Below are 56,017 nucleotides of genomic sequence, written 5' to 3'. Positions count from 1 at the left end.
GCGGTCGTCGAGCAGTTCCTCGATGCCCATCATCTCGGCCGTCTCGCGGACGCGTTCGTGTCGCTCGTCCTTCGAGAGGTCGGTGCTCATCCGGAGGCCGAACGCCATGTTCTGGCGGACGGTCTTGTGCGGGTAGAGCGCGTAGTTCTGGAACACCATCGCCACGTCGCGCTTGCGGGCGTGGACGTTCGTCACGTCCTCGTCGTCGATGGTGATTCGGCCCGAGGTCGGTCGCTCTAAGCCCGCGAGCATCCGCAGCGTCGTCGACTTCCCGCACCCCGAGGGGCCGACCACGGTGACGAACTCGCCGTCCGAAACGTCGAGGGAGACGTCGTCGACGGCGACGATCTGGCCGCTGTCGAACTCCTTTCTGAGAGCGTCGAGCGTTACAGTTCCCATTGTCTCCACGAGTGGAGAGCCGGCGGTATAGTTCTTACTCTCGAATCGGAATTTGTGACGCATAATTTCGTAGTAGATTAGGACCGGCCGGTGAGGCCGCCGCTATTTTTCCGCTGATGTAGGAAACGCAATTTGGTGTTTTCCGAGTTTTCGCCCGGTTTGAAGCTTGTATAACGATTATGTTAACAGTCGCACCGCATCCGAAGATTTAAGGTTTGAACTACTTATTCCTCTCATATTCATCCATGACAATGGACCGCAGAACCATGCTGAAGAACCTCGGCGTCGCCGGCGGTATCGGCGCGCTCGCGGGTTGCGTCGGTGTACAGGAACAGGGCGAGACGGACTCCTCCGGCGGCGACGGAAACAGTTCGGGGGACGGGTCGTCTGACTCCTCGGGGTCGAGCGACTCGGGACCGTCGGGTGAGGCGACGGTCTGGTACTCGCTGCCGGAGTCCGAGAAGGACGAGCGCGAGGAGGCGATCCAGCAGTTCGAAGACCAGACGAACCACAGCGTCAGCTACTCCGACATCTCCGACATGGAGCAGAAGACGACGAGCGCCATCCCGGCCGGACAGGGGCCACACACGTTCGAGTGGGCCCACGACTGGGTCGGCGACTACTCCGAGCGCGGGTTCATCGTCGACCAGAGCGACCAGTTGAACGTCGACCTCGGTCAGTTCACCGAGGCCGCCGCCGACGCCGCTCAGTTCGACGGCAACGTCTACGGCCTCCCGCACGACGCGGAGACGGTGACGCTCATCTACAACACCGACATCGTCGACGAAGCGCCCGAGACGGTCGCCGACATGACGTCGGTGATGGAGGAGTACCACGACCCGGCGAACAACCAGTACGGACTCGGTTACCCCTTCGCCGACCCGTACTTCCTCAGCGCGTGGCTGCAGGCGTTCGACGGCTACCTCTTCGACCCCGAGCAGGACGACCCGCTCGGCGTCGACAAGGCCGAGACCATCGAGGGTGCGCAGTTCGCTGTCGACAACTTCGTCCCCTACATGCCGAACGACCCGGTGTACGAGCCGCAGGCCTCGGCGTTCGCGGAGGGTAACGCCGCCTTCGCTATCAACGGCCCGTGGTATCTCGCGACGCTCAACGAGAAGGGCGTCAACTACGAAGTCACGACGCTTCCGACCCCCGAAGGCGGCAGCCCCACCCCGTACACGGGTATCACGATGTGGTACTTCGCGTCGGGGATGGAAGACGGCGGCGACGACGCCGTCGCTGCGCGCGAGTTCATCGAGTGGTACGTCACGAACGAGGAGCTCCTCCTGGAGAACGCCGAAAACCAGGGCAGCATCCCGGTGCTCCAGAGCCTCGTCGAGGGCGACGAACTGCCCGCCACCGTGCAGGCGTTCTCCGAGGCGGTCCAGCAGGGCGTCCCGATGCCGACCGACCCCCGGATGAACCAGGTGTGGGACCCCGTGAAGAACGCGCTCACGAAGATGTTCAACGGCGACGCCGAGCCGGAACCGGCGATGAACCAGGCGGCGAACGAGATCCGCAGTAACTGGGAGTAACTGAACAGATGAGCACCGTGTCACGCGTCGCCAGCCGCGTCGAGGACGTCCCGTTCCTCGACAAGCGAGACGCGTCGCTGCTGTTCGTGCTGCCGGGGCTGTTCGTCTTCTCGGCGTTCATGCTGTTCCCGGTGCTGTACCTCGTCGGCATCTCCTTCACGAACGCCGAACCGGGGAACCTCTTCGCGGGCGAGGGCGCCCTGGCGGTGTTGACGTTCGGCGAGGCGACGTTCGTCGGGCTGGAGAACTACGCGACCGTCCTCACGGACCCGACGTTCTGGAACTCGTTCGGCATCACGTGGCTGTTCGTCGCGACGAGCGTCACGTTGAAACTCGTCTTGAGCATCAGCATCGCGCTCGTCGTCACCGGCAAGCGCGTACGGGGCAAGCGCTTCATGCGCTCGCTCATCATCCTGCCGATGGGCCTGCCGGCCATCTTCACCATCACGGTGTGGCGCGGCATCTTCAGCTCCGCGGAGTTCGGCCTCGCAAACCAGGTGCTTCGTTCGCTCGGCATGGGAACCGTCTCGTGGCTCAGCGAGCGGTGGATGGCGTTCGTCGCCTACAACATCACCGAGGCGTGGCTCGCCTACCCGTTCATGGTCATCATCACCGTCAGCGCGCTGCAGGACGTACCCGACGAACTGCACGAGGCGGCGATGGTCGACGGCGCGAGCTACCTCTCTCGGTTCTTCCACGTGACGCTCCCGTCGATAAAGCGACCGGTTCTCTTCGCGTCGATTCTGACGGCGGCGGCGTCGTTCCAGCAGTTCCTCATCCCCTACGTGTTCAACGAGGGCGGACCGGCGCGGGCGAACGAGCTCATCGTCGTCTACGGCTACCGTGAGGCGTTCTCCTTCGCCGCCTACGGCGAGGGGGCGGCCATCTCCATCATCGCCGTCGCGTTCATCGGCGCGTTCATGTGGCTGAACGTCAAGCGCGGCCGACTCGCAGACGGGGTGAGCGACTCGTGAGCCTCCTGAGCGGCATCGCCCGCAAACTGAAGGAGGACACCCGGAACGTCGCCATGACGCCGGTCGAGACGGCCCGCGACGCGAAGTACACCGTCGAGGGCGTCCGCCGGGGAGAGATTCCGCCGTCGAAACCGCTGAAAACGGTCGGGGCGACGCTCGGCGCGCTCGTGCTCGTCGCCGGGCTGATGTTCCCCATCTACTGGATTCTGATGGCGGCGCTCTCCGGTTCGGGCGGCTCCATCTACTCGTCGGGCGGACTCCGGTTGCTCCCGGAGAACCCGTCGCTGCAGCCGTTCATCTGGGTCATCGGCGACCTCATCGTCCCCGGCTACTCCATCAGTCTCAACGTTCCGTTGAGCGACCTCGCGGTCGTGTTCAACACGCCGGAGATAACGTTCCTCGACGCCTCCGACTACGGCGTCGACCGCCCGTCGGAGTTCAAGCAGTTCTTCTGGAACAGCCTCACCGTCTCGATTCCGACGGTCATCATCGCGATGTGTCTCATCGTGCCGGCGTCGTACGCGCTGTCGCGCCGCGAGTTCATCTTCCGCCGGAAGATTCTGTTCACCTACGTCCTGCTGACGCAGGTCGGCGGCGGACTCGGCATCGCGCTGCTCATCGGTCTGTACGCAGTGTACGTCCAGGTCGGACTCAACGACAACAAACTCGCGCTCGCCGTCTACTACGCGGCGACGGCGGTGCCGTTCAACACGTGGCTCTTGAAGACGTACATGGACGGCATCCCCGTCTCCTACGAGGAGGCGGCCGTCGTCGACGGCGCGCCGCCGTGGCGCGTCGTCACGGAGGTCATCGTCCCGCTGTCGGCGGCGGGGCTGGCGACCGTGTTCATCTTCGTCTTCCTGACGGGATGGACGGAGTTCGTCGTCGCGCAGACGCTGCTCGGCACGGACAACTACACGCTGCCGGTGGGACTGTTCTCGCTCATCAGCGAGTACTCCATCCCGTGGGCGCGGTTCTCGGCGTTCGCGCTGACGTTCGCCGCACCCATCATGCTCGTCTACCTGTTCGCCCAGCGCTACATCGAGGGCGGCCTGTCGTTCAGCGGTATGGAAGGGTAAGCGGGCGAATCCGCGGTCCACATCCGTTTTTCACGTTACGACGCCACGACACCGAGAAGCGACCGTGTCGGCTCTATCCGGGTGCTCGAAAACGGAACTCCGTCACCGGTCGCTCAGCAGGAACCGAAGCGCGTCGGGCAGTCTGTCGGCCCACGCGTCCTCGTGGTGAACCGCCTCATCGTCGACGACGAAGCGGAGTTCGTCCTCGTCGTAGCCGTTCTCGCGCAGCAGTTCGACCATCCGCTCGGCGTCCTCGACGTACTCTCGCGTCCGCTCGGGGTCGTCGGGTCGCTCGTCGCCACCGACGTCGAAGTACAGTTTCCCCGAAAAGTACGTCCGCGCGTCGACGTAGTCGAATATCTCGCGGTTCCACCAGAACGCGGGGCTCATCACGCCCGCGAAGCCGAACGTCTGAGCCTGCTCGAAGTAGCCGTAGAGGCTGACGAGGCCGCCGAGCGACGACCCCATCAGACCGGTGGAGTCGCGGTCGGTCCGGGTTCGGAACTCCCGGTCGATAGCGGGTTTGAGTTCGGAGACGAGAAAGTCGAGATACGCGTCGGCGTCGCCACCGCCGAATTTCTCGTGTTCGTGCGGCGTGTACTCGTTACGCCGGTTATCAGTGCCGTGTGGAACCGCGACGACGATGGCTTCGATTCCCTCCTCGCTCAGTCGCTGCATCGTCTCGTCGACGCGCCACTCGCCGTCGTTGCTCGTGCGTTCGTCGAAGAGGTTCTGCCCGTCGTGCATGTAGAGCACGGGGTAGTCGGCGTCGCTCCCGCGGTACGACGGCGGGAGGTAGGCGGAGACGCGCCGCGCCGGCAGTTTCGGCGAGTCGGGGTCGAGTTCCTCGGAGACGAGCACGTCGCCGACGACGGTGTGGTCGTCGGTCAGGTCGTACGAGTGCCACTCGGGGTCGGCGTTCATGCGCGGGGATTCGGCGGAGACTTCCTAACGAGTGTCGATGCGGCGAGAACTGTGAGCGACTCCAATGTGTCGAAACCACCGCCCGAGGGGTGTGACTCACCCGCACGCGGACCGCTCGGATTCGAAGTTCTTAAACGGCGATGACGGGAAGTACGGACAACTCGCTGGACGACGGGCCGCCAGCGGGCACCCGACCCCGCCGCACGGCGGACGGGACGAAATGTGGCTTCCGGGGCCTCGCGCCCTCGAACGGCTGAATCGCAAGCGCCCGTGGTGATACACGATGGCAAAAAGCTTCTACTCACACATCCGCGAAGCCTGGCAGACCCCCGGCGACGGCAAACTCGCCGAGCTCCAGTGGCAGCGAAAACAGGAATGGCGTCGACAGGGCGCTATCGAACGAATCGAGCGACCGACGCGACTCGACAAAGCCCGCGAACTCGGCTACAAGGCCAAGCAGGGTATCGTCGTCGTGCGCGTCTCGGTCCGCAAGGGTAACGCCCGCAAGCGCCGCCACAAGGCGGGTCGCCGCTCGAAGCGCCAGGGCGTCAACCGCATCGGTCGACGCAAGAGCATCCAGCGCATCGCCGAGGAGCGCGCCTCCCGGAAGTACGTCAACCTCCGCCTGCTCAACTCCTACTGGGTCGGCGAGGACGGGTCGCAGAAGTGGTTCGAGATGATCCTCGTGGACCCGAACCACCCGGCGATTCAGAACGACGACGACCTCAACTGGATCTGCTCGGACAAGCACAAAGGCCGCGCCTTCCGCGGCCTCTCCAACGAGGGCAAGAAGAACCGCGGCCTCAACAACCGCGGCAAAGGTACCGAGCACAACCGTCCCAGCGTCACCAGCGGCAAGAGCCGCGGCAAGTAACGCTCGCCCGCTCTCCGCCGGACGCGCAACCTCTCGATTCTCCCGTTTATCGCCGGTCGGAGCGACCGCTCTCGGGTCGTCGGCCCGCGAAGCGTCGATGCTCGGTCGAGAGTGCCCTCTTCGCTCAATTACTGAACTCCGCCACCGGTGAATACGTCGTCTCAGCCGCCGCAGACTGTCAGAATTCGACGCTCGGCGGAAAAGAGATGCCGGTTATTCGACCGTGTCGACCGTCTCGGCGGGTTCGGCCGCGTCGTCGGTTCGCGTCTCCTCCGTCGGGTCGGCGAGCGTCGACGCCGACGGGTGGGCCCGCTTTCCGCTCCCGAGAATCGCCAGCGCCGCGCCGAACAGCGCCGCGTTCTTCAGGAACGCGTTTCGCTCGTTCATGCGCTCTTCGTCCTCCATGTTCCAGAAGTCGTGAATCGTCGGCGTGACGCCCGCGAGGAACGCGGCGACACCGGCCGCCGCCAGACGCGGGAACTTCCACAGTGCGATGCCGACGCCGCCGGCGACCAGTGCGCCGCTCGACGCCGGGACCAAAATATTCGCGTTCGGCACTTCTTTGGCCTCGGCGTAGGCGATGCGTCCGCTCATCTCCTGGAGGTTCTTCACGCCCATGTACGCCAGCAAGCCGCCGAACAGCGTCCGACCGAGGGCGAACACCAGTCGCCCGACCGCGCTACCGACGCTCATTCGTCGCCGCTCCTGTCGGAACCGATATCACTTTCGTTAGTAATGTACATTTCGTTCATACATACGGGCCGCGGATGAATAACCGTTGCTTCGTCGGAAGGAAAGTCGGGTACCGAAGGCGGTTCGTTCAGAGCAGAATCACCAGCAGCGACGACCCGACGAGGGCGACGTGCGAGGCGGCGTGACCGACCATCGCGGCTTCGAGGCTCTTTCGCCAGAACAGCCACCCGAACGCGACGCCGCCGACGGCGTTGAGCAGTACCGTTCGCGCGACGAGTCCGGCGCTCGCCGGGATGCCGAGCGAACCGGCGGTTCCGAGAAGCGCCGGCAGGTGCCCGACGCCGAAGGCGACGGCGGCGACGAGGATACCGGCCCAGACGACCCGCTCGGAGGGCCCGACACCGGTTCCGAGCACTCGCCACGCGAGGTAGACGAGGAGCGAGACGAACCCCCAGCGCAGCAGTAACTCCTCGACGATGCCGCCGTAGAGAAACCGGAGCGGCACCGTCGCCAGCAGCGCCCCGACGGAGGGCGTGCCGCCACCTCTCTGAAGTTGTGCGACTTCCGGGACGAACAGCGCAGCGACCGCGTCCAACCCGACGATACCGATTCCGACAGCGAGACCGACGACGACGGCAGTCGGTAGTTCGGGGCGGAGATTCGAGCGCACCGGCGTCCCGCGCGCGACGCGCTCGTCGACGTGCGAGCGAAACCCGGCGCGAGGCGCGCAGTACGTCCCGACGACGACGGCCACGAGCAGCAACAGCGTGTTCGGAATCAGCGACGCGACGACCAGAAGCGGAAGCGGCAGGTCGACACCGGGCGGCGACGGCGTCGTGCCCAACTGGGTCGCGACAGTCACCCCGAGCGCTGCGATACCGAGGAGACCGAGCGCGAACAGTGCGAGAGCGCGGCGGAGAAACGAACCGCGGCCGGAGTCGACGGGCGGCGTGTCGTCGGCCGGCGCCGAGTCCGGTGGCGAGGACATGCGCGACTGTGGTTCACCGTCGGTGATAAATGGGGAGGGACGGAGCGTCGACGGGAGGCGCGTTAGCCCCGAAGCGCGCGGACGAGGTAGCCGATAGCCGCGCCGAACAGCGCGAGGTTCTTCATGAACTGGATCTGCTGGTCCTGTCTCCCCTCGTCTTCGTCGAGGGTCCAGAAGTCGTGCATCGTCGGCGTGACGCCCGCGAGGAACGCCGCCGCCGCACCCGCGGCGAGCGCCGGCAGCCGCCAGAGCGCGATTCCAATCCCGCCGAAGACGGCCATCCCGCTGGCGAGCGGCACCAGTTTCTCTGCGTTCGGCACGCCCTTCGACTCGGCGTACTGCACCGTTTCGTCGAGGCTCTGGAAGTTCGTCGCCGCCATGAAGCCGAGCGTGGCGCCGAACAGCAGACGGCCGAGCAGAAACGGCTTCTCGGCCGCCGTCGACGACGACGCCCTCTCCGGTCGTTCGTCCCCCGACTCCGTCGTCGCCTCGTCGTGCGAGTGCAGTTCGAGCAGACTCATACGGACGGTACCGCGTGCGTAGTGTTACCTACTGTCCGGTTGTGTGAGTTGCGCGTCAAACCGCCGGCGTCGAACGCCGAACCGCGTGCGACGGGCTCCCGCACCCTTATGTCCGCCAACCGCAAACGCCCAGCTATGAGCGACCTCTCTCTGGACGCGACGCAGTTGGACCGCTACTCGCGGCACATCATCATGGACGAGGTGGGTCCCGAGGGGCAGAAGAAACTGCTCGACGGGCGCGCGCTCGTCGTCGGCGCGGGCGGCCTCGGCGCGCCGGTCATCCAGTATCTCGCCGCCGCGGGCGTCGGCCACCTCGGCGTCGCCGACGACGACGTGGTCGAGCGGTCGAACCTCCAGCGGCAGGTCATCCACGCCGACGCCGACGTGGGCGTGCCGAAAGTCGAGAGCGCCGCGAACTTCGTCGAGCGCCTCAACCCCGACGTGACCGTCGAGCGGCACCACCTGCGCGTCGGCCCCGACAACGTCGAGGGGCTCGTCGCCGACTACGACGTGGTGGTCGACGCCTCCGACAACTTCCGGACGCGGTATCTCGTCAACGACGCCTGCCGCCTCGCCGGGATTCCGGTCGCCCACGGCGCCATCTACAAGTTCGAGGGACAGGCGACGACGCTCGTCCCCGGCGGCCCCTGCTACCGCTGTCTGTTCCCCGAAGCGCCCGAACCCGGCACCGTCCCCGACTGCGCGACGACGGGCGTCCTCGGCGTGCTCCCCGGAACGCTCGGCTGCATCCAGGCGACCGAGGCCGTCAAACTCCTCATCGACGCGGGCGAACCGCTCGCGGGAAGGCTGCTGTTCTACGACGCGATGGAGATGAGCTTCGAGACGGTTCCCTACCGTCAGAACCCCGACTGTCCGGTCTGCGGCGACGACCCCATCGGCTCCGTCGACGAGGTGGAGTACACCGGCGGCTGTGCGGTGCAGGCGGACTGAGCGCTCTGTTTTCCTCGCGTCATCCGAACCCGAGCAGCCAGCGGACCGCCTCCGATCCGACGAGCAAGCCGCCCTCCGGACGAGTGAGTCGTCGTCCCGTCCAGAGCGCAATCGCCAACAGCGCCGTCAGCCCCGCGAGCCACAGCGCCCCGTCGAACGCGGCGGCGCTGGACGCGAGCGGTTGGATCGTCGCCGCGAGACCGAGGACGACGAGGACGTTCAGGAGGTTGCTCCCGAGGACGTTGCCGACGGAGACGCCGCTTCGACCGCGGGTGAGCGCGACGACCGAGACGGCGAGTTCCGGCGTCGACGTGCCGACGGCGACCACCGTCGCGCCGATGACGTAGTCGGAGACGCCCGCGAACTGCGCGAGCGTGACCGCCGCGTCGACGAGCACCTGTCCGGCGACGACGACGAGGACGAGACCCCCGACGAGACGGAGCGCGTCGAAGCGTTTCGGCGGGTCCACGTCGAGGCGTTCGGGCCCCGTGCTGTCGGCGTAGCGCACCAGTATCACGACGTAGGCGACGTACGCCGCGAGCAGGCCCAGACCCTCGAGGCGGGAGACGGCACCGTCGAGGAGAACGAGCAGCAGCAGGGCGGTCGCACCCGAGACCGCCAGCACGTCGCGGTGGAGCACCCGCTGCGAGACGCGAATCAGCCGGACCAGCGAGACGAGACCGAGCACGACGGCGATGTTGTAGATGTTGCTGCCGACGACGTTGCCGACGGCGAGCACCGACCGCCCGGCGAGCGACGCCTCGACGGTGACGGCGATCTCGGGCAGCGAGGTGCCGACGGCGACGACGGTCAGACCGACGACGGTCGCAGAGACGCCGAAGCGGCGCGCGATTCGGATGGCCGCCTCGACGAACTGCTCGGCACCGACCCAGAGCACGGCGACGGCGACGACGAACAGGACGAGCGACGTGAGGACAGTCGCGTTCACGTCGGAGAGATGTGTCGATGACGGTATAAACCTGTCACAGAATCGAACGCAGCCAGCGTACGACCTCCGACCCGACGAACAACCCGCCCTCCAGCCGGGAGAGGCGGTGACCGCTCCACAGCGCCGCGACGAGCAGCGTCGACAGGCCGAACGACCACAGCGCGCCGTCGAACGCGGCCGGCCCGACCGACAGCGGCGCGACTGTCGCCGCGAGACCGAGCACGAAGAGGACGTTGAAGATGTTGCTCCCGAGGACGTTGCCGACGGAGACGCCGCTGCTCCCGCGCGTCAGCGCGACGACCGAGACGGCGAACTCCGGCGTCGACGTGCCGGCGGCGACGACGGTCGCGCCGATGACCCACTCGGAGACGCCGACGACGCGGGCGAGCGCCGTCGCCGAATCGATGAGAAACTGCCCGGCGACGACGACGAGGGCGAGACCGCCGACGAGTTCGAGCGCCTCGCGCGCGCCGAAGTCGCTGCCGGCCGTGGCCCCCGCGGCCTCGCTGCCGTCGACCCCGGGCCCGTCGGGAGTAAGGCGGAACAGCGCGAAGAGGTACCCGCCGAACAGCGCGAGCAGGACGAGACCTTCGAGTCGGGTGACGACGCCGTCGAAGAGCACGGCGAGGGCGAGGGCCGCCGAGGCCAGCACCGCGAGGCCGTCGCGGCGAACCAGTCCGCGCGAGATGGGGACCCAGCGGACCAGCGCGACGATACCGAGGATGACGGCGACGTTGAAGATGTTGCTGCCGATGACGTTGCCGACGGCGATGTCGGGACTCGACTCGAGCGCGGCCTCCAACGAGACGGCGATTTCGGGCGAGGACGTCCCGACGGCGACGACGGTGAGGCCGATGGTGAGTTCCGACAGACCGAACCGCCGGGCCGCGTGGACGGCCGAATCGACGAACATGCGTGCCCCTATCCAGAGGACGGCGATACTGACGGCGATGACGGCGACGTCGACGGCGATACTCGGCACACGTCGACTACGGAGGCCCTCGGAATAAATCACGGTCCGGACACCGCCGACCTCCCGTCGGGTCGCCGCACGAACTATCACCCTCGCGGCCGACCGTCGAGTATGCCGACCGAACCGCTCTCGGGCGTGTACGACATCACCGTGATGGAGGGAACCGACCGCCGACTGCGCGCGTATCTCTTCGACGGCGAGACGCCGACGCTCGTCGACACCGGTCTGGAGGCGACGACCGACCGCCTGTTCTCGGGTCTCGACGACCTCGGCGTCGAACCCGAGCGCGCGGTCGTCACCCACGGCGACGGCGACCACGTCGGCGGCCTCCCGGCCGTCGTCGACCGGTTCGACCCCGAGGTGTTCGTCCCCGAGCAGACCGACCTCTCGGGAGTCGACGGCGTCGAAGAGAGGAACGTGACCCGGTACGGCGACCAGGACGAGGTCGGGCCGTTCGAGGCGGTCCACGTGCCGGGTCACGAACCGGACAACCACGCGCTCGTCGACGTCGACCGCGGCGTCGTCGTCGCCGGCGACGCCGTCTCGGGCGCGGACCAGCGCGGCCTCCCCGAGGGGTACCTGATTCTGCCGCCCGCGGTGTTCTCCGACGACCTCAACGAGGCCGAGGAGAACCTCGAACGCCTGCTGGCGTTCGAGTTCGACGCCGTGCTCGTCTTCCACGGGTCGTCGGTGCTGGAGGGTGGCAAGGAGAAACTGGACCGGTTCGTGAACTTCCCCGGTAAGCCGTCGTAGCGAGTCGCGTCGCCGTTCTCGACGCCGAGCGGGGCGCACGCGAAAACCCCGTGACGGTTGTCTCGGGTTCCGACACGGGTTTACAGCGTCGCCGAGACGCTCGGCCATGAGTCTGGAGTCGCTTCTGAACGGCCTCCCGTTCGTCGAGCACCTCGGCATCGAGATCGAGGCCATAGAGGAGGGCTACGCCAGGGGTCGCGTCGAACTGACGCCCGAACTCTCGTCGGTCCCGGGTCGGAAAATCGCCCACGGCGGCGTCGCGTACTCGTTGGCCGACACCGTCGGCGGTGCGTCCGTGATGTCGCTGCACTACGCGCCGACGCCGACCATCGACATGCGAATCGACTATCTCGCACCCGGACAGAGCGACCTCGTCGCCGAGGCCGAGGTCGTGAGAGACGGCAACAGCGTCGCCGTTACCGAGGTCGAGATACGCGACGCGGAAGGGTCCCACGTCGCGGACGCGCGCGGGGTGTTCAAAACCGGCGGCGGCGAGGGTGAGACGGCGTGGGGACCGGGGTCGCCGGAGTCGACGAACGGAGGAACCGAGTGAGAGGGTCGGTCAGGCGCCTTCGACGAGTCGCTTCAGCTGTTCCGGTGGCACCGCACCGCGGGCACCGTAGCCGTCATAGGCGAACGTCGGCACGCCGGTGACGCCCTGCTGCCGGGCCTCGGTGAACTTTCCGCGGAGTTCCTCGCGGAGCGCGTCGTCGTCGAGCGCCGACCGAATCTCGTCTGGGGCGATTCCGACGTTTTCGGCGAGGTCGGTGAGTACGTCCGGGTCGCCGATGTCGCGCGTGTCGTGCCACAGCGCCGCGAAGATGGCCTCGTCGAACTCGAGCCACGTCCCGTGGTCGTAGTGCTGCTTGACGTAGTAAGAGGCGACTTGCGCGGGTAACGAGTCGACCTCCCGAGCGATGTCGAGCGACATCTCGTCGGCGTCGTAGCGCTCTTTGAGTCGCTGGACGTTCTGCTTGGCCTGTTCGAAGTACTCGTCGTCCTTTCCGTCGTCGACGCCGTGGTCTATCTCGCCGTCGGGGCCGCGTTTCTGACTGCGGAGGTCGAACGGGTGCCAGTCGATTTCCAGCTCCTCCGCCCTGCCCTCCTGGTATCGGTCGAAGGAGCGTCGGCCCAGGTAGCAGAACGGGCAGACGTAGTCGGAGTAGATGGTCACCGTCTCGGCGTCGGCGCTGTCGTTCATGGTGTTGCGTGTTCGAGCGGGGGCCAGAAGAAGCCGACTCGGGTGTGAGCGGCCGACGCACCAGCGTCGAAGCCGACGAACGGCCGGAGTCGGCGGGCGACCGGAGTCGACGAACGGCCGGAGTCGGCGGGCGGTGCGACCGTCTCAGCGGCGGAACTTCGTCCGCTCTTCGAGTTGCGTCTCGAACCACTGCCACTCGCGGGAGAACTGCCCGCTCTCGCGGAGGTTCCACACGTCGGCGTCGGTGACGATGGGACCGAGGCGGTACGACTGCACCAGGTTGGTGAGCCAGATGAGCGCCCCGATGCCGATGATAACCGCACCGAACGTCGACACCTGTTGGAGCGCCTCGAACACGCCCGGGTACGACGCCGACCGGCGGGGGAGGCCGCCGTAGCCGATGAGGATCATCGGCATGAACGCGACGAACACGCCGACGATGCTGAGGTAGCCGTGGATGCGGCCGAGTCGACGGTTGAACATCCGTCCCGTGAGAAGCGGGAACCAGTAGTAGCTGGCGGCGAACGCGGCGAAGGTGATGACGCCCATCACGATGAAGTGGAAGTGGCCGACGACGTAGTACGTGTCGTGCAGCACCAAGTCGACGGGGATGGACGCGAGGAACACGCCCGTTACCCCGCCGACGATGAACGTCATGATACCGCCGACGCAGAAGATCTGCGGCGTGGCCCAACGGACGTTACCGCCCCACAGCGTCGCCATCCAGTTGAACGTCTTGACGGCGCTGGGGATGGCGATGGCGAGCGAGACGGCCATGAAGGAGGCGCGCAGACGCGGGTCCATGCCGGTCGAGAACATGTGGTGCGCCCAGACGCCGAACGAGAGCACGCCGATGGCGAGCGTCGAGTAGACGATGAACTTGAATCCGAACAGCTTCCGTCCGGCGAACTTCGGGAGGATGAGACTCACGAGACCGAACGCCGGCAAGACGAGGATGTACACCTCGGGGTGACCGAAGAACCAGAAGAGGTGCTGCCAGAGGATGGGGCCGCCGCCGTCGACGGCGAAGAACGTCGTCCCGAAGTTACGGTCGGCGATGAGCATCAGGAGCGCGCTCCCGAGCACGGGGAACGCGAACAGGACGATGCCGCTCGTCGTCAGCAGCGTCCACGAGAAGATGTCGAGGTTTGCCCACGTGACTCCCTCGTCGCGTTCGGTGAAGATGGTGACGATGATGTTGATAGAGGCCATGATGGTCGCCAGGCCGCTCAGATGTAACCCGAGAAGTACGAGGTCGACCTGCGGGTTCGTGACGATGATCGACCGCGGGGCGTACAGCGTCCACCCGATCGTCGGCGGCCGCAGCGAGAACAGCAGTTCCCAGTGGACGCCGACGGATGCGAGCATCTTCCCCATGACCTCCGTGATGAGTCCGCCGCGGACCAGGAAGAACGCCGGCGGCAGTAGCCAGAAGGCGATAGCGTTGATGCGCGGGAACGACATGTCGTCCGCGCCGACGAGAATCGGGATGAAGTAGTTCGCGAGACCCGTGAACGCGGGCGTCACGAAGAAGAACAGCATCGTCAGCCCGTGGGTCGTAAAGAGCGCGTTGTACGTCTCGGCGCTCCAGACGTCGGTCCCGGCGGTGAACAGCTCGGTGCGGATCATCATCGCGTCCGTCGCGCCCCACAGCGCGGCGCCGGTGGCGAAGACGACGTAGAGAACGCCGATATCCTTGTGGTCGACGGTGGTCAGCCACCGGAAGAGACCGGTCGGTTTCTCGGACTCGAAACCCAGTCCCGAGAGGTAGCCACCGTCGGCGGCGACGCTTCGCAACTGCCAGTTCTGTCTGTAGCCGGCGTATATCGCCAACCCGAGCAGCACCCAGGTGACGACGAGCAGGCCAGGTATCTCTGTGAGCACACTAATCACGTCCATCGACAGGGTCGAGGACCACGCGCTCAACTTAGGATTGTATCCAAATATAGATACGGTGGTGTTCTACGATCGTACCCGAGTACAGAGACGGTGGCGTTCGCCGTACTCGGCAGAGTTCGGTCCCGTCTTCGGGGCCGATGTGCGCTCACTGCGAAACGTCGGTCGGGTCGTACCGGTCGGCTTCCACGGGGCTCTCGCTCGTCAGGCGGCCGTACACCGCCCCGAGCAGGAAACCGTAGCAGAGGTGCGCCAAGAGCGTGAAGATGATGTAGATGGCGAGCAGCCCGCCCGAGAGGTCGCCGCGTCCGGTGAGGACGAACACGACCCACAGCGCGACGGCGAGCACCATCCCGCGCGTCGCCGGGTCCGGACCGCCGGGGATGTACTGCTCCAGCGCCATGAACGCCAGCGGCCAGGCGAAGACGCCCGCCAGGAGGAACAGCAGAAAGCCCAGGGTGACGTTTCCGGGCATGCCGGCGAAGCGGGCGACGGCCTCGAAGATGGCGAGATTCGAACGAGTCTCTACCTCCAGAAACAGCAGTAACAACGTCATCACGGCGATTCCGGTGACACCACCGGCGATGGCGCTGAGTGGACGGTTCATGGTGGACGGTAGTTCGTGGCACTCGGTTAAAAGCCTCGCCCGTCGCACGCGCGTCGACGGGCGGCCGAGGCGCGTCGGCGGAGCAGTGAGTCGAATCGACGGAGTAGTGAGTCGAATCGGCGGAGCAGTGAGTCGACCGGGGGGTCGCCCACACAGCGGCGCAGCGGTGAGCCGACGCGCCGACCGGAGACAAAAGACAAAACCGCTTCCGAACGCATCCTTCGGTGTCGCGGTGCCGGACCGAGGGTAGGGGCTTTCGGTCGGCAACCGCGACTTCTCTCGCGACCGGCATCGGGAGAACCCGCAGCGTTTTAGCCGCGCACTGCCCGAGAAAACGTATGACCGCACAGGGAATCGTCGGGGAGTTCCTCTCTCTCAAGGACCAGACGGACGCCGACCTGTTGGCGATGCAGTGCGGCGATTTCTACGAGTTCTTCGCCGACGACGCGGAGTTCGTCGGCGAGGAACTCGACCTGAAAGTGTCGCAGAAGTCCTCGCACGGGTCGTCGTACCCGATGGCCGGCGTGCCGTTGAACGACCTCACGCCGTACCTGAAGGTGCTGGTCGAGCGCGGCTACCGGGTCGCCGTCGCCGACCAGTACGAGACCGAGAACGGCCACGCCCGCGAGATCACGCGCGTCGTCACGCCGGGGACGCTGCTGGAGACGACCGACGCCGACGCGAAGTACATCGCCGCCGTCGTCCGCGGCGACGGCGACGACGGATTCGGCCTCGCGTTCGCCGACGCCACCACCGGCCGGTTTCTCGTCACCGACACCGACGACGAGGCCGACGCGCACGCCGAACTCTACCGGTTCGCGCCGGTCGAGATTCTCCCCGGCCCCGAGATTCGCAACGACGACGGGTTCCTGAGTCGACTCCGCGAAGCGAGCGACGCGTCGCTGTCGCTGCACGACACAGAGAGTTTCGCACCCGGCCGGGCGAGACACGCCCTCCGCGAGCAGTTCGGCCGCGAGGCGCTCGACAGCGTCGGTCTCGACGGAGACCGCGCGATTCGCGCCGCGGGCGCGGTACTGTCGTACGTCGAGGAGACGGGCGTCGGCGTCGCCCAGTCGATGACGCGTCTGCAGGCGTACCGCGTCGCCGACCACCTCGAACTCGACGCGACGACGCAGCGGAATCTGGAACTCACCGAGACGATGCACGGCGACCGCTCGGGGTCGCTTCTCGACACCGTCGACCACACGGTGACGAGTCCCGGCGGCCGCCTCCTGAAGGAGTGGCTCACGCGCCCCCGACGCTCGCGGGCCGACATCGAGCGCCGCCTCGACAGCGTCGAAGCGCTCGCGTCGGCGGCGCTCGACAGAGAGCGCGTCCGCGACACCCTCGACGGCGCGTACGACCTCGAACGGTTGACGAGTCGCACTGCCTCGGGTAGCGCGGGTGCGCACGATTTGCTGTCGGTTCGGGACACGCTCGCGGTGCTTCCGGCGCTCCGGGAGGCGACCGAGGGGCGACTCGCCGACTCGCCGCTCGCCGACGTCGTCGCCCGGCCGGACCACGAGGCCGCCGCGGCGCTCCGCGCGGAACTGGCGGACGCGCTCGCCGAAGAGCCGCCGAAGACGCTGACGCAGGGCGGCCTCATCTGCCGCGGCTACGACGACGAACTCGACGAACTCATCGACCGCCACGAGGAGGCGAAACGCTGGATAGACGGCCTCGCCGAGCGCGAGAAGTCGCGGCACGGCCTCCACCACCTCTCGGTGTCGCGCAACAAGACCGACGGGTACTACATCCAGGTGGGGAAGTCGCAGACCGACGGCGTCCCCGACGAGTACCGCGAGATAAAGACGCTGAAGAACTCGAAGCGGTACGTCACGGACGAACTGGAGGAGAGAGAGCGCGACATCCTCCGCCTCGAAGAGGTCCGCGGGGAGTTGGAGTACGAACTGTTCAAAGAGCTTCGGCGACGCGTCGCCGACCACGCGGCGCTGCTGCAGGACGTGGGGCGGACCATCGCGGAAGTCGACGCGCTCGCGTCGCTGGCGACGCACGCCGCCGGAAACGACTGGGTCAGGCCGGAACTGACGGAGGCGGGTCCCCTCCGAATCGAGGCGGGACGGCACCCGGTGGTCGAGACGACGACCGACTTCGTGCCGAACGACCTCTACCTCGACCGCGAGCGCGCGTTCCTCATCGTCACCGGCCCGAACATGAGCGGCAAGTCGACGTACATGCGTCAGTCGGCGCTCGTCACGCTGCTCGCGCAGGTGGGGAGTTTCGTCCCCGCGCGCTCGGCGACGGTCGGACTCGTCGACGGCATCTACACCCGCGTCGGCGCGCTCGACGAACTGGCGCAGGGGCGGTCGACGTTCATGGTCGAGATGCAGGAGCTCTCGAACATCCTCCACTCGGCGACGGAGGACTCGCTCGTCATCCTCGACGAGGTCGGGCGGGGGACGGCGACGTACGACGGCATCTCCATCGCCTGGGCAGCGACGGAGTATCTGCACAACGAAGTTCGGGCCAAGACGCTGTTCGCGACGCACTACCACGAGCTGACGGGGCTGGCCGACCACCTCGACAGAGTAGAGAACGTCCACGTGGCGGCCGACGAACGCGATGGCGACGTGACGTTCCTCCGCACCGTCCGCGAGGGGCCGACGAATCGGTCGTACGGGATTCACGTCGCGGAGTTGGCGGGCGTCCCCGACCCGGTGGTGACGCGCGCGACCGACGTACTCGACAGACTCCGCACCGAGAAAGCCATCGAGGCGAAAGGCGGCGGGAGCGGCGAACCCGTGCAGGCGGTGTTCGACCTGTCGAGCGGCCAGTTCGCCGCCGGCGACGGCGGGTCGAAGACGACCGGGCCGGAAGCGACCGCCGCCGGGTCGACGGCGACCGGAGAGGACGGGGGCGAACCGGCCGTCGACCCGGAGATAGAAGCGGTGCTCGACGAACTCCGCGGGACGAACGTCGAGGAGACGTCGCCCGTCGAGTTGATGGCGAAAGTGCAGGCGTGGCAGCGGGAGTTGGACGAGTGACGGCGCGCTCGGTCGCGAGCCGTCTCGCTTCGGAAGTACGACTCGGTTCCGTCGGCGGGGCCGACACCCCGTCGTCCGGAAAAGTACGTCCCGCCGGTGTCGACGGCGTACGATACTCTCCGTCACACCCGGCAGTCCGCTGAACTGATGGCGAAAGTACAAGAGCAGCAAGCACACTTACACAGGGAGAGATGACCGAGGAACCACTTCGGGCGACGGTGAGCCTGCGGGGCGTGCTGTTCGGTCCCGAGGGAGAGCTACTGGTAGTTCGCCGCGCGAGCGACGGCGGCTGGGAACTCCCCGGCGGTCGCCTCGGAGCGGGCGAACCCGTCGTCGAAGGGTTGCGGCGCGAAATCGAAGAGGAGACCAGTCTCGACCCGGACGTCGAGGAACCCGTCCACACGCACGCGTGGCTCAACGACTCGGGTCGCGGCCGCTTCGCTGTCTACTACTGCTGCACCGCCGACGGCAAGTCGGTGTCGCTGAGCGCCGAACACACCGACTACGACTGGGTCGTCGTCGAGACGGCCGCGGAGCGCCTGAGCGAGACTCAGACCGAGGCGGTCGTCTGCGCGTGGGAGGTTCACGGCGATGGGTGAGCCGGACGGCCCCCACGAGGACGAAGCCCGGATTCGCGCGCTCGACGACGCGACGGTTCGGCAAATCGCGGCGGGTGAGGTCGTCGAGCGGCCCGCGTCGGTGGTGAAAGAGCTCGTCGAGAACAGCCTCGACGCCGACGCCACGCGCGTCTCCGTCGCCGTCGAGAACGGCGGGAAAGCGGGCATCCGCGTCCGTGACGACGGCGTCGGGATGACCGAGTCGAACCTCGAACGCGCCGTCGAGAAACACACGACGAGCAAGATACGAGATATCTCGGACCTCGACGCCGGCGTCGGCACGCTCGGTTTCCGGGGCGAAGCGCTGCACACCGTCGGCGCGGTGTCGCGGCTCACGGTTCGCTCGAAGCCGCGAAACGGCGGTACCGACGGCGCGGGCGCCGGAGCAGAGCTCACCGTCGAGGGCGGCGACGCCGGCGAGACGCGACCCGCCGGGTGTCCGGCCGGGACGACCGTCGAAGTCGACGATCTCTTCTTCAACACGCCCGCCCGGAAGAAGTTCCTCAAGACCGACCCCACCGAGTTCGACCACGTCAACACCGTCGTCACGCAGTACGCGCTGGCGAACCCCGACGTGGCAGTCTCGCTCGAACACAACGGGAGGGAGGTGTTCGCCACCGAGGGCAACGGCGACCTGCCCTCCGCCGTGCTCGCGGTGTACGGCCGCGAGGTTGCCGAGGCGATGGTCCGCGTCGACCACGACGCCGAGGGCCCCGGCCCCGTCGAGTCGGTGTCGGGCGGCGTCAGCCACCCCGAGACGACCCGCGCCGGGCGCGAGTACCTCTCGACGTTCGTCAACGACCGCTACGTCACCGCCGCGACGCTCCGCGAGGCGGTGTTGGAGGCTTACGGCGGGCAGCTCGCCCCCGACCGCTACCCCTTCGCCGTCCTGTTCGTCGACGTGGAGCCCGACGCCGTCGACGTGAACGTTCACCCGCGGAAGATGGAGGTCCGCTTCGACGACGAGTCGAGCGCCAAGCGCGCGGTCACCGACGCCGTCGAAGCGGCGTTACTGGACCACGGCCTCGTCCGCTCGTCGGCCCCGCGTGGCCTCTCCGCGCCCGACGAGACGACGGTTCGACCCGGCGACGGCGGGGAGAGCCCGGACTCGGAGGTCGTCGGCGGCGCTGGCACCGCCCACGAGGCGGCGAGCGACGTCGCCGGGCGGACGAGTCGCGTCGACAGACGCCCGACGCGGGTCGGTGGCGAGGAAGGGAGCGCGACTCCCGAAACGGACGGGAGGACGAACTCGTCCGACGGCGGGTCGTCGCGGCCGCCTCGAAGCGCCGACTCGTCGTCCGAGGACGGGGTCTCGGAGACGGCACACGCTCGCTCGGCGCAGTCGACACGGGCCGGGAGCGAAACGAGCGCGTCCGAGACGGGCAGCGACACGACAGAGACGCCGTCTGAGACCAGCAGTTACACGGCGGATACGCCGGCCGAGACCAGCAGCGACACGGCAGAGACGCCGTCCGAGGCCGCGCGACCGTCTGCGGCCGATTCGACGGCCGAAACCCTCCGGGACGCGGAGCGCGAGCAGTCGTCGCTGACGGGGAGTCAGCCGGCGTCGGAGCCGGACGACGCCCGGCTCTCGGGCGTCGTCACCGCGCCGACGACGCAGCGAACGCTCTCGGGCGACGACGCGACGCCGGAGACGACGTTCGAGAGCCTGCCGCGGATGCGCGTGCTCGGCCAACTCCACGACACCTACGTCGTCGCCGAGGCGCCCGACGGGTTGGTGCTCGTCGACCAGCACGCCGCCGACGAACGCGTCAACTACGAGCGCCTGCAGAGCGAACTCGCGGGCGACACGCCGACGCAGGCGCTCGCGGACCCCGTCGAGTTGGAGTTGACCGCGCGCGAGGCGGCGCTGTTCGAGGAGTACTCCGACGCGCTGGCGCAGGTCGGTTTCCACGCCGGGCGCAGCGGCGAGCGGACCGTCGAGGTTCGGACGGTGCCGGCCGTCTTCGACGCGACGCTCGAACCGGAGTTGCTCCGCGACGTGGTGAGCGCGTTCGTCGCCGAGGAGGACGACGGCGGCGAGCGGACCGTCGACGCCGTCGCCGACTCGCTGCTCGCCGATTTGGCGTGCTACCCCTCCGTCACGGGCAACACGTCGCTCACCGAGGGGTCGGTCGTCGAACTGCTGGAGGCGCTCGACGCCTGCGAGAACCCCTACGCCTGTCCGCACGGTCGACCGGTGATTATCGCGTTCGACCGCGACGACATCGAAGCGCGGTTCGAGCGCGACTATCCGGGTCACGCCGGACGGCGCGCCGAGGAGTAGTCGGAGGTCGCCGGAGGTCGGCCGGCGGCCCGACCGGTATATCCGCCGGAACTCCCCGAACTTATGTGACCCTCGCAAGAACCGGGGAGCATGACCGACCTCGTTACGTTCGGCGAGACGATGCTTCGGCTCTCGCCGCCGCAGGGAGAGCGACTGGAGACGACCGACGAACTGGACCTCCGCGTCGGCGGCGCGGAGAGCAACGTCGCTGCCGCGGTCTCGCGTCTCGGCTTCGAGTCGGCGTGGCTCTCGAAACTACCCGAGTCGCCGCTGGGTCGGCGCGTCGTCGTCGAACTGCAGAGTCACGGCGTCGAGACGCCCGTCGCGTGGACCGACGACGACGAGACGCGGATGGGCACCTACTACATCGAACACGGCGGCGCGCCGCGCGGGACGAACGTCATCTACGACCGCGCCGACGCCGCCGTCACGACCGTCTCGGCCGACGAACTCCCGCTGGAGCGCGTCCGCGAGAGCGAGGCGTTCTACACGAGCGGCATCACGCCGGCGCTGTCGGAGGCGGCGGCGGAAGCGACGGCGGCGCTGCTGGAGACGGCGAACGACGCCGGGACGACGACGGTGTTCGACCTCAACTACCGCTCGAAGCTCTGGAGCCACGAGGAGGCCGCCGCGGGCTACCGCGCGCTGTTCGACAGCGTCGACGTGCTCGTCGCCGCCGAGCGCGACACGCGCGAGGTGCTCGGCCGCGACGGCAGCCCCGAGGACCTCGTCCGCGGACTCGCCGACAACTACGACTTCGAGACGGTCATCCTCACTCGGGGGGAGGACGGCGCGCTCGCACTGCACGACGGCGAGACGCACGAGCAACCCGTCTACGAGGCGGAGACGGTCGACGCCGTGGGGACCGGCGACGCCTTCGTCGGGGGCTTTCTCGCGGCGCGGCTCGACGGCGGGAGCGTGGCGACCGGACTGGAGTACGCCGCCGCGACGGCGGCGCTGAAGCGGACCATCGACGGCGACATCGCCGTCGTCACGCGCGACGAAGTCGAGGCCGTCGTCGACGAGGACGGCGCGGGAATCTCGCGGTAGTCTCGACGGAGAACCGACGCCGGGCCGAAGAACCGACGCCGGGCCGAAGAACCGTACCTGGAGGAGAAGTATTCGACGCGCTCTAAGTCAGTTATTAGTGACTTTACACTCGGCCACAAGGTATTCCAAGGAGCCCCTAGTTAGGAGCGAACACGATGAAACGAGTAGCGGCAGTGATGGCGGTACTGGTCGTACTGGCGGGCGCAGCACCGGCGGTTAGCGGGCAGTCCGGCGGTGCCGCGGAGAGCGAAGCGTACTCCGGAACGAACGTCTCCTTCGAGACGGGCGAGTCGGCCGTCGTCGACTACGCCGTCGGCGGCGACACGGTGTTCGAGTCGGTCGCGGTCCAGTCGCGGGAGGAGGCGCAAAGCGGCGCGGGCGTCGGTGCCGACGTGTCGATGTCGGTACTTACGTCGTTCGACGGGAGCGCGCTGTCGCTGGAGTCGAGAGCGGAGACCAGCGCAAGCGTCGAAGCCGACAGCGGCGCGAGCCTCGACGCCCACGACAACGAACACGGCATCCTCGTCGTCGACGCCGGCGGCGAGAAAGGACAGTTCGTTCGCGCGAACGTGAGCGGCGACACCGAGGCCGAGACGGAGGGCGACCGAGTCGTCGTGCGGACGGCGAACGGGACGACCGGCGCGTTCCTCGTCGTCGGCGACGGAAACGTGACCGTCACCGAGGAGGGCGACGTCGCGGCCGAACTCGGCGCAGACGACAGGCTCGTCTTCCGCTCGTACGACGGCGAGCGCTCCGAGGACGACAAGGAGCAGGAGCGACTCGTCAGCGAGGGGAAGGCCGCCGCCGAGGTACACGTGATGCAGCGGGGCGGCGAGACGGTGACCGACGTCGTCTCGTACGCCGACGACACGACCGTCGAGACGGCCGAGCAGAGCGAGAACGCCGTCCGGATGACCGTCGACCGAGCCGAGGACGAGGGGACGGTCCTCATCACGAGCGTCTCCCGGGCCGCGGGTAACGTCTCGGTGACCGTCGACGGCGAGGCGACCGCCGAGGCCTCGTCGTACGGCGAACTCGAGAGCGCCGCGAACGGCGGCGACAACTCCGCCTACATGGTTACCGAGGGGAGCGCCGAAGCGAGCGCCGACGTGCTCGTCGCCGTGAACCACTTCTCCGAGCGCGAGGTCGAAATCGACGGAAGCGGCGAGGAGACGACCGGCGACGGAAGCGGCGAGGAGACGACTGGCGACGAATCGACCGACGGCGAGACCGACGACGACGCCACGGCTTCGTCGACGGAGATGCCCGGCTTCGGCGTCGGTGCGGGGCTACTCGCGGTCGTTCTGAGCGCGCTCGCACTCGTCCGACGGGCGTAGAACCGACCGGTGTAGAACCGCGCGAGGACGATCGCCGTCGATCGTCGATAGTTCGTCGACGACGCACGCGGCGAGCGACCCCGTCGCCCGACGACTCGCACACCCTGTATGGGACTCTGTATCACGTGTTCTCGAAGTTACAATAATTGGTGCGCATGAATAGCCAAATACAAATGCGTCAGCCGCATACGTGGGGTGTACATGGCATCACTGTCGTTCGAACCGCTGGCGTACGACGACATCCCCGAGGACGAGCGCCCCTCGCTCGGACAGGCGCTCGTCCCGGTCGTCGGCATGCTGCTGTTTCTGAGCGTGGGCGCGATCTGGCTCGAACTCGACGCGCACATGCCGCTTCTGTGGGGAATCGTCCTGACCGGTCTCGTGGGTCGGTTCTGGTACGGAATCTCCTGGCAGCGGATGTACGAGGGCGTCGTCGACGGGCTCAGAATGGGGATGCAGGCGATTCTCATCCTGTTCGTCATCTACATGCTCATCGCGACGTGGACCGACGCCGGGACCATCCCGGGGCTCATCTACTACGGACTCGAACTGCTGTCGCCGGACATCTTCCTGCCGGTGACGGCGCTCTTGGCGACGGGCGTCGCCTTCGCCGTCGGGTCGTCGTGGACGACCGCCGGAACGCTCGGCGTCGCGTTCATCGGCATCGGCTCCGGTCTCGGCGTTCCCGCGCCGATGACCGCCGGTGCGGTGCTGACCGGGGCGTACACCGGCGACAAGATCTCGCCGCTGTCCGACACGACGAACCTCGCGTCGGCGGTGACGAACACCGACCTCTACACCCACATACGGACGATGCGCGTCGGGACGGGTATCGCGCTGCTCATCTCGCTCGTCCTCTACAGCTATCTCGGCCTCTCGGCGACGGGGTCGATTCCCGCCGGGCGCGTCGGCGAGATTCAGAGCGCCATCGTCGGCGCGTACTCGGTGAACCCCGTCGTCTTTCTGCCGCTCGTGGTGACGTTCGGCCTCGCGCTGTACGGCCTGCCGGCGCTTCCCTCGCTGACGGCGGGCGTTTTCGCCGGCGCGCTCACCAGCATGGTCGCGCAGGGGCGGCTGAGCGTCGAGGGGTTCATCCACGTCTGGGACGTCGCCCAGAACGGGACCGCCCCGGAGACGAACGTCGACCTCGTCAACAGCCTGCTCGACACCGGCGGCCTCATCGGGTCGTCGTGGACCATCACCATCGTCGTCGCGGCGCTGGCGCTGGGCGGACTACTGGAGCGGACCGGCGTGCTCGCGGTGTTGGCGCACCACATCGGTCTCCTCATCGTCCGCGTCGGGACGTTCTCGTTCTCGACGGTCGACCGCGGACCGAGTGTCGTTCGCCGTCCGGTGAACGCGGTCGTCGAGGGCGTCAACACGATCATCAGTCGCGTGAGTGCACTCATCCTCGGCACTGCCGTCTCGGCGTTCGGGATGAACGTGCTCGCCGCCGAGCAGTACATGAGTATCGTCGTCCCCGGGATGAGTCTGCGTGGCTTGTACGACGAGGAGGGCCTCGACAGTCGGAACCTCTCGCGGGCCGTCGAAGCCGCGGGCACGACGACGAGCGCGCTCATCCCGTGGAACGCGGGTGGCGTCTACATGGCGGGTGTGCTCGGTGTTCCGACGCTCGCGTACGCGCCGTACTACTTCCTCGGCTTCCTATCGCCGCTCATCCTCGTGTTTATGGGCGTCACCGGGTGGCGTATCACGTATCGGGACGAGGAGACGACCGCCGGGATTCGAGGCGCGGTCGAATCCATCGGCGACGACTGACCGACGACCGACGGCCGACCGACGACGGCGGCCGTCGACAGCTAGCTGGCGACGACCGTCGACAACTAACCGACGACGTGGACCAGCGAGTGGCCGGTAACCCCGAACCCCGAGATGCCGCGGTCAGCGGCGGACGAGTTTCGGTGCGTCGACGTCGGTCTCGTCGACGACCGGCAGCGAGACGCGAACGACCGTTCCGCGGGGGCTCCGGTCGTCGAAGTCGACGGTGCCGTCGGAGTCGTCGATGATCCAGTTGACGAGCCAGAGGCCGATGCCGCTGGCGTGAGCGAGCTGCGTCTCCCGCCCCGACCGAAACACCGACAGCTCGTCGGACGGGATGCCCGGTCCGTCGTCGGCGACGCGGAGTTCGACGCGGTCGTCGTCGTGTGACTCGAGCGAGACGTGTACGAGCGGTTCTTCGACGGGATTGTGGACGATAGCGTTCTCCAGCAGGTTGTTCACCGCGACGCCGAGAAGTTGGTTCGCCCGAACCGACCCCGTCTCGTCGTAGTCGGCGTGGTCGGTCTCGACGCGAGCCTCGGGATACTCGCTGCGAACGGTCGCGACCTCGCAGTCGACGAGCGCTTCGAGGTCGACGACCGTCCGCTCGGCGTCCGAGAGCAGGTGCTCGATTCGCCGGGCGTTGTCACCGAGAGAGACGAGGTCGAGCGCCGTTCGTTCGATGACTTCGGCGTGTGCCTCGAGGTCGCCGTCGTCGTCGGTCAGGAGGTCGGCGTAACCGAGAATGACGTTCGAGCGGTTCCGAACGTCGTGACGGAGCACTCGGTTGAGCACGCGCAGCCGCTGGTTGAGTCTGACCGTGCGCTCCTGCTCCGTCGCCAGACGGTGCTCCGTCGCTCGCCGCCGGACGTCGTAGACGCCGACCAGAAAGCCGACGAGCGCGCCGCTCGTCGTCCCGCCGACGAAGACGACCCCCCAGTTGCTCAGGACGATTCCCTCGGAGAGCTGATACAGCATCATCAGCGCGACGATACCGCAGGTGACGACGACGCCGGTGACGCACCAGAACCCGATTTTGGCGACGTTCGAGTCGTCGAGTTCCTGACGGGTGAGCCAGACCCCGCAGAGAAACAGGATGAGCGCGACGCAGAAGGGGATGAACGTGCCGAAGATGAACGTCGCCGCGGAGGTCGTCCCGCGGAGACCGTGGACCGCGTACACCGCCGCTGTAGCGACTGCGAGCCCGAAAACCGCGAGATATCCCAGAGTGCGTCCGACAGATTTCATATGGAGAGAGATATGATACATGAGAGAGAAAGTCACTCTGCAATAAGTTTTGTTATGAGAGTATCACGTCGTCGCGTCCCGCGGTTGTCGGGTGGTCGGCTCCGGACATCGTCCACCTTATGCCGTCGAAAACGGAACTGGTGGGTATGGAACTGACGACGCGCGGCCGCTACCGGGTGTTCGGACGCCCGCGCGACCCCGACGAACTGCTCTTGGTCGCGTTGGACGACGACTCGTTCGACCCGACGTACGTCCGGACCGACGGCTACGAGGGCGACCTCGCCGACGACGTCTCGGCGCTTCGACCCGGCTACGTCGTGGAGGCCACGTTAGCGTGGGACGACGACGGAACGCCCGCGTTCGAGGCGGTCACCGTCGAACGCCGGAGCCGTCTGGAGTTCGTCGACGACGTCACGGGGCTGTTCGAGGCGGCCCGCGAGACCTGGAACGAAGCCGTCGCCGCCGGGGATGGGATGAACTCCCGCGTGACGCGCGACACCGACGGCCGACCCAACGGCGCGCTCTACGTGTTCGCCGAGCAGCCGGGCGCGCGCGACCTGTTCGACGAGTTCCGAAGCGGTGTGCTCCCGCTGGACCCGCTCGTCGAACGCGTGAACGACGAGCGAGACGACGCCCCCCGCGAACTGTTCGTGATGCGCCCCGCCGACGGGCAGTTCGTCGTCGTCTACATCGTCTTCGAGAAGGAGGGAATGCTGGCGAACACGGTCCGAGAGACGTACGACCGTCCGCGAGAGTAGCGTCGTCGCCCCGGAAGAGAGAACCGAACGGCGTTACGGCTCTACCGTTTCGAGCCTCGGGAAGTTGTCTATCGTCTCCGCGCGGAACGCCTCCTCGTCGAACTCGTAGTCGTCGCCGAGGAACTCCACGACGCGCTTGGCGTCGCTCATCGCGTTCTTCAGACAGGTCGACGCACCGGGCGACGGCGTGATGTTGAAGATGATGTTGTCGCCGCTTATCGTGGCCTCGCCCATGTCGAGCGCCTTCGCGTCCGTGTCGACGATCTGGGGCCGGACGCCGCCGTAACCCTTCGCGCGTTCGATGTCGTCGAGTTCCGCCGACGGGACGACTTTCTGCACGTTCGGCAGGAACGCCCGTTTCCCGACTTCCGGGAGGTCGTACACGAGGTTCCGGAGGACGTACGGGAGGAGGATGCGGTCCGAGAGGATGTTGGCGTAACTGAGGAAGGAGTCCGCGTTCAGTCCGAACACGTCGAAGAAGTCGCCGACCGTCGAGATGCGGCCGCGTTCGAGCGCCGGGACGAGCTTCGCCGTCGGACCGAATCGCGTGATGGAGTCGTCGTGGACGTCGGCGTCGCCGTGGACCGCCGCGAACGGGAGTTTCTTCATCTGCAGCGTGTACACCTTCCCGTTCAGCAGGTCGTCGGCGAGGAAGAAGCTCCCCGCGACGGGCAGCAGCGACATGTTCTCGCCGTAGCCCATCTCCTTGGCGATCTGGAGGCTGTGAGAGCCTGCGGCGACGACGACGGCGTCCGAGCGGAAGCGTCCGGCGTCGGTCTCGACGCTGAAGCCGGTGCCGCGGTCGACGAGGTTCGTCACCTTCGTTCCGGTGTACACGTCGACCCCGTCGCGGTCTTCGGTCTGCCGGACGAACGACGCCGACGTCTCGCCGTAGTCGACGACGTAGCCGTCGGGCGTCTGCAGCGCCAACAGGCGCTCGTCGGGGTCTCTCCCCTCGACGACGTTCGGTTCGAGTTCCTCGATCTCGTCGCGCTCGATGGCGCGGAGTTTCGGGAACAGGTCGCCGAACCCTTCGTCCTCGTAGCGCGTCTCCAGTTTTCGGGTCTCCTCGTCGCCGACTGCCAACACCATCTTGCTCCGCTTGCTGTGCATCTCCCGGTCGGGGTCGACGTTCTCGAGGTAACCCGCCAGCAACTCCGCGCCCTCTTTGACCTCTTCGGCCTTTTCGAGGGTGTAGTTCGTCTCGATATCTCCGAAGTGAAGCGTCTGCGAGTTGTTCGTGTGGTGGGAGTTGACCGCCGCGATTTCGTCCTCTTTCTCGAACAGCGCGACGCTCTCTATGTCGGTGAAGTTCGACACCGCGTAGAGCAACGACGCCCCGCTGATTCCGCCGCCGACGATGATCAGATCGTAGTTCTCAGGCATAGGTAGCTGTGATACTCGGTCTCGTGTCGGTACATCGTCTCCCGGTGGTTAACTCACTTTTCATCCGCGAATATCTCGCCGTCGAGGTAGTGGTTCGGAGGCGCAGGTACGACCCGGACAGAAGGCGGATGGGCCCTGCCGGATTTGAACCAGCGATCACCCGGTATCCCACAGCCACTGTCTCAGACAGTGGCTGATATGAGCCGGGGGCTTTGAACCAGACTAAGCTAAGGGCCCTTCATCGAAGTCAAACAGATGGCACCTATTTAGTCTGCCGAATCCGGAGCGGAGCCGTTATCTCGACACCGGTACTCTTGGATGACGGTTCGGAGTTCGTCTACATCAGCGACGACTACCAGAGACTTGTCTGATTGTTCGTAATAACTCAACTTCTTGGAGAACGACCGAGAGTTTGGACGATCGTTCTCTGAGTATCCGTCCACTTCCACCCAGAGACGAAGCTCCGGGAGGTAGAAATCCCCGACCCAATCTGTATCGTCGATCTTCGGGTGCGGAACGTATGAGATTTCTCTCTTGGTTAGGTACTCGGCGATAGCCAGTTCGTGCCGACTGTCGAGTCGTTCGTTCTTCGGTCCAAAGCACGCCGTACCGTGCTTCGATCCGCACGCGATTCCAGACACGTAACATGCCGTTGACCACGAACCAAATCGAGATTTGATGACGCTCGTCGGGTATTTCCCGTGCTCAGTGTATTGTCGGCTTGTAAGGGTACCTCCTTCAGTCGAAGCGAACACTGCCCGAAGATCCCGAACCATCCGTATCCGCGCCTCTGGACCGTATTTTTCGGGTTGCGTAGGGTCGACGTCCGCATCGTCCAACAGTTCGGACCAACTTTCACACAGAGAATAAATCCGAGCTAAACACGGAAATCGTCCGTCGGCTTGTGCCTCTCGTGTTGTCGGCGGATGGCCGAGTTCAGCCGTCAGTTCGCGGACGGAAACGACAAGCGCCTCGTACGAGCGGGCAACGTCGTTTGACTCGTCTACAGTCGTATACTGGTTACCATAGAACTCACCCATTGTCAACTCGTTTTCGATATGCGAGAGGCCAATAAGAATCTGGGGAACGAGAGAAAAACGACGCCGTCGCCAGGACTCGAACCTGGGACCACCTCGTTAACAGCGAGGTGCTCTACCAACTGAGCTACGACGGCTTGCTGCACCCTTTCGTATTCGGGTTGATTTGATAGGGCTTTCGTTTTCCCCCGACCGCGTCTGTCGGTCGCACACCCGAAACCATCGCTCGTACGCCGTCCACGCACCGACACGCTTTCGCCACGACCGGCCGAACGGCGAGCCATGACCGACCTCGACAGCGTCGTCGCGGCCGTCCGCGAGCGCATCGACCCCGACGCCGACGAGCGCGCCGCCCTCGCCGCGGCCGTTTCCGCTCTCCGCGAGCGCGTCGAGGCGACCGTCGCCGACCTGCCCGTCGACGCCGACGCTGTTCAGGTCGGCAGTACCGCCCGCGGGACGTGGCTCTCCGGCGACCGCGACATCGACCTCTTCGTCCGCTTCCCGCCCGACCTCCCCCGCGAGGAACTCGAACGCTACGGGCTCGAAGTCGGCCGCGCCGTCCTGCCCGGCGGTCACGAGGAGTACGCCGAACACCCGTACGTCAAAGGTGACTTCGAGGGGTTCGACGTGGACTTAGTCCCCTGCTACGCCGTCCCCGAGGCGACCGACATCCAGTCGGCGGTCGACCGAACGCCGTTCCACAACGCCTACCTCGACGCGCGGTTGGACGACCTCCGCGGCGACGTCCGCGTCTTCAAGCGGTTTCTCAAAGGCATCGGCGCGTACGGTAGCGACCTCCGCACGAAAGGGTTCTCGGGCTATCTCTCCGAACTTCTCGTACTGGAACTCGGCGGCTTCGTGCCGCTGCTCCGCGCCGCCGCCGACTGGCACCCGCCCGTCGAGTTCGACCCCGAGAACCACGGCCGGGCGACGTTCGACGACCCGCTCGTCGTCGTCGACCCGACCGACCCCGAGCGGAACGTCGCCGCGGTGCTCTCGGCGGCGAACGTCGCCCGACTGCAGCACTACGCCCGCGACCTGCTCGCCGACCCGCGCGAGGAACTGTTCTTCCCGCCGGACGAGCGACCGTACTCGCGGGTCGACGTGCGCGAGCAGCTCTCGCGGCGCGGAACGCACCCCGTCGCTGTCGTCTTCGACGCGCCGAACGTCGTCGAGGACCAGCTCTACCCGCAGTTGGAGAAGTCGCTGTCGGGCGTCGTCTCCGAACTCGACCGCCGCGGCTTCGACCCGCTGCGGGCGACGGCGATGGCGGACGGCCGGGCGGCGCTGTTCGTCGAGTGTTCGGTCGCCGAACGGTCGCGGGTTTCGCGTCACGACGGCCCGCCGGTGGCGGTGCGCGAACACGCGAGAGGCTTCTTCGAGAAGTACGAACGCGACGCCGACGTGTACGGTCCGTTCATCGACGGCGACCGCTACGTCGTCGAGCGAGAGCGCGAGTTCACGACGCCCGAAGCGCTCCTGCGGAGCGACGCGCTGTTCGACGTGGCGCTGGGCGCGCAGGTCGAATCGGCGCTGGACGAGCGATACGACGTGTTCGTCGGCGACGACGTGGCGATGCTGGCCGACGAGTTCGGCGACGAACTCCGCGAGTACTTCGAACCGAGGCCGTGAGAACCGCGGGTAGCGCGTCGCTCACATCGAGTTGCGGCCGTGAGAACAGCGAGCAGCGCGTCGCTTACGCCGAGTCGAGACCGTAGCGGTCGAGCAAGTCGTCGACGAGTTCCCTCGTCTCCTCGTCGGGGTCCTCCTCGGGGTCCAGCGGTCGACGGCCGTCGAACGTCTCGTGGACGGTTGCGACGCCCTCCGAGAGCGTGTCGAGGCCGTACCCCCCCTCCAAGACGAACGCGAGCGCGGCGTCGTTCTCGTCGGCGAGCGTTCGGACGGCGTCGGTCAGGAGCGCGTAGCCCTCCGTGGAGACGCGCATCCGCGAAATCGGGTCGTATCGGTGGGCGTCGAACCCGGCGCTGACGATGACCAGGTCGGGCGCGAACGACTCGAAGACCGGCCCGAGCCCCGACTCGACGACGTGCAGGTAGTCGGCGTCGCCGCCGCCGGCGGAGAGCGGCGCGTTGAACGTCGCGAGTTCGCCGTCACCCTCGCCGGTCTCGTCGAGTTCGCCCGTCCCCGGGTAGAGGCCGTCCTCGTGGACCGAGGCGTACAGCACGTCGCCGCGGTCGTAGAAGATGTCCTGCGTGCCGTTGCCGTGGTGGACGTCCCAGTCGAAGATGGCGACGCGGTCGGCGTCGCCCTCGTCGATGGCCGTCTGCGCGGCGACGGCGGCGTTGTTGAAGTAACAGAACCCCATCGCGTCGTCGAAGACGGCGTGGTGGCCCGGCGGTCGTCCGAGCGCGAACGGGGTGTTTCGGCCGTCGTTGCCGTCGAGCGCGGCGCGGACGGCCCACTGCGAGAGTCCAGCGCTCGCGAGCGCGGCGTCCCACGTCTCCTCGCAGGCGACGGTGTCGGGGTCCCAGTTGCCGCCGCCGCTGGCGCAGAACTCCTTGACCTCCTCGACGTAGTCGTCGTCGTGGACGCTCGCGACCGCCTCCTCGGTGGCGGGGTCGGCGTCGACGTACTCGACGCCGTGGCGTTTCTTCAGTCCCTCCCGGATGGCTCGGAGGCGGTCGGCCGTCTCCGGGTGGCGCGGGCCGGTGTCGTGTTCGAGGCACGTCTCGTTGTAGCCGAATTTCATCGCTACTCGAAGAGGGAGAAGTACGTCTCGATATCTTCGGCCTGGACGGTGCGCCGGTCGGCGTGGTGGGCGAGTTTGGTGGCCGCGCTCGCGACGTTGTTCGCGTAATCTTCGAGGATGTCCGCGAGCGCGATGCGCGCCTCCATCGAGACGCGGTACTGGTCGTCGATTTCGAGCCGCGCGATGCGGTCGACGGGGGCGATGGGGAGTTCGAGCGCGTCGCGACTGACGACCTGTTCGACGCCGAAGTCCTCGGCCATCAGTGTCTTTCGACCGTCCACCGTCGCGTGCTCGGCGGCGTCCTCGGCGAGCCGCGCGCCGTGGACCTGGATGCGACGTGCGAGTTCTTCGGCCGCGTCGGCGCTGACTCGGAGTTCGCCCGCGTTCCGCCGGATGAGCGTATCGACGGGGGCGAACGGTAACTCGACACTCATACCCTGATACCAGTCGGTGCGGTGTATAATGCTTTGCGTTGGTGACGTGGTCTGCGGTTTACACGGGAGTGCGAGAGTCGACGAATCTCGGGAACGCAGCGGTACGAAACGTACGAAAGCCACCGGACACCCCATCGGGTGCGACGCTTCAGAGCACTTCGTCGACGTCGATGCGGTCGCCCGAGAGCGTCCCGCGGACGGTGACCGTCTCGCCGAGTCGGAGCTTCGCGCCGGTGTCGACGCTTCGCGTCTCGGTTCCGTCGTCGAGGATGACGGGGTCGCCAGCCTGGACCACGGTGCCGGTGAATTCGACCGTCTCGCCGTCGGCGTTCTCGGTTTCGGCTCCGACTGCTGCGGTGGCGGCGCCGCTGGCCGCTGAGCTGCCCGAACCGCCGGCGCTCTCGGAGCCGTCGACGCTCTCGGAGCTGTCGACGCTCTCGGAGCTGTCGGGGGCGTCGGGGTTCCCGTCCGACTCGCCACCGAACGCCGAGAGACCTCCGGCGTTCGCGTTCGAGGCCGCATCGTCTTCGCTCGAACCGGAAACCGGGGCGTCCTTCTGGACGGTCACGGTCGAGCGCCACCCGGCCGAGGCCTCGATATCCTCCTGCCAGCCGTCCTTTATCTCCACGTCGGCGAGGACGACGTGGTCGGCGAGTTCGACCTCGGTGTCGGCTTTCTCCCCCCAGAGAGCGACGCGAACGTCGCCGGTGTCGTCCTTCACGCGGATGTTTCTGACCTGTCCCTCGGAGCCGTCGTTGCGCTCGAACGTCCGTTTGGGGTCGGCCTCGACGACGCCGCCGGCGATGTCGACGGTCTGTCCGATTTCGAGCGAACCGATGTCGGTCGTCTCGGGGACGTACTGGACGGTCTCGTCGAGGCGCTCGATTGCCCCCCGCGAGCCGACGTGAAGTTCGAGGTTGCCGTCGCGTTCGCGGACGTAGCCGTCGACGACTTCGACGCTCTCGCCGGCACTGAACTCCTCGGCGAGGTCGGCTTTGTCGTCCCAGAGCGTGACGCGGATCCGTCCGGTCGGGTCGCCGAGCGCGAGGTTCGAGACGCGACCTTCCGAACCGTCGTCGCGAGAGAAGGTGCGAACGGTGCCGCTGTCGAGCACCTGGCCCTTGAGGTTCACGTCCGAGAGTCCGAGCGAGATGTCTTCGACGCGGTAGCTGTCGAGAATCTGCACGTCGACTTCGGCGTCGGGGTCCGGTTCGGCCTGGTCGACGTTCACCTCGACGCCGTTGTAGCCGTCTTTCGGACGGCCCTTGATGCGGAGCACCTGGCCGACTTCGAGTTCGCCGTCGGCGATGGACTCGGCTATCTCGTCCCAGAAGGAGACGCGGATTCGGCCCGTCTCGTCGGCGACTTCGACGTTGACGACGCGGCCGTCCTCGTCCTCGCCGTCGCGCTCGAACGTCCGGAGCTCGCCGACGCTGACGACCTTGGCGAGGAACTTCACCTCGTCCATCCCCGGTTCGACGTCGGCGATGCCGTTGACCTCCTCGTCGCGGAGTTCGTGGGCGATGAGCATCGCCGCCGTCTCCTCGTCGGCGAGGCCGCCCATCTGCTCGACCTTCTCTTCGACCGCGGCCTCGAACTCCTCGAACTCGACCTCGGTGTCGAGGTCCTCGTACACCTCTTCTATCGCGCCCATCTCACGACCACCCCTGCGGTCGGTGTTCCCAATCCGTAGAATCTGCGACACCCATAATCGTGTAGCGAAGCAGGGAAGGCCCGCGCTTAAGCGTTGTCCTTGCCGTGGTAGCGCGACGCAGTCTGTCGGTTTTCGTAGCGGCGACGGGGAGATTCACAGCCGAGAGTGGTCCCGCCATCGAACAAAAACGCTCGGAGCCGTGCGGCCGTCGGACGCGCCTTCGAGGACGGGGCGGGTTCTCGAACTACCGAGTTGCGTTCGAGGTAGTCACGGTGCTTCGACCGTCGGCCCCGTCGTGGACGACGTCGACGGTGTCGGGCGCGCCGCCGTCGAACTCGACGCGCGCTCTGTAACCGCGGCTGACGAGCGCTTGCGAGCAGACTTCGTCGTCGTCTCGGTCGATTTCGGTCGCCACGACGACGGTGAGGTGGTCCTCGGTGGCGTCGTACTGCACGTCGCCGAGAACGGCGACGGCGCAGCCGTTTCTGCCTCGGATGCATCCTTCGACGACGACGCTCTCGCCGTCGCGGGTGACCGTCGCCGACCCCGCCTGCTCACAGTCACCCGTGCGTTCGAACGTCTGGTCGACGAGTTTCGTCGCGTCCTCGGTCGACTCGTCACCGCTCGACCCATCGTTCCCGTTGTTGCTGTCGTTGCCGCTATTACTGTCGTTGTCGCTATTACTGTCGTTGCCGCTATTACTGTCGTCACCACTGTTGCCGTCGTCGCTGGTACCATCACTGGTACAGCCGGCGACGCCGACTGCGGCGAGCGTGGCCGTTCGTGCGAGCAGCGTTCGTCGGTTCATGGCGGTGCCAACGCGACCTCATTTCATATTCTTTTGCAATGGTCAAAATACTCTTTGTGTTACTGCATCGACCGGCGGTAGCCGCCGTCACGTCGTCGAAGCGACCGCCGAGCGCGACGTCGGAAGGGAGACACACCGTATTCTAAGTGTTTCTTCTGTCGCTTCGGCCAGTTTTCGCCTGTGGTCGAGGATTCCAGAGTCGACGTAACGGCGCACCGACTCGTCAACTGTCTCACGGAGCCAAGGATTTCTCGCGCTCGGAGTTCCGGAGCGGAGAACGATAGTCGAGGGAGGCGAGACACAGACACACCAGTTTCTAAGTGTTGTATCGTTGCTCGGCGAGTGAGGCGCGAGAGATGGGAATCAGTACAAATAGCTAACCCTACCGGCAATAGATGTGTCGTCGCCGTCTCCGGGTTTCTACCTAAGAACACTTAGAATACGGTGTCTGTGTCCCCGACGGTGGTGAAACAGGACGGGAAGAGCAGGCAGGACCGAAAAACGGGGGAGAACGGAGAGAGGAAAAACGGGAGAGAACGGAGAGGGGAGAGAGAACCGAAAAAGCAGATAGAACAGTTAGAACACATAGAACGTCAGCTATATCTGTGCGTTCGAGAGAGACAGGCCAGCAACAGAAGATGAGGACGACATTCAGAACCGAGCGAAACGTCTTCACGAACAAGGACGTGTTCAAAGAGGGGTACGACCCCGACGAGATTCTCGAACGCGACGAGGAGATCTCGGAGTACATCGGATATCTCGAAGACGCCCTGTTCGGGGAGACGCCGAAGAACATCATCGTCTACGGCAACACCGGGGTCGGTAAAACCGTCGTCACCGACCACGTGACCCAGATGCTCTCGTCGGAAGCCGAACGCCGCGACGAGGGCGTCGACATACACGTCGTGAAGGTGAACTGCGGGCATCACACGTCGTCGTATCAAGCCGCCGTCGCGCTGGTCAACGAGATGCGACGCGCTACCGACCGCGAGGAGATCGGGAAGGGGTACGGCTTCGCCGACGCGATGGACATGCTCTACTCGGAGGTCGAGCGCCGCGAGGGAACCGTCTACGTCATCCTCGACGAAATCGACTTCCTCGGCGACGACGACCAGATTCTCTACGAGCTCCCCCGCGCCTCCGCCAACGACTACGTCGAGCGGAGCCACGTCGGCGTCATCGGCATCTCCAACGACTACACCTACCGGGACAACCTCTCCTCGAAGGTCAAAGACACGCTCCAGGAGGACGAGATCAAGTTCCCGCCCTACGACGCCGCCGAACTCCGGACGATTCTCGAAGACCGCGCGGACAAAGGGATGAAAGAGGACGTCCTCGACGGCGCGGTCATCCCGAAATGCGCCGCTATCTCGGCCAGAGACAGCGGGTCGGCCCGGCAGGCCATCGACCTGCTGCGCGAGGCCGGCAACGTCGCCGACGCCGACGGCCGAGACGAAGTCGGAGAGGCGGACGTCGACGAGGCAGTCACCCGCGTCGAGCGCGGGCGGCTGAAAGACGGTATCCGCGACCTGACCGCACACGGCAAGTGCATCCTCCTCTCGCTCGCACGCGCGTACGGCAGACAGGAGACGCCGCTCCGACTCAAGGAACTCCTCCCCGTCTACGAGCGCGTCGCCCGCGGTGCCGGCAGCGACCCCCTCGGCGAACACCGGGTACGCGACCACCTCGCCGACCTCACAATGCTCGGCTTCGTCGAGCAGCGCCGGACCAACAAGGGGCGCGCCGGCGGTCAGTTCTATCAGTACGACCTCTCCGTCGACGCCGAAGCCGTCTTCGAGGTCGTCTCCGAGTAACGCACCCCCGTCGCTCCCGCCGGAACACTTTGATTTCGGTGTGTGGGTGTCGGAAGTACGAACCCGACCCGTCGAATCGACTGCACGCCGTCTGTCGAATGTGCCGCGATACCGTACCGTTCGGTATCCTCGAATCGGAAGCCACTTATGTAGGTCGGGTGTATCGATGAATGAGTCCTGGTAGGGTAGTGGACTATCCTCTTGGCTTGCGGAGCCAGGGACCGGAGTTCAAATCTCCGTCAGGACGTTCACTTCGTTCAAACCTGACGAGCCTCGCGCTCGCTACGTTCGCGCGAGACTCCGTCAGGACGCTACATTTTCCGCGAACGACCGTGCGAACGCTCCGAGTCGCAGGTTCGCGACCGGATTCGACTGAGCAAAAATGCGTTAAGTTCGCTGTGAGACCGGTGACCGGCCGGTCGGACGCGGACGAGTCGGTGCTTACCGGCTCGCGGCTTCCTCGGCGCTCTGCGGGACGCCCTCGGGGACAGCCACGTCCGCGTCGTCGTCGATGTCGTTCGTCTCGACGGTGCCGTCGATGTCGCCGCGGCCGCCGCGCGATTCGACCGACGATTCGGCGAGGTGAACGACGCCGCCGGTCTCGATGTTGTCGTTCTCGACGACGCCCCAGGCGGCGTTCTCGTAGTCGATGAGGATATTCATCCCCGAGGCCTCCACGTCGCCGCCGTTGCGAACCCAGACGCCGCGCGAGTACCCGGAGTAGGACGTCCGCGCGTCGACGTGGGCGACGGAGTCCCGGACGTAGGAGCCGTCGCTGCCGAGGCGGTAGTTGGCGACGCCGTTGTTCTTCGCGTAGCAGTTCTCGATGTGGACGGGTCCGTCGCCGCCGCCGGCGTCGATACCGGGGGCGCTGCCGTAGATGCCTTCCTGCCACCCTTCGAGGTAGACGTTGCGGATCGTCAGTTCGCCTTCGTGGGCCTTGCGGACGAACGCGAAGTCCGTCTCGTAGCTCCCCTCGGCGGCGTAGACGTTCTCGACCAGACCGGTTCCGTCGTCGTCGGTCACCTCGAAGGTGAAGAAGTTGTCCATCGACGGGTCCTCGTACTCGCCTCTGACACCGATGTTTCGGATAGCCCAGTCGTTTCCACTGGCGTCGATGTTGAGCGCCGCACCGTCGGCGGTGATGTCGTAGAGGACGTTCTCGAGCGTCTCGCCGCCCCAGACTCTCACGCTGTACGTCTCGCCTGCGTCGACGACGATGGTCTCGTAGTCGCTGCCGCCGATCTCTTCGTCTCCTTCCTCGCCGGGCGTCTCACCGCGACCCTCGTCGGCGTCCGTCGAGTCGAACTCCGAGGGGTCTACTTCGTCGCCGTCGACCGTGACGGTGACGCCGTCGTCGGCGTCCAGCGCGACGAGTTCGCCCTCGAAGTAGTACGAATCGGTGCCGTCGTTGGCGACCTCGCCGCTGGCGGACCGTCCGTCGATGTCGTCCTCTTTGTCCGTGTTCGCTCGTCCGCCGTTGATTATCTCGCCGGACGTGTCGAACGAGTAGAAGCCGTCACCGACGGCTTCGAGATAGGTAGAAGGGTCCGCGGCCGCGACCCCGGCGGTTCCGAGACCGGTCGCCGCCGCGAGCGTCGCACCGACGCCGCGGAGGAACGGTCGTCGACCGGTCGAGCGGGAGTGCTCGCCGTTCGACTGCAGTGATATAGCCCTTTTCTCAGACGGAGTGGAGTTATCAGTATCTTGCACGAAATATGCTCCGCCGAACGCTACCGAAATCGAATATATAGTGTTCCGCTTCTGCTCGTGAAGCAAAAAGTGTCGCTACAAGAATAGTAGTTGAGAAGTGGAAGTGTCCTCTCCCGAATAGTAGTCGGTGCGTGGGTATCTCACCGAAATATAAACGACATCGACTGCCGAAACTCACCGAGGAGACACTGTACTTCTCAGATACTTGACTATCTGTCTGAGAGTCGTAGAGTGGATACTGTACGCCGCCCCATCAGGTCGCGACTGGGTCCGCCAGCGTCGGCTCTCCCGCGCTATCGTTTTACCCGGAGCGACCGACTCGTCCGGTATGGAGGACGCGCTCCGGGCGGGAGTAGCCATCTACAACGCCGGCGAGTACCACGACGCCCACGACGCGTGGGAGAAGCGGTGGCTCGACGCCGACGACGAGAGCGCCGACGAGCGACTGCTCCACGGACTCATCCAGTACACCGCCGTCGTCTACCACGGCCGGCGTCGGAACTGGAGCGGCGCGCGGCGGCTCGCCGAGAGCGCCGGCGAGTATCTCGCGGGGCTCCCCGCCGACTGTCGAGGCGTGAACCTCGGCGCCGTTCGGACGGAGCTCGCGCGGCTCGCGGCCGACCCCGAACGAATCGAACGGCGACGGCCGATGCCGCTCACGTACGAGGGCAACGTACTCTCGCTCGACGATTTGGATTTCGAGGCGGCGACGGTGGTCGCTCGTGTCCGCGCCGAACACGACGGTCGGTTCGACGAGGGCCGCGTCGAAGCGGGTATCGACGCGGCTCGCGAGGAACGCGACGAGGGCCGTCGGACGCGCTACATCGCCCTCGTGATGGACTTCGCGGTCGGGAGCGACGCCGAACGACCGGTCGTCTACCGACGGCTCTGCGACCACCTCGAACGCCGCGAGCAGAAACGACGCGACGTCGAGGGTCTGTTCGAGTAGCTACAGACGTGGAAGGAGTCACGAGCGCCGAACTACCGAGCGTCTGAGGCGTCCGACGGTACTCGCCACCGGTCGTCGAGGCGGTCGACCAGCGGAACGGCGGCGAGTAGCTCCGGGAGTTCGTCTCGAAACCATCGGTCGTCGGGCCGCTCATTCTCCGTTTCGGGCACTGCTTCCGACGCGGCCGTGCGGAGTTCCTCGGTCGTCGCCTCGCCCCGCTTGCGGAGCGCGTCGAACGCCGCCGCCGCGGCGAGTCGCTGCTCGCTCGTCACACCCCGGTCGACCAGTACGTGCGTGAGATTCGCGTACCGCGGACCGCCGTCTCGACCTCTGAGCACCGCACGTCCGTCCGTGTCGGCGTCGTCGACGGTCCCGTCGGCGGCGGAATCGCCGACGTACCGCCAGAACGGGGCCGTCTCGTCGCCGGGTTCGATGCGGGGCAGTCCCGCGAGCACCTCGCGGGCGCAGTTGTCCCACCACTCGTCGGCGTCGCGGTAGCCGGTCGACGTCTCCGGGAAGACGCCCGCCTTCAGCTCCGGTACCGTCGCCGTCTTCCACTCTCTGAGAAACGTGAACGCGTGTTTGACCGTCTCGGCGCAGTCGACGCCGACCGACGAGTCCGCGAGCGCCTCCCGGACGCTCGGTGGGAGGTCGATGGCCTCGTCGGCGGCCGCCGTGTTGGGCGATTGCAGCACTCGGCGACCGCTCTCGGTGAGCGCGTATCGGTCGCCACCGCGGTTGTCATCACCGCCGTCGCCGCGGTCGGCATCACTGTCGTCGCTGTGGTCGGCATCGTCGTCGCTACCGCTGTCGTCGACGAGCGGCCGCACGAGGTCGTTGTCCGCCATCCGAACCAGTCGCTCGGAGACGGCGTCTGCGTCGACGTCGGCGGTCAGGCGGTCGGCCAACTCGGCCGCCGTGAGTTGGTTGCCGCGCAACCGCGCCAGAACGGACCGGTCGAGGTCGGTGAGTTTGGTGGTGACCATGCCGGGAGATACCACGGCTTGCCTATTGAGGCTCCACACCTTTCGGTGTGTAGACTGGACAGTCGGTATGGAACACTCCGACGAACCCATCGAGGACGCGCGAGCGGAGATTCGCCGAGCGAGCGAGCGCGCCGACGGAGAGACGCGCGAACACCTGCTCTCGCTCGACGAGGGGCTGATGGAACTCGGCGGCGGCGACAAGGTCGAGGCCGACGGACCGCCGAGGGAGGACCGCGTCGAACAGGTCGAGGAGAAAATCGTCGGCTTGGCGAACGAGTTCGACGACGACCACTGGATACAGGAGCGGCTCGAAACCGCCCGCGACTACCTCGACCAGTACCGACAGGAGCGGGGGATTCCGACCGACGGAGAGCGGTGAGGGCGCCGCGAATCGCCGGGGGACTGCGACGAAGTCGACGGCGGTTGAAAGCGATTCGGTTGAAAGCGATTCGGCCGAGAGCAATTCGGTCGAAAGCGACTCGGTCGAATACGACTCGGCCGAAATCGATTCGGCCGAAAAGGACTCAGTCGAAGTCGAACGATGGCCAGACCTCGTTCTCGTAGAACTCGAAGAACGACTCCTGGTCGTCGCCGATCTGGTGGACGTAGACGTGGTCGTAGCCCGCGTCGACGAACTGTTGGACGCTCTCGATGTGCGTCTCCGGGTCCGGGTCGGTGACGACGCTGTCGGCCTCGCGGACGTCCTCCTTCGAGACGGCCTGCGACGCCTGCTCGAAGTGCGTCGGCGTCGGCAGTATCGAGGCGAGTTCGCCGGGCACGAACGAGTTCGGCCACTGCTCGTAGGTCGTCTCGACCGCCTCGTCCTCGTCCTCGGCGTAGCAGACGGTCATCTGCGCGAACTTCGGCCCCTCGCCGCCGTTCTCCTCGAACGCCCGGAGCGGTTCCTCCTGCGGGCCGACGCACCAGAAGCCGTCGCCGAAGTCGGCGGCGGCCGTCGCCGCGCGCTCGCCGTACGCCGAGACGGCGATGGGCGGTGTCTCCTCGGGGCGCGTGAACAGGCGCGCGTTCTCGACGGTGTAGTGTTCGCCGTAGTGGCTGGTCTGGCCGCCGTCCCAGAGCTTTCGGACGACTTCGACGGCCTCTTCGAGCATCTCCAGCCGGACGCGGTGCGGCGGCCAGTGGTCGCCGAGGATGTGCTCGTTGAGGTTCTCGCCGGTGCCGACGCCCCAGACGAAGCGGTCGCCGAGCATCCGCGCCGTCGTCGCCGTCGCCTGCGCGAGGATGGCCGGGTGTATCCGCACGATGGGACAGGAGACGCCGACGACGACGTCGATCTCCTCGGTGGCCGTGGCGACGCCGCCGAGCGTCGACCAGACGAACGGGGCGTGTCCCTGCTCGCTCACCCACGGGTGGTAGTGGTCGGAGATGGAGACGAAGTCGTAGCCGCGTTCCTCGGCCTCTCGCGCGTAGTCGACGAGGTCGTTCGGGGCGAACTCCTCGCTCGACAGCGTGTAGCCGAAGTTCGTCATCGCGCCCTCCGCCGATGCCGTCGGTGTCGCCGCTCTCGCGTGCGCTTCGGGGTCATGCGGGGGAGAGGGCAACGAGCGGACGCTTAAGCGTAGTTCGGTGTGATGAGTGTTGGGGTCACTCGAACTCGGCGGAGTTGTCCTGCGGGTCGTAGCCGAGCACCTCGCGGGTGCGCTCGATGGAGTAGTACTTGCGGTCGTTGTCGCTGATGCCGTAGACGATCTCGTAGCCGTAGTCGGCTCGGATGCAGCGGTCGAACAGGTGCGCGCAGTCGCGGTACGAGAGCCACATCGCCTGTCCGCGCTCGTAGTCGATAGGCGGGTGGTCGCGCGTCAGGTTGCCGATACGGACGCAGACGACCGAGAGGCCGCTCTGGTCGTAGTAGTAGCGACCGAGCGTCTCGCCGGCGGCTTTGCTCACGCCGTAGAGGTTACCGGGCCGGGGGAGTTCCGTACCGTCGAGGAGGAACTCGCTCTCGGGGCGGTAGATGTCCGGCGTCCGGCGGTCGGTCTCGAAGGCGCTCACCGCGTGGTTCGAGGAGGCGAAGGCGACCTTCTCGACGTCGGCGTCGACCGCCACCTCGAACAGTGCCTGCGTCCCGTCGATGTTGTTCCGGAGGACGCTGTCCCACGGCGCTTCCGGACGCGGGTCACCGGCGAGGTGGATGATAGTGCCGACGCCTTCGACGGCCGTAGCGAGCGCTTCGCGGTCCGTGACGTCGGTGACGTACACGTCGTCCTGGGTCGTTCCTGGGGGGAGTTTCTCGTCTGCCAGCGGTTCGCGGTCGAGCAGTCGCCAGTCGTGGTCGTCGCCGATACCACCGAGAATGGCTTGCCCGACGCGCCCACCCGCGCCCGTCAGTAAAACCGGGTCGTCCATTCGGTAGTAGATGGATATACGGAGGCTAAGTAACGCACGGTTCGGCCCCGAAGACGGCCGGCCTCGGAGAGCCGACGGCGCACCGTCGCCCGACAGAGATTAACCGGACGACCGAGTCGACTCCGCATGGTCACCGACGCAGAGCAGGCGTGTTTCGAGGCGGGAATCAAGTTCGGGTCGCTCTACCACCAGTTCGCCGGGACGCCGGTCAGCGTCGGCAGCGCCCGCAGTCTCGAAACCGCGATGGCGGAGGCCATCGAGAACCAGCCGCACTGCGAGACCGTCGCGGTCGAGATCCTCGACGACCGCGTCGACGCCGCCATCGACCACGAGAGCGGCTACACCGAACTCACCGGCTCGCTCATGGAAGTCGAGATGGAGATCCGGTACGAGGGCTGTCGCGTCCGCACGCGCATGGAGATGGAGGACGGTTACCCGCTGATGAGACTGGTCAGCGTCGAAGCGTAAGTCGGCACAGGGGGCGCGGACATCGACCGTTTCGTCTGGTTTTCGCTCCGACACAGAATTTGGCTCCGAGACCCCGACAGCCCTCCGATTTCACTTTCACTTTCGGGCGTGCGTTTAAAACGAGTCGGGTCGAAAAGCCGGGTATGAGCCAATCGCAACTGGGCGACGACGACCTGTTCGGCGAGGCGGCCGCGGAGATGCGCGAAGACGTCGAACAACACCTCTCGGCGGCGCGCGAGACGCTCCCCGAGGGCGACGACATCTGGGAGACGGAAGCCGACAACGTCCTCGGCGTGCTCAACGGTCTGCGCTCGGCGCTCGACACCGGCGACGCCGAAGACCACCTCCGACAGGCCAAGAAGTGGTACACCATCGGCGAACGCGCCGACGCCTTCGAGGACGCCGACGACCTCGCGGACGCCATCGAAGAGGTCGAGGAACTCCTCGAACAGATAACCGAGGCCCACGCGAACGTCGGGGAACTCGCCAGCACGGTTCCGCAACTCCGCGGCGCGTTGGACGAGGCCCACGAAGAAGCCGACACGAGCGAGGAGGCCGAAGCGGACGACGAGGACGAGGAAGACGAAACCGAAGCGGACGACGAAGACGAGGACGACGAAACCGAAGCGGACGACGAAGACGAGGACGACGAAGAAGACGACGAAGACGAAGAGTAGCTACGACCGTCGGTCCGGCCGCGCCACGTCCCGCTCGGCGACCGCGTCGAGAACGCGTGCCAGCGCCGCCGCCGCCGCGTCGAGCAGTTCCTCGCCCAGTGCCGCGTCGCCGTCGCCCGGGTCGCCGACGACGCCGTTCTCCGCGAACTCCGCCGAGTCGTGCGCGAGGTTGACGCTCGCGACCCACTCGCCCCACCGGTCGGCCGCCCCCGCTCTCGCTTCCTCCACCCGGTCTTCGCGCACCGTCTCGGGAGCGACGTGTCTGAGCAGCGCCGTCTCCAACGGGCCGCCGTGTCCCATCCGCGTCGCGTGTTCGCCGACGGCCTCAAACCAGGTGAACGGGACGGCGTAGGCGTCGTCGCGGCGGCTGATTCTCGCGGTCACTTCGCGGAGCGCGCCGACGTTGCCGCCGTGTCCGTTGACGACGACGACGCGGTCGAAGCCGTGGTACGCGAGGCTCTGAACCGTCTCGCGGACGTACGAGCGAAACGTCTCCTCCGAAACCCAGAGCGTCCCTGGGAACTGTCGGTGTTCCTCGGCGACGCCGACGGGGACGGTCGGCCCGACGACGACGTCTCGGTCCGACGCATCGGCACCCGCGGCGGCGACCGCCTCGGCGGTGAGGGCGTCGGTTCCGAGGGGCGCGTGCGGGCCGTGCTGCTCGGTGCTGCCGACCGGCAGGAGCGCGAGGTCGGTGTCGAGGTCGCGGACGTCGGTCCACGCGGCGTCTGTGAGGTGCATATCGACGGCACTCGCCGCGGGGGCTTGTACCCCCCGATTTCGCCGGATTCGGAGGCGGCTTCGGCTCTCAGCCTTATTCACGAAATCCGACGCATGCGAATCGGTTTCTGCCCGGCCGTCGACTCCAGAACCGCATGAGTAACGACGAAGCCGACGACAGTCGCGAGTTGGGCGTCGAGTTCGGCGAACTGGAGGACGAACTCGAGTCGCACGACTACCCGACGACGACCGAGGAACTCGTCGACGAGTACGGCGAGTACGAGCTCGAACTCTCGAACGGGACAAAGACGTTCGGCGAGGTGATGGAGCCGTACCAGGAGGAGACGGATCAGGACTTCGAGGACGCCGGGGAGGTCAAGCAGGCGGTGCTCAACATGGTCGGGTCGGAGGCGGTCGGCCGCCAGCGGTACAGCGACCGCGGAAACGAGCAGTCGCAGGACGAGCAGGAATCGATTTAGCGGCTCTTCTGGAGTTACGGTTTCGACACCATCAGTCGTCTTGCGCGTCGGTACGCGCCTGACGCCGGGAGGCGCGTTCGATGAACTCCTCGGGCAGTTCGTCTATCTCGCCGGCCTGAACGCCCCAGAGGTGGGCGTAGAGGTCGTCGTTTCCGAGCAGCTCGTCGTGGGTCCCGCGCTCCTTGACCCGCCCGCCTTCGAGGACGAGAATCTGGTCGGCGTCCTTGATGGTCGAGAGGCGGTGAGCGATGGCGAACGTCGTTCGGTTCTCCGTGAGCCGGTCGAGGCTGCGCTGGATGAGCATCTCCGTCTCGGTGTCGACGTCGGAGGTGGCCTCGTCGAGGACGAGGATTTCGGGGTCTTTCAGGATGGCGCGGGCGATGGAGAGCCGCTGGCGCTGCCCGCCCGAGAGCTTCACGCCGCGCTCGCCGATCTCGGTGTCGTAGCCGTCAGCGAGATTCTCGATGAACTCGTGTGCTTCGGCGGCTCTCGCGGCCTCGACGATCTCCTCGTCGGTCGCGTCGAACGCGCCGTAGGCGATGTTGTCGCGGACGGTGCCGTAGAACATGAACGTCTCCTGACTGACGTAGCCGATGGCCTGGCGGAGACTCGGAATCGTCACGTCGCGGAGGTCCTGTCCGTCGATCTGTATCTTCCCGTCGTCGACGTCGTACATCCGAAGCAGGAGTTTCAGGATAGTCGATTTTCCCGCGCCGGTGGGGCCGACGAGCGCGAGCGTCTCGCCGCCCTCGACGACGAAGTCGACGTCTTCGACGATGGTCTCGCCCTCGTCGTAGCCGAACGTCACGTCGTCGTACTCGACGCGGCCCTCACCGACGACGAGTTCGTCGGCGTCGGGGTCTTCGACGATGCGCGAGGGTTCGTCCATCAGACCGAAGATGCGCGCCGAGGAGGCGCGGGCGCGTTGGTACATGTTGATTATCTGTCCGAACTGCGCCATCGGCCAGATGAACCGCTGGGTGAGGACGATGAACGTGACGAACTGCCCGATGCTGAGCGCCTCCGTGAACGGACCCGGCGGCCCGGCGAACACCCAGAGACCGCCGACGAAGAACGTGACGACGAAGCCGATACCGGCGAGGACGCGCAGGCCGGGGAAGAACTTGATGCGCGTCCGAATCGCGTCCCAGTTGGCGTCGAAGTAGTCCATCGAGACGTCGTCGACGCGGTCGGACTCGTAGGTCTCGGTGTTGGAGGTCTTTATCACCTGAATCCCGCCGAGGTTGTTCTCCAGTCGGGAGTTGAGCGTCCCCACCGAGGAGCGAACGTCGGCGTACTTCGGCTGGATGATGTCGACGAACTTCCAGGTGAACAGCGCGATGAGCGGCACCGGGAGGAGCGCGACGAGCGCCAGTTGCCAGTTCATCGAGAAGAGGATGGCCGCGATGGCGACGACCATCACCGACAGGCGGAAGAAGGAGTTCATCCCGTCGTTGAGGAACCGTTCGAGGCGGTTGACGTCGTTCGAGAGGATGGACATCATCTCGCCGGTCTGCTTGTCGGCGAAGAAGTCCATGTTCAGCCGCTGCATCTTGTCGTACGTGTCGGTGCGGATGGCGTGCTGAATGTTCTGCGCGAAGGAGTTCCACCCCCAGTTACGCGTCCAGTGGAACACCGCGCCGCCGAAGAAGCCGAAGGCGATGAGTCCGACCGAGAAGTAGAACTGTTCGGTCTGCGTCGCCGGGACCACGCCGGAGACGGCCGCCGCGGAGAGAGGAACCGTGTCGGCGACGGCCTGCGCGTACTCTTTGTCGCCGAAGACGGCGTCGATGGCGATACCGAGGACTACCGGTGGGAGCAGGTCGAGCAACCGCGCGACGACGCTCGCGAACAGTCCGACGACGAACTGCGTGGTGTTCTGCCGACCGTACTCGGCGAACAGTCGGCGCATCGGGTTCTCTGTGTTCTCTCGCTGCGCTTCGAAGGGGTCGTCGTCGTCCACGGCCGTTCCCATTATCTCCGAAACAGGAGACGCCCGTTAAAAAGCATTACCTACGAATCGAAATACTCCGGTTCGGTGTAGCGGTTCCATCGGCGGTTTCGTTCGGAATCAGGAGCCTATCGCCCTCGGAGATGCCGGTCCGGTTCGTATATCCCATGGGGACTTCGAGGACGTACTTTCCGTGCCCGGTATAGCGCGTCAGTTGGCCCTCGGACTCGTCGGCCGGGTCCAGCGGCGCGTGGTGAATCCGCGTGATAGTCCCGTCGGCGTCGACGAAGACGATGTCGAGCGGGAACTCCATGTTCCGCATGACGTAGGAGTACTCACCCTCGCTGTCGTGGACGAACAACATCCCCTCGCCGTCGTCGAGCGACGTGGTGTTGCTCAGTCCAGTGTAGCGTTTGTTGTGCGTATCGGCGATTCGGACGTCGACGGCCGCGAGTTCGGTTCCGTCGTTCCCGTCGACGGCGGTGACCGTCGTCGTCTCGTACTCGCTCGGGGCGGGGGGGCTGCGGACGTAGTCGAAGGCGACGACACCTCCCGCGGCGAAGAGAGAGACGACGAGGACTCCGACGAGGATACGCGTGCGCACGGTCGTGAGAACGGACCCCACGCGAGTAAGCGTTCCGGGGTTCGTCACAGAGAGAAACAGTTATTCGAGCGGAGCGATTCGTGCAGATACGCGGGCTCGTGGTCTAGCTGGTTATGACGCGGCCCTTACAAGGCCGAGGTCGGTGGTTCGAATCCGCCCGAGCCCACTAAAACCCGTGAGCGACAGCGAACGGTGTTTTAGTGACGGAGGGCGGTCGAACCCGACGAGACCGAACGAAGTGAGGTCTCGGCACGGTTCGAATCCGCCCGAGCCCATACAGATCCGCGAGCGTAGCGGGTGTGGTTTCTGCTGAGAAGGCGGTCGAACCCGACGACGAGTGAGATAAAGCCGAACGAAGTTCTCGCGGGTCGAATCCGCCCGAGTTTCAGCGCCCCCTTTCGCTCACCCGAACGCCCGACTTCGACCCCCGAATTCGACAGAGTCCGAATAATATCAGATATTCAAACTGTGTGTCGGGAGACGACATTCAGCCCCCTAATTTTCGTCGCACGTTCGGAATTAGTTCGTGCCAGTTCCTATGTAGTTTCTCTTCATTACAGCAACAAATATATACAAGTAGAGTTTGCAGACAATCAGATAGTGGTGAATATATAATGCTCCGAACTGCGCTCACAGCGACCGGCGTCCTCGCCCTCGTCGTCGTCGCCGGCGTCGGCGGCGCGCTGGCACTCGGGTTCTCGCCCGCGGACTTGGTCGGTGACGTAACCGATAAGGTCGGCGGAGACGCACCGTCGGACGTGCAAAGCGACGGAGGAAGCGACGGTACGAGCGAGGCGGCGGACGGCGGCGACGAAGCGGTACAGGACGCGTACGACCAACCGCTCCGGTTTTCGGTCGGTGAAATCGAAGAGTGCGGAACGACCTGTCGGGACGTGACCGCGCAGGTGAAAAACACCGGCAACGAGTCCGTCGACGAGATCGACGTGACCGTCCGCATCTTCGCCGACGACGACGAAGTGTGGGACGGGAGCGTCGAAGTCGGGTCCGTCGACGCCGCGGAGACGCAGGAGCAGACGATTCGCGTCGAACTCGGCTACCTCGACGCGATGAAGATCAAACAGAACGACGGCTACATCACCGTCCGTACGACGGTGACGACGGACGAGGGCACGTTCGAGTTCGAAGAGCGTCGGAAAGTCGCGTGAGAACAGTCGGCACGCCGTCGGCGTGTTCCGAAATCCTTTTTGCTCCCATCCGCATCCGTCAGAGTGCGCCGCCTTAGCTCAGACTGGGAGAGCACTCGACTGAAGATCGAGCTGTCCCCGGTTCAAATCCGGGAGGCGGCATCCTTCTGATTCCGACTTTCGAGCGAGGCGTCTCGTCGCCGAGCGACTCAGTCGGAATCTGTCGATGCTATCGACTGTGATTTGAACCCTGGAAGACACGCGCAACGAGCGAAGCGAGTGAGCATGTCTTCCTCCGGTTCAAATCCGGGAGGCGGCATGATTTTGCGACGAGCAACCTCGCGAGCCACAAGTATACATCTAGACCGAATTTGAACGAAACCGAGGTTCTGCGAGTGAAGCGAGCAGGTTCTCGGCCGTAGTTAACAATCCGAGAGGCGGCATCTCGATTTTACGCGAGCCTCACCCGAGAAGCTGCTGCGCTCGACTAACTGGCTGAGAGACTCACGAGACAGTCGCCCACCGAGTAGCCGAGCGCCACGGCGGTCCGCTTCCGCTATAGCAACGACCGGAGTAGCCGGAGCGGGAAGGCGATAACCGCGGTGACGAAGTCACTCACCCCCGAAACAGCGGGCCAATAGCTCCGAGCGTTGCGAAACTGTGCGACGCCGAACCGTATCGCAGTTCGGGTCGCACGTGCCGGATCGGTGAGTCCCCGGAGGAACGTTCTCCTCCCCGCCGAAGGCCGTGTTTACGCGTGTCGAGATATCTATTCCCACGGCGTTCCGAGTAAGAAAGAGCTATAGTTTCGGTTCGAAATAGAACTAGCAACTAGTGACCCGTCTTCCAAATCCGATTCGAGGAGTGATATTGCTCATCGGCCTCGGCCTCGCGCGACTCGGCCTCGTCGCGCCCGAGCGCGTCCGTCGAACCACTGACCTCTCGTGGCCGCGCATCGTCACCGGCGTCGCCCGCATGTCGAAGAACGCCGTCGACGTCGCGATGGTCGGTATCGCTATCGGCCCCGCCGCCATCGCCGGCGTCGGCCTCGCGAGCGCCTACTGGGGTATCGCGTTCGCGCTCGGCGGCGGGTTCGCCGCCGGGACCATCGCGCTCGTCTCGCAACGATACGGCGCGAACGCGTTCAAAGAACTCGGACAGGCGGTTCGTTCCAGTCTCCTCGTCGTCGTCGCCGCGACGGTCCCGGTGATGCTCGCGTTCGTCTTCTTTCCCGTCCAGCTCATCACCCTCATCAACGGCGACGCCAACGCAATCGCGTTCGGCGCGCTCTACCTCCAGATAGTCGGCTTCGCGGTCCCCTTCGCGGGCGTCAACCTCATCGGCAGTCGAATCTACATCGGCCTCGACGACGCGTGGACGCCGATGCTCGTCCGCGCCGGCGGCGCGATATCGAACATCGTCTTCAGCGCGCTGTTCATCTTCGGTCTCGACATGGGCGTCGCGGGCGCGGCGTTCGGCACACTCCTGGCGAACGTGTTGGTCACCGTCGCGTTCACCGTCGGCCTCGTCAACGGACGCCTGCCGGGCGCGGGCGACCTCCCCGTCACCATCGACCTGAGGGGGGCGTACGTCGACTGGCCGACGATGCGGCAGATAACCGAGATCGGCCTCCCGGTCGTCGGCCGGAGCATGGTGTGGACCGTCGCCAACTTCCCGATGCTCGCTATCGTCGGCATGTTCGGTGCGCCTGTGCTCGCCGCGTACGTCATCAGCCGTCGCATCTGGGGCATCATGAACACGCCCGGCTGGGGCTTCGGTCTCGCGTCGAGCAGCCTCGTCGGTCAGGAGCTGGGGTCGGGTAACGAACGGACCGCGGAGGCGTACGGTCGCGAAATCGTCCGCTTCTCCGTCGCCACCTACATCGTCGCCGCGGCGCTCGTCGCGGTGTTCGCCGAACCGATCGTCCTCGCGTTCGTCGGCGGACGTGCTGACCCGTCCTTTTCGACCGCCGTGACGCTCGTTTACGTCTCCTGTTTCGCGGTCATCGCGCAGGGCGTCAGCGGGGCCTCGGCGGGGCCGCTCGACGCCAGCGGCGACACCACCTGGCCCTTCCTGAGCCAGGCACTCGGGATGTTCGCGTTCTCGATTCCGGTGGCGTACCTCGGTGCGACGACGTCGCTCGCCTACTGGGGGCTATACCTCTCGTTCGTCGCGGAGACGACCGTGCCGGCGGCACTCAACTACTACCGCTTCTCCACCGGCAAGTGGAAGCTCGTCAGCCGTAAGTTCCGTCCCGGGTCGGCTGTCGCCGACGACTGAGAACCGACGACTGACGACTGACACCCATGACCGGCAGATTCGCTCCCGACGCACCTCGCGAGCAGCAGACGATACGACTCCCCGAAGCACGACTGGCGTCGTTTCGGGAGTGGGCCGAGGACGGAACCGCGCTCGCCGCGGCGGCGCGGGTGTGCGATTCGGAGGGTCGCATCGCGCTCGTGCGAAACCAGTGGTCCCGAGGGTGGATTCTCCCCGGTGGCGCGGTCGAACCCGGCGAGCGTGCGCCCGAGGCCGCTCGCCGCGAAGTGCGCGAGGAGACGGGACTCGACGCGACAATCGGGGAGGTGCTCGTCGTCGTCGAGCAGACGTACGTCCCCGAAACTGGAGACGGAACGGCCGGCGAGACGGCGTTCTCGGCGCAGTACGTCGTCTACGCGGGCCGCGCGGACGGCGAGATACCGAGCGCGGAGCGGTTGGGCCTGACCGCCGACGAGATTACGGCGGCGCGGTGGTTCGAGACGCTTCCGCGGCGACTCCACGACGGCGACCTGCTCGAACCGTACCTGTAGCGACTCGGGAGGCCGCGTGAGGGGATGCGACGTTCCCTACGCGAGTTCGTCGCCGAGAGCGCGTCTCGAAGCGGTTGTCGGATTCGACAAACAGTACGGACTCGGAAGCGTTATGAGTGCTGACGGACTTCTCTCAAAAGCAATGGCAAAAGGTACGGTCGACTTTTTCAACGACACCGGCGGTTACGGATTCATCGAAACTGAAGACGCAGACGACGACGTGTTCTTCCACATGGAAGACGTCGGCGGCCCGGACCTCGAAGAGGGTCAGGAAGTGGAGTTCGACATCGAGCAGGCCCCGAAGGGCCCGCGCGCGACGAACGTCACCCGACTGTAAGCGTCGTTCTTTTCAGAACGCCGATCACACACGAACACGGTTCTATTTGAGCTCCTCCGGCGAGTGACGACTCCGCCGCGGCGTTCGGTCCGGTCCCGTTCGGAGCGACGCTCACTCCGGACCGCGTTCGCCGACGACGTCGCCGACGACGCGACACTCGCCGTCCGGGCGTCGGGGTCGTCCGGCGCTTCGACGTTCGGCAGCCCCGAGAGCCCCGGCCGGACGACCGACTCCCACCAGCCCTCCCCTGGCGAGTCGTCGCCAGCCGACGCGACCGACCGTCTCGACGTTCGAGTTTTTTCGGCCTGCAGACCGTCTCTCCGGTATGAGCGACGGCGAGGCGGAGCAGTTGGCTCAGAGCGGACTCGTCTACGAACCGTACCAGTCCTCGCCGCTGAAGCGGTGGGTGCTCCTGGACGGGAACCGAGGGGTGCTGGCGGGGCTGCTGTCGGTCGCCGTCTGCGCGTCCGTGGCGACGCTCTGCTGGGTCGGCGTCGTTCCCGTCGGAGACGCCGACGTCGTGCTGTCGCTCGTCGGCGCGCTGGTCGGCGGGACGCTCCCCTTTATCACCATCGTGCTCGCCATCAACCAACTCGTCCTCTCGCAGGAACTGGGGTCGACCGACGACCTGCGGGCGCGGCTGACGGCGATGCAGGAGTTCCGCCGGGAGGTCGAGTCACTCACCGGTCGGACCGTCAGCCCCGCCGCGCCCGCAGACTTTCTCCGCGACCTCGTCGAGCAGAGTCGCTCGCGCGCGGTGACGCTCGAATCTGCCGTCGAAGACAGCGACGACGAACTCCGGGAAACGGTCTATCAGTACGTCGAGACGGTCGAAAACGAGAGCGCGACGGTGTCGGAAGCGCTCGAAGGGGCGGAGTTCGGCACGTTCGGAGCGCTCTCGTCGGTTCTCGGTCACTTCGACGGGCGGCACATGCATACGGCGCGCGTGCTTCGAGCGGACCACGGCGAGGCGTTCGGCGACGAGGCCGAGACGCTCGACGAGCTCGTCGAACTGCTCGAACAGCTCGCCGTCGCCCGGCAGACGTTCAAGACCATCTACGTCCAGCACGAACTCGCGACGCTCTCGCGGGTCCTGCTCTACGTCGGCTTCCCGACCCTGTTCGGCGGCGGGTTGCTCATCCTCTCGTACGAGTCGCTGCTGTCGTCGACCGCCGGGAGCGGCCTCCCCTTCTGGCTCGTCTCGGGCGGCGTCACCCTCGTCTTCCTCCCGTTCGTCGTCCTCCTGACGTACACGCTCCGAATCGCGACGGTGGCGAGCCGCACGGCCGACTTCGGCCCGTTCGTGCCGCGAGCAACGGTGAAAGACGACCTCTGAGCGTCTGAGCGACCGCGCGGCGCGCCGGCGCACCCGCGCACCGCTCTATTGGCGCCTCGCAGACCGACACACCAGTCGAACCGGATGCCGGCCACCGGGGCCGAACGCGATTGGCTTTTGTCGCCGCCGCCCGAACGTTCGCGGACGACGGATGACGGACGACGAGCGGGTCGACGAGAGCGGCGAGAGCGGCGAGAGCCACGACCACGCCGAGGCGAACCGCAGAGCGCACGCGGTGACGCTCCACCGGCCGACCCACCGCGAAGTGCTCTGGCAGGTCGAGGAGGCGTTCGAGCGCGGCGACATGGTGACCCTGTTCGGCCGCTGTACGGTCGAGTACGACGGCCGCGCCGCGAGCACGCTCGGCCTCGGCAACCGGCTCGTGATTCTCAAACCCGACGGCGCGGCGCTCGTCCACACCGACGAGAAGCGGACGCCGGTGAACTGGCAGCCGCCGGGCTGTGAACACCACGCGGCGGTCCGAGACGGGCAGTTCAGGATTCGGAGCGAGCGTACGACGCCCGCAGAGACGCTCGACGTTCGCTTCGAGCAGGTCCATCAGTTCTCGTCGCTGTCGGTCACCGGCGGCCGCGACCTCGACTTGCAGGGGAGCGAGGAGGACCTCCGCCAGCACATCCTTGAGGACCCGGACCTCGTCGAACCGGGCTTTCTCCCGCTTTCGACCGAGCGGCAGACGAGCGCCGGTCCGGTCGACATCTACGGCGAGGACGACGACGGCCGCGCCGTCGCCGTGGAGTTGAAGCGGCGGCGGGTCGGCCCCTCGGCGGCCGGCCAACTCCAGCGCTACGTCGCCGCGTTGCGCGAGGAGTTCGGAGACGGCGCGGCGGTCCGCGGCGTTCTGGTCGCCCCCTCGGTCACCGACCGGGCGGCGACGCTGTTAGCGGAGCGCGGCCTCGACTTCGTGGCGCTCGACCCGACGACGGGTCGGCCGCCGGAGGGGAGCGAGGACTGAAAATCGGGAATCGTCGGCCGCAGTCGTCCGCGTACGGTGACGACCGCACTGCCGCCGCGACCGGGAGGTGCGAGCGGACCGGAAGGGCCGGAGCCGTGTCAACGAGTCGCAGAACGCGTAGAGGACGCATCGAAGGCTTTATTCACGGCGTTGGCCTTGTTCAGCCCAAGTAACTATGGCAGACAAACCGGCCTCAATGTACCGGGAGATCTCCAAAAAGCCGTACACGCGGCGTGAGTACATCACGGGGATTCCTGGCTCGAAGATCGCACAGCACAACATGGGTAACCTGCAGACGGGTCCGGAGGACTACCCGGTCCAGATCAGCCTCCGCGTCGAAGAGGAGTGCCAGATTCGACACGGCTCGCTCGAATCGGCGCGTCTGTCGGCGAACCGCCTGCTCCTGAAGCACGTCGGCCAGCCGAACTACAAGATGGTGCTCCGCAAGTTCCCCCACCACGTCCTGCGCGAGAACAAGCAGGCGACCGGTGCGGGTGCGGACCGCGTCTCCGACGGGATGCGCCAGGCGTTCGGGAAACCGGTCGGCACGGCCGCGCGCGTCCAGCGCAACGACGCCGTGTTCACCGCCTACTGCAACCCCGAAGACGCCGAGACGGTGAAAGACGCCTTCCGCCGCGCGTACAACAAGATGTCGCCGCCGTGCCGCATCGTCGTCGAGAAGGGCGAGGAACTGCTCGTCGCCTAGTGAGAGAGCGATTCCTCGCGCGTCTCGCAGAGAAGGGCGAGGAACTGCTCGTCGCCTAATCGAAAGCTACCGACGACCGCCGAACGGCGGACACACACGCTTTTCCCTCCTCCACCGAACTCGTAGCGTATGCTCCGACTCGCGGTGACGACCGACGCCGAGACGTTCGAGCGGATGCGCGACCCGCTGGCCTCGCGCGGCGTCGACGTTCGACACCTCCGCGCGAACGGGCGAACGATTCGACTCACCTCGTCGCCTCCGGAGACGTTCGACGTGGGGTTCGTCTACCCGACGCGACTGATGGAGGGCGGAGCGCTCGACGCCCTCCACGGGGTTCCGTGGGTGAACGACCGCGAAGCCGTGCTCACCTCGCGGAACAAGGCGGGCGTCGTCGCCGCGCTCTCGCGGGCCGGCCTCCCGGTTCCGCAGACGACGATGGTGTCGAACCCCGTCGACGACGACGAACTCCTCGCCGCCGCCGCCGAGTTCGACGGCCCCGTCGTCGTCAAGCCGAACTCGACGACCCGCGGCGCGGGAATCGTCCGCGTCGAC

53 protein-coding genes and 5 tRNA genes (2 of these 58 running past the window's edge) are annotated in these 56,017 nt (G+C 66.3%); 32 read left to right on the top strand and 26 right to left on the bottom strand.

Annotated elements, in window-relative coordinates; all coding sequences use genetic code 11:
- Positions 1-399, bottom strand: partial view of an ABC transporter ATP-binding protein gene (locus FCF25_RS09555; RefSeq protein ID WP_137048418.1) — the 5' portion only. Its footprint begins 729 nt before the window's first position; the window shows 399 of its 1,128 coding nt (coding positions 1-399); the start codon lies at positions 397-399; its stop codon lies off the left edge, out of view.
- A 245-nt stretch (positions 400-644) separates the two neighbouring features.
- Here FCF25_RS09555 and FCF25_RS09550 point away from each other — a divergent pair, with 245 nt between their 5' ends.
- From FCF25_RS09550 to FCF25_RS09540, 3 genes are read left to right on the top strand one after another with little or no spacing between them, the layout of a single operon-like run.
- Positions 645-1,937 (top strand): extracellular solute-binding protein, encoded by a 1,293-nt coding sequence (locus FCF25_RS09550; protein WP_117592743.1) that lies wholly within the window; start codon positions 645-647, stop codon positions 1,935-1,937.
- 8 nt (positions 1,938-1,945) lie between these two features.
- A complete protein-coding gene (locus FCF25_RS09545; RefSeq protein ID WP_117592745.1) occupies positions 1,946-2,911 on the top strand; it encodes a carbohydrate ABC transporter permease in 966 nt (321 codons plus the stop codon).
- Positions 2,908-3,990, top strand: coding sequence for a sugar ABC transporter permease (locus tag FCF25_RS09540; RefSeq protein WP_137048417.1), 1,083 nt, complete (start codon positions 2,908-2,910; stop codon positions 3,988-3,990). Before FCF25_RS09545 ends, FCF25_RS09540 begins: the two co-directional genes overlap by 4 nt.
- Before the next feature lie 102 nt (positions 3,991-4,092).
- Here FCF25_RS09540 and FCF25_RS09535 read toward each other — a convergent pair whose 3' ends face one another.
- Entirely contained in the window at positions 4,093-4,914 is an 822-nt protein-coding gene (locus FCF25_RS09535) for an alpha/beta hydrolase (RefSeq protein ID WP_137048415.1), read from the bottom strand.
- A gap of 283 nt (positions 4,915-5,197) precedes the next feature.
- Between FCF25_RS09535 and FCF25_RS09530 the strand changes: the two genes are divergently transcribed.
- Positions 5,198-5,788: a 50S ribosomal protein L15e gene (locus FCF25_RS09530; RefSeq protein WP_117592750.1), complete on the top strand. Its 591-nt coding sequence runs from the start codon at positions 5,198-5,200 to the stop codon at positions 5,786-5,788.
- A gap of 213 nt (positions 5,789-6,001) precedes the next feature.
- Here the strand turns inward: FCF25_RS09530 and FCF25_RS09525 are convergent, their stop codons facing one another.
- The 3 genes from FCF25_RS09525 to FCF25_RS09515 all read right to left on the bottom strand — a co-directional run bounded on the left by FCF25_RS09525 (position 6,002) and on the right by FCF25_RS09515 (position 7,990).
- Positions 6,002-6,481: a DoxX family membrane protein gene (locus FCF25_RS09525; RefSeq protein ID WP_137048413.1), complete on the bottom strand. Its 480-nt coding sequence runs from the start codon at positions 6,479-6,481 to the stop codon at positions 6,002-6,004.
- Between the two features lie 127 nt (positions 6,482-6,608).
- Positions 6,609-7,469 carry a CPBP family intramembrane glutamic endopeptidase gene (locus FCF25_RS09520; RefSeq protein ID WP_137048411.1) on the bottom strand — a complete coding sequence of 287 codons (861 nt, stop codon included), beginning with the start codon at positions 7,467-7,469 and terminating at the stop codon, positions 6,609-6,611.
- A gap of 62 nt (positions 7,470-7,531) precedes the next feature.
- Positions 7,532-7,990 (bottom strand): DoxX family protein, encoded by a 459-nt coding sequence (locus FCF25_RS09515; RefSeq protein WP_137048409.1) that lies wholly within the window; start codon positions 7,988-7,990, stop codon positions 7,532-7,534.
- A gap of 135 nt (positions 7,991-8,125) precedes the next feature.
- Between FCF25_RS09515 and FCF25_RS09510 the strand changes: the two genes are divergently transcribed.
- Positions 8,126-8,941 (top strand): molybdopterin-synthase adenylyltransferase MoeB, encoded by an 816-nt coding sequence (locus FCF25_RS09510; RefSeq protein ID WP_137048408.1) that lies wholly within the window; start codon positions 8,126-8,128, stop codon positions 8,939-8,941.
- Between the two features lie 19 nt (positions 8,942-8,960).
- Here the strand turns inward: FCF25_RS09510 and FCF25_RS09505 are convergent, their stop codons facing one another.
- Complete coding sequence (locus tag FCF25_RS09505; protein WP_137048406.1) at positions 8,961-9,890, bottom strand: calcium/sodium antiporter; 930 nt, start codon at positions 9,888-9,890, stop codon at positions 8,961-8,963.
- Between the two features lie 34 nt (positions 9,891-9,924).
- Positions 9,925-10,872 carry a calcium/sodium antiporter gene (locus tag FCF25_RS09500; RefSeq protein ID WP_137048404.1) on the bottom strand — a complete coding sequence of 316 codons (948 nt, stop codon included), beginning with the start codon at positions 10,870-10,872 and terminating at the stop codon, positions 9,925-9,927.
- A 102-nt stretch (positions 10,873-10,974) separates the two neighbouring features.
- Between FCF25_RS09500 and FCF25_RS09495 the strand changes: the two genes are divergently transcribed.
- Together FCF25_RS09495 and FCF25_RS09490 are read left to right on the top strand one after the other, a co-directional pair.
- Complete coding sequence (locus FCF25_RS09495; protein WP_137048402.1) at positions 10,975-11,616, top strand: MBL fold metallo-hydrolase; 642 nt, start codon at positions 10,975-10,977, stop codon at positions 11,614-11,616.
- Between the two features lie 106 nt (positions 11,617-11,722).
- Positions 11,723-12,169, top strand: coding sequence for a PaaI family thioesterase (locus FCF25_RS09490; RefSeq protein WP_137048400.1), 447 nt, complete (start codon positions 11,723-11,725; stop codon positions 12,167-12,169).
- A 9-nt stretch (positions 12,170-12,178) separates the two neighbouring features.
- Here FCF25_RS09490 and FCF25_RS09485 read toward each other — a convergent pair whose 3' ends face one another.
- The 3 genes from FCF25_RS09485 to FCF25_RS09475 form a co-directional block, all read right to left on the bottom strand.
- Complete coding sequence (locus tag FCF25_RS09485; RefSeq protein ID WP_137048399.1) at positions 12,179-12,817, bottom strand: DsbA family protein; 639 nt, start codon at positions 12,815-12,817, stop codon at positions 12,179-12,181.
- 144 nt (positions 12,818-12,961) lie between these two features.
- Positions 12,962-14,716 carry a cbb3-type cytochrome c oxidase subunit I gene (locus FCF25_RS09480; RefSeq protein ID WP_137048397.1) on the bottom strand — a complete coding sequence of 585 codons (1,755 nt, stop codon included), beginning with the start codon at positions 14,714-14,716 and terminating at the stop codon, positions 12,962-12,964.
- A 145-nt stretch (positions 14,717-14,861) separates the two neighbouring features.
- Positions 14,862-15,320, bottom strand: coding sequence for a DUF6789 family protein (locus tag FCF25_RS09475; protein ID WP_137048395.1), 459 nt, complete (start codon positions 15,318-15,320; stop codon positions 14,862-14,864).
- Between the two features lie 338 nt (positions 15,321-15,658).
- Here FCF25_RS09475 and mutS point away from each other — a divergent pair, with 338 nt between their 5' ends.
- The 6 genes from mutS (at position 15,659) to FCF25_RS09445 (ending at position 25,395) form a co-directional block, all read left to right on the top strand.
- Positions 15,659-18,325 carry a DNA mismatch repair protein MutS gene (gene mutS / locus FCF25_RS09470; protein WP_137048393.1) on the top strand — a complete coding sequence of 889 codons (2,667 nt, stop codon included), beginning with the start codon at positions 15,659-15,661 and terminating at the stop codon, positions 18,323-18,325.
- Positions 18,326-18,516: 191 nt separating this feature from the next.
- Positions 18,517-18,924: an NUDIX domain-containing protein gene (locus tag FCF25_RS09465; RefSeq protein ID WP_117592780.1), complete on the top strand. Its 408-nt coding sequence runs from the start codon at positions 18,517-18,519 to the stop codon at positions 18,922-18,924.
- Entirely contained in the window at positions 18,917-21,229 is a 2,313-nt protein-coding gene (gene mutL / locus FCF25_RS09460) for a DNA mismatch repair endonuclease MutL (RefSeq protein ID WP_137048391.1), read from the top strand. The genes FCF25_RS09465 and mutL overlap by 8 nt, the downstream gene beginning before the upstream one ends.
- 90 nt (positions 21,230-21,319) lie before the next feature.
- Positions 21,320-22,279: a bifunctional 2-dehydro-3-deoxygluconokinase/2-dehydro-3-deoxygalactonokinase gene (gene kdgK1 / locus FCF25_RS09455; protein WP_137048389.1), complete on the top strand. Its 960-nt coding sequence runs from the start codon at positions 21,320-21,322 to the stop codon at positions 22,277-22,279.
- 155 nt (positions 22,280-22,434) lie between these two features.
- Positions 22,435-23,616 carry a hypothetical protein gene (locus FCF25_RS09450; RefSeq protein ID WP_137048388.1) on the top strand — a complete coding sequence of 394 codons (1,182 nt, stop codon included), beginning with the start codon at positions 22,435-22,437 and terminating at the stop codon, positions 23,614-23,616.
- Between the two features lie 201 nt (positions 23,617-23,817).
- Entirely contained in the window at positions 23,818-25,395 is a 1,578-nt protein-coding gene (locus FCF25_RS09445; protein WP_137048386.1) for a Na+/H+ antiporter NhaC family protein, read from the top strand.
- A gap of 123 nt (positions 25,396-25,518) precedes the next feature.
- Here the strand turns inward: FCF25_RS09445 and FCF25_RS09440 are convergent, their stop codons facing one another.
- Complete coding sequence (locus FCF25_RS09440; protein ID WP_168191228.1) at positions 25,519-26,577, bottom strand: ATP-binding protein; 1,059 nt, start codon at positions 26,575-26,577, stop codon at positions 25,519-25,521.
- A gap of 212 nt (positions 26,578-26,789) precedes the next feature.
- Between FCF25_RS09440 and FCF25_RS09435 the strand changes: the two genes are divergently transcribed.
- Positions 26,790-27,401 (top strand): DUF6663 family protein, encoded by a 612-nt coding sequence (locus FCF25_RS09435; RefSeq protein ID WP_137048382.1) that lies wholly within the window; start codon positions 26,790-26,792, stop codon positions 27,399-27,401.
- A 33-nt stretch (positions 27,402-27,434) separates the two neighbouring features.
- Here the strand turns inward: FCF25_RS09435 and FCF25_RS09430 are convergent, their stop codons facing one another.
- The 4 genes from FCF25_RS09430 to FCF25_RS09415 all read right to left on the bottom strand — a co-directional run bounded on the left by FCF25_RS09430 (position 27,435) and on the right by FCF25_RS09415 (position 29,961).
- Positions 27,435-28,787 carry an FAD-dependent oxidoreductase gene (locus FCF25_RS09430; RefSeq protein WP_117592793.1) on the bottom strand — a complete coding sequence of 451 codons (1,353 nt, stop codon included), beginning with the start codon at positions 28,785-28,787 and terminating at the stop codon, positions 27,435-27,437.
- Positions 28,788-28,916: 129 nt separating this feature from the next.
- Positions 28,917-29,024, bottom strand: a tRNA-Ile gene (locus tag FCF25_RS09425).
- Between the two features lie 29 nt (positions 29,025-29,053).
- The gene (locus FCF25_RS16065) at positions 29,054-29,827 is read right to left on the bottom strand and encodes a homing endonuclease associated repeat-containing protein (protein ID WP_394347875.1); all 774 of its coding nucleotides are present in this window, start codon (positions 29,825-29,827) and stop codon (positions 29,054-29,056) included.
- A gap of 61 nt (positions 29,828-29,888) precedes the next feature.
- Positions 29,889-29,961, bottom strand: a tRNA-Asn gene (locus tag FCF25_RS09415).
- A gap of 145 nt (positions 29,962-30,106) precedes the next feature.
- Here FCF25_RS09415 and cca point away from each other — a divergent pair.
- A complete protein-coding gene (cca, locus tag FCF25_RS09410) occupies positions 30,107-31,456 on the top strand; it encodes a CCA tRNA nucleotidyltransferase (protein WP_137048379.1) in 1,350 nt (449 codons plus the stop codon).
- Positions 31,457-31,520: 64 nt separating this feature from the next.
- On the opposite strand, the gene FCF25_RS09405 is transcribed toward cca, so the two are convergent.
- The 4 genes from FCF25_RS09405 to FCF25_RS15770 form a co-directional block, all read right to left on the bottom strand.
- Complete coding sequence (locus tag FCF25_RS09405) at positions 31,521-32,534, bottom strand: histone deacetylase (protein ID WP_117592811.1); 1,014 nt, start codon at positions 32,532-32,534, stop codon at positions 31,521-31,523.
- A gap of 2 nt (positions 32,535-32,536) precedes the next feature.
- Positions 32,537-32,968 (bottom strand): histone, encoded by a 432-nt coding sequence (locus tag FCF25_RS09400; protein ID WP_117592814.1) that lies wholly within the window; start codon positions 32,966-32,968, stop codon positions 32,537-32,539.
- Between the two features lie 148 nt (positions 32,969-33,116).
- On the bottom strand, positions 33,117-34,622 hold the full coding sequence (locus tag FCF25_RS09395) for a single-stranded DNA binding protein (protein WP_137048377.1): 1,506 nt from the start codon (positions 34,620-34,622) through the stop codon (positions 33,117-33,119).
- Between the two features lie 244 nt (positions 34,623-34,866).
- Entirely contained in the window at positions 34,867-35,430 is a 564-nt protein-coding gene (locus FCF25_RS15770; RefSeq protein ID WP_174786374.1) for a hypothetical protein, read from the bottom strand.
- 605 nt (positions 35,431-36,035) lie between these two features.
- On the opposite strand from FCF25_RS15770, the gene FCF25_RS09385 reads away from it, so the two are divergent.
- Both FCF25_RS09385 and FCF25_RS09380 read left to right on the top strand, forming a co-directional pair.
- Positions 36,036-37,244 (top strand): orc1/cdc6 family replication initiation protein, encoded by a 1,209-nt coding sequence (locus FCF25_RS09385; protein WP_217353068.1) that lies wholly within the window; start codon positions 36,036-36,038, stop codon positions 37,242-37,244.
- 174 nt (positions 37,245-37,418) lie between these two features.
- Positions 37,419-37,491 (top strand) — tRNA-Arg (locus FCF25_RS09380).
- Positions 37,492-37,685: 194 nt separating this feature from the next.
- On the opposite strand, the gene FCF25_RS09375 is transcribed toward FCF25_RS09380, so the two are convergent.
- A complete protein-coding gene (locus FCF25_RS09375) occupies positions 37,686-38,957 on the bottom strand; it encodes a hypothetical protein (protein ID WP_137048375.1) in 1,272 nt (423 codons plus the stop codon).
- Positions 38,958-39,285: 328 nt separating this feature from the next.
- On the opposite strand from FCF25_RS09375, the gene FCF25_RS09370 reads away from it, so the two are divergent.
- Positions 39,286-39,906, top strand: coding sequence for a DUF309 domain-containing protein (locus FCF25_RS09370; RefSeq protein WP_137048373.1), 621 nt, complete (start codon positions 39,286-39,288; stop codon positions 39,904-39,906).
- A gap of 32 nt (positions 39,907-39,938) precedes the next feature.
- On the opposite strand, the gene FCF25_RS09365 is transcribed toward FCF25_RS09370, so the two are convergent.
- Entirely contained in the window at positions 39,939-40,892 is a 954-nt protein-coding gene (locus FCF25_RS09365) for a hypothetical protein (RefSeq protein ID WP_137048372.1), read from the bottom strand.
- Between the two features lie 67 nt (positions 40,893-40,959).
- Here FCF25_RS09365 and FCF25_RS09360 point away from each other — a divergent pair, with 67 nt between their 5' ends.
- Positions 40,960-41,271 carry a hypothetical protein gene (locus FCF25_RS09360; protein ID WP_117592827.1) on the top strand — a complete coding sequence of 104 codons (312 nt, stop codon included), beginning with the start codon at positions 40,960-40,962 and terminating at the stop codon, positions 41,269-41,271.
- Positions 41,272-41,416: 145 nt separating this feature from the next.
- On the opposite strand, the gene FCF25_RS09355 is transcribed toward FCF25_RS09360, so the two are convergent.
- On the bottom strand, positions 41,417-42,382 hold the full coding sequence (locus FCF25_RS09355; RefSeq protein ID WP_137048370.1) for a TIGR03557 family F420-dependent LLM class oxidoreductase: 966 nt from the start codon (positions 42,380-42,382) through the stop codon (positions 41,417-41,419).
- A gap of 115 nt (positions 42,383-42,497) precedes the next feature.
- Positions 42,498-43,259 carry an NAD-dependent glucose-6-phosphate dehydrogenase Azf gene (gene azf / locus FCF25_RS09350; protein ID WP_117592831.1) on the bottom strand — a complete coding sequence of 254 codons (762 nt, stop codon included), beginning with the start codon at positions 43,257-43,259 and terminating at the stop codon, positions 42,498-42,500.
- Positions 43,260-43,385: 126 nt separating this feature from the next.
- Between azf and FCF25_RS09345 the strand changes: the two genes are divergently transcribed.
- Entirely contained in the window at positions 43,386-43,727 is a 342-nt protein-coding gene (locus tag FCF25_RS09345) for a dihydroneopterin aldolase family protein (protein WP_137048368.1), read from the top strand.
- Between the two features lie 143 nt (positions 43,728-43,870).
- Entirely contained in the window at positions 43,871-44,404 is a 534-nt protein-coding gene (locus FCF25_RS09340; protein WP_137048366.1) for a DUF5790 family protein, read from the top strand.
- On the opposite strand, the gene FCF25_RS09335 is transcribed toward FCF25_RS09340, so the two are convergent.
- A complete protein-coding gene (locus tag FCF25_RS09335) occupies positions 44,405-45,145 on the bottom strand; it encodes a creatininase family protein (RefSeq protein ID WP_137048364.1) in 741 nt (246 codons plus the stop codon).
- A gap of 134 nt (positions 45,146-45,279) precedes the next feature.
- On the opposite strand from FCF25_RS09335, the gene FCF25_RS09330 reads away from it, so the two are divergent.
- The gene (locus tag FCF25_RS09330) at positions 45,280-45,603 is read left to right on the top strand and encodes a hypothetical protein (protein ID WP_117592839.1); all 324 of its coding nucleotides are present in this window, start codon (positions 45,280-45,282) and stop codon (positions 45,601-45,603) included.
- A gap of 31 nt (positions 45,604-45,634) precedes the next feature.
- Here the strand turns inward: FCF25_RS09330 and FCF25_RS09325 are convergent, their stop codons facing one another.
- Together FCF25_RS09325 and FCF25_RS09320 are read right to left on the bottom strand one after the other, a co-directional pair.
- The gene (locus FCF25_RS09325; RefSeq protein WP_117592841.1) at positions 45,635-47,578 is read right to left on the bottom strand and encodes an ABC transporter ATP-binding protein; all 1,944 of its coding nucleotides are present in this window, start codon (positions 47,576-47,578) and stop codon (positions 45,635-45,637) included.
- A gap of 34 nt (positions 47,579-47,612) precedes the next feature.
- On the bottom strand, positions 47,613-48,158 hold the full coding sequence (locus FCF25_RS09320) for a DUF192 domain-containing protein (RefSeq protein WP_137048362.1): 546 nt from the start codon (positions 48,156-48,158) through the stop codon (positions 47,613-47,615).
- Positions 48,159-48,250: 92 nt separating this feature from the next.
- On the opposite strand from FCF25_RS09320, the gene FCF25_RS09315 reads away from it, so the two are divergent.
- The 10 genes from FCF25_RS09315 to FCF25_RS09270 form a co-directional block, all read left to right on the top strand.
- Positions 48,251-48,324, top strand: a tRNA-Val gene (locus FCF25_RS09315).
- A gap of 448 nt (positions 48,325-48,772) precedes the next feature.
- Positions 48,773-49,324 (top strand): hypothetical protein, encoded by a 552-nt coding sequence (locus FCF25_RS09310; protein ID WP_117592843.1) that lies wholly within the window; start codon positions 48,773-48,775, stop codon positions 49,322-49,324.
- Between the two features lie 67 nt (positions 49,325-49,391).
- Positions 49,392-49,465 (top strand) — tRNA-Phe (locus FCF25_RS09305).
- A 672-nt stretch (positions 49,466-50,137) separates the two neighbouring features.
- On the top strand, positions 50,138-51,583 hold the full coding sequence (locus tag FCF25_RS09300) for an MATE family efflux transporter (protein WP_137048360.1): 1,446 nt from the start codon (positions 50,138-50,140) through the stop codon (positions 51,581-51,583).
- Between the two features lie 26 nt (positions 51,584-51,609).
- On the top strand, positions 51,610-52,113 hold the full coding sequence (locus FCF25_RS09295; RefSeq protein WP_137048359.1) for an NUDIX domain-containing protein: 504 nt from the start codon (positions 51,610-51,612) through the stop codon (positions 52,111-52,113).
- A 142-nt stretch (positions 52,114-52,255) separates the two neighbouring features.
- A complete protein-coding gene (locus FCF25_RS09290) occupies positions 52,256-52,450 on the top strand; it encodes a cold-shock protein (protein ID WP_117592850.1) in 195 nt (64 codons plus the stop codon).
- A gap of 325 nt (positions 52,451-52,775) precedes the next feature.
- Positions 52,776-53,786 carry a hypothetical protein gene (locus tag FCF25_RS09285; RefSeq protein WP_137048356.1) on the top strand — a complete coding sequence of 337 codons (1,011 nt, stop codon included), beginning with the start codon at positions 52,776-52,778 and terminating at the stop codon, positions 53,784-53,786.
- A 151-nt stretch (positions 53,787-53,937) separates the two neighbouring features.
- Positions 53,938-54,759 carry an endonuclease NucS gene (gene nucS, locus FCF25_RS09280; protein ID WP_137048354.1) on the top strand — a complete coding sequence of 274 codons (822 nt, stop codon included), beginning with the start codon at positions 53,938-53,940 and terminating at the stop codon, positions 54,757-54,759.
- A gap of 175 nt (positions 54,760-54,934) precedes the next feature.
- Positions 54,935-55,465: a 50S ribosomal protein L16 gene (locus FCF25_RS09275; RefSeq protein WP_117592853.1), complete on the top strand. Its 531-nt coding sequence runs from the start codon at positions 54,935-54,937 to the stop codon at positions 55,463-55,465.
- Between the two features lie 129 nt (positions 55,466-55,594).
- A protein-coding gene (locus FCF25_RS09270) for a RimK family alpha-L-glutamate ligase (RefSeq protein ID WP_117592855.1) crosses the window boundary here: on the top strand, positions 55,595-56,017 show its start. Its footprint extends 438 nt past the window's final position; 423 of the gene's 861 nt are visible here — the first part of the coding sequence; it begins with the start codon at positions 55,595-55,597; its stop codon lies beyond the right edge, outside the window.

It is taken from the genome of Haloprofundus sp. MHR1 (genome assembly GCF_005155585.1).
In the GTDB taxonomy this organism is placed as follows: Archaea; Halobacteriota; Halobacteria; order Halobacteriales; family Haloferacaceae; genus Haloprofundus; species Haloprofundus halophilus.
This window is presented reverse-complemented; position numbering and strand designations above follow the sequence as displayed.

Excerpts from the sequence above, each read along its gene's own strand:
- FCF25_RS09365 (WP_137048372.1), bottom strand. The coding sequence starts at position 40,892 with ATGGTCACCACCAAACTCACCGACCTCGACCGGTCCGTTCTGGCGCGG.
- kdgK1 (WP_137048389.1), top strand. The coding sequence starts at position 21,320 with ATGACCGACCTCGTTACGTTCGGCGAGACGATGCTTCGGCTCTCGCCG.
- nucS (WP_137048354.1), top strand. The coding sequence starts at position 53,938 with ATGACGGACGACGAGCGGGTCGACGAGAGCGGCGAGAGCGGCGAGAGC.
- FCF25_RS09465 (WP_117592780.1), top strand. The coding sequence starts at position 18,517 with ATGACCGAGGAACCACTTCGGGCGACGGTGAGCCTGCGGGGCGTGCTG.
- FCF25_RS09405 (WP_117592811.1), bottom strand. The coding sequence starts at position 32,534 with ATGAAATTCGGCTACAACGAGACGTGCCTCGAACACGACACCGGCCCG.
- FCF25_RS09510 (WP_137048408.1), top strand. The coding sequence starts at position 8,126 with ATGAGCGACCTCTCTCTGGACGCGACGCAGTTGGACCGCTACTCGCGG.
- FCF25_RS09435 (WP_137048382.1), top strand. The coding sequence starts at position 26,790 with ATGGAACTGACGACGCGCGGCCGCTACCGGGTGTTCGGACGCCCGCGC.
- FCF25_RS09340 (WP_137048366.1), top strand. The coding sequence starts at position 43,871 with ATGAGCCAATCGCAACTGGGCGACGACGACCTGTTCGGCGAGGCGGCC.
- FCF25_RS09295 (WP_137048359.1), top strand. The coding sequence starts at position 51,610 with ATGACCGGCAGATTCGCTCCCGACGCACCTCGCGAGCAGCAGACGATA.
- FCF25_RS09550 (WP_117592743.1), top strand. The coding sequence starts at position 645 with ATGACAATGGACCGCAGAACCATGCTGAAGAACCTCGGCGTCGCCGGC.
- FCF25_RS09490 (WP_137048400.1), top strand. The coding sequence starts at position 11,723 with ATGAGTCTGGAGTCGCTTCTGAACGGCCTCCCGTTCGTCGAGCACCTC.
- FCF25_RS09310 (WP_117592843.1), top strand. The coding sequence starts at position 48,773 with ATGCTCCGAACTGCGCTCACAGCGACCGGCGTCCTCGCCCTCGTCGTC.
- FCF25_RS09450 (WP_137048388.1), top strand. The coding sequence starts at position 22,435 with ATGAAACGAGTAGCGGCAGTGATGGCGGTACTGGTCGTACTGGCGGGC.
- FCF25_RS09275 (WP_117592853.1), top strand. The coding sequence starts at position 54,935 with ATGGCAGACAAACCGGCCTCAATGTACCGGGAGATCTCCAAAAAGCCG.
- mutS (WP_137048393.1), top strand. The coding sequence starts at position 15,659 with ATGACCGCACAGGGAATCGTCGGGGAGTTCCTCTCTCTCAAGGACCAG.
- FCF25_RS09535 (WP_137048415.1), bottom strand. The coding sequence starts at position 4,914 with ATGAACGCCGACCCCGAGTGGCACTCGTACGACCTGACCGACGACCAC.
- FCF25_RS09525 (WP_137048413.1), bottom strand. The coding sequence starts at position 6,481 with ATGAGCGTCGGTAGCGCGGTCGGGCGACTGGTGTTCGCCCTCGGTCGG.
- azf (WP_117592831.1), bottom strand. The coding sequence starts at position 43,259 with ATGGACGACCCGGTTTTACTGACGGGCGCGGGTGGGCGCGTCGGGCAA.
- FCF25_RS09395 (WP_137048377.1), bottom strand. The coding sequence starts at position 34,622 with ATGGGCGCGATAGAAGAGGTGTACGAGGACCTCGACACCGAGGTCGAG.
- FCF25_RS09325 (WP_117592841.1), bottom strand. The coding sequence starts at position 47,578 with ATGGGAACGGCCGTGGACGACGACGACCCCTTCGAAGCGCAGCGAGAG.
- FCF25_RS09335 (WP_137048364.1), bottom strand. The coding sequence starts at position 45,145 with ATGCACCTCACAGACGCCGCGTGGACCGACGTCCGCGACCTCGACACC.
- FCF25_RS09495 (WP_137048402.1), top strand. The coding sequence starts at position 10,975 with ATGCCGACCGAACCGCTCTCGGGCGTGTACGACATCACCGTGATGGAG.
- FCF25_RS09285 (WP_137048356.1), top strand. The coding sequence starts at position 52,776 with ATGAGCGACGGCGAGGCGGAGCAGTTGGCTCAGAGCGGACTCGTCTAC.
- FCF25_RS09530 (WP_117592750.1), top strand. The coding sequence starts at position 5,198 with ATGGCAAAAAGCTTCTACTCACACATCCGCGAAGCCTGGCAGACCCCC.
- FCF25_RS15770 (WP_174786374.1), bottom strand. The coding sequence starts at position 35,430 with ATGAACCGACGAACGCTGCTCGCACGAACGGCCACGCTCGCCGCAGTC.
- cca (WP_137048379.1), top strand. The coding sequence starts at position 30,107 with ATGACCGACCTCGACAGCGTCGTCGCGGCCGTCCGCGAGCGCATCGAC.
- FCF25_RS09370 (WP_137048373.1), top strand. The coding sequence starts at position 39,286 with ATGGAGGACGCGCTCCGGGCGGGAGTAGCCATCTACAACGCCGGCGAG.
- FCF25_RS09290 (WP_117592850.1), top strand. The coding sequence starts at position 52,256 with ATGGCAAAAGGTACGGTCGACTTTTTCAACGACACCGGCGGTTACGGA.
- FCF25_RS09360 (WP_117592827.1), top strand. The coding sequence starts at position 40,960 with ATGGAACACTCCGACGAACCCATCGAGGACGCGCGAGCGGAGATTCGC.
- FCF25_RS09345 (WP_137048368.1), top strand. The coding sequence starts at position 43,386 with ATGGTCACCGACGCAGAGCAGGCGTGTTTCGAGGCGGGAATCAAGTTC.
- FCF25_RS09475 (WP_137048395.1), bottom strand. The coding sequence starts at position 15,320 with ATGAACCGTCCACTCAGCGCCATCGCCGGTGGTGTCACCGGAATCGCC.
- FCF25_RS09400 (WP_117592814.1), bottom strand. The coding sequence starts at position 32,968 with ATGAGTGTCGAGTTACCGTTCGCCCCCGTCGATACGCTCATCCGGCGG.
- FCF25_RS16065 (WP_394347875.1), bottom strand. The coding sequence starts at position 29,827 with ATGGGTGAGTTCTATGGTAACCAGTATACGACTGTAGACGAGTCAAAC.
- FCF25_RS09445 (WP_137048386.1), top strand. The coding sequence starts at position 23,818 with ATGGCATCACTGTCGTTCGAACCGCTGGCGTACGACGACATCCCCGAG.
- FCF25_RS09520 (WP_137048411.1), bottom strand. The coding sequence starts at position 7,469 with ATGTCCTCGCCACCGGACTCGGCGCCGGCCGACGACACGCCGCCCGTC.
- FCF25_RS09330 (WP_117592839.1), top strand. The coding sequence starts at position 45,280 with ATGAGTAACGACGAAGCCGACGACAGTCGCGAGTTGGGCGTCGAGTTC.
- FCF25_RS09430 (WP_117592793.1), bottom strand. The coding sequence starts at position 28,787 with ATGCCTGAGAACTACGATCTGATCATCGTCGGCGGCGGAATCAGCGGG.
- mutL (WP_137048391.1), top strand. The coding sequence starts at position 18,917 with ATGGGTGAGCCGGACGGCCCCCACGAGGACGAAGCCCGGATTCGCGCG.
- FCF25_RS09355 (WP_137048370.1), bottom strand. The coding sequence starts at position 42,382 with ATGACGAACTTCGGCTACACGCTGTCGAGCGAGGAGTTCGCCCCGAAC.
- FCF25_RS09480 (WP_137048397.1), bottom strand. The coding sequence starts at position 14,716 with ATGGACGTGATTAGTGTGCTCACAGAGATACCTGGCCTGCTCGTCGTC.
- FCF25_RS09515 (WP_137048409.1), bottom strand. The coding sequence starts at position 7,990 with ATGAGTCTGCTCGAACTGCACTCGCACGACGAGGCGACGACGGAGTCG.
- FCF25_RS09485 (WP_137048399.1), bottom strand. The coding sequence starts at position 12,817 with ATGAACGACAGCGCCGACGCCGAGACGGTGACCATCTACTCCGACTAC.
- FCF25_RS09545 (WP_117592745.1), top strand. The coding sequence starts at position 1,946 with ATGAGCACCGTGTCACGCGTCGCCAGCCGCGTCGAGGACGTCCCGTTC.